The 50,152-nt window shown below is 67.3% G+C and carries 43 protein-coding genes and 1 pseudogene (1 of these 44 running past the window's edge); 26 read left to right on the forward strand and 18 right to left on the reverse strand.

Annotated elements, in window-relative coordinates; genetic code table 11:
- From A8G18_RS06420 to A8G18_RS06440, 5 genes are all read right to left on the reverse strand, one after another.
- Window positions 1–1,647 carry the 5' portion of a M12 family metallopeptidase gene (locus A8G18_RS06420; RefSeq protein WP_064063201.1) on the reverse strand. Its footprint begins 225 nt before the window's first position, so the window shows 1,647 of its 1,872 coding nt (coding positions 1–1,647); the start codon lies at window positions 1,645–1,647; its stop codon lies off the left edge, out of view.
- Between the two features lie 105 nt (window positions 1,648–1,752).
- Window positions 1,753–2,094 (reverse strand): YbaY family lipoprotein, encoded by a 342-nt coding sequence (locus A8G18_RS06425; RefSeq protein ID WP_064063202.1) that lies wholly within the window; start codon window positions 2,092–2,094, stop codon window positions 1,753–1,755.
- A gap of 27 nt (window positions 2,095–2,121) precedes the next feature.
- Entirely contained in the window at window positions 2,122–3,975 is a 1,854-nt protein-coding gene (locus A8G18_RS06430) for a DNA/RNA non-specific endonuclease (RefSeq protein WP_064063203.1), read from the reverse strand.
- Between the two features lie 66 nt (window positions 3,976–4,041).
- Window positions 4,042–4,389, reverse strand: a complete 348-nt coding sequence (locus A8G18_RS06435) for a DUF1036 domain-containing protein (protein ID WP_064063204.1) — start codon at window positions 4,387–4,389, stop codon at window positions 4,042–4,044.
- 3 nt (window positions 4,390–4,392) lie between these two features.
- Window positions 4,393–4,620 carry a hypothetical protein gene (locus A8G18_RS06440; protein WP_064063205.1) on the reverse strand — a complete coding sequence of 76 codons (228 nt, stop codon included), beginning with the start codon at window positions 4,618–4,620 and terminating at the stop codon, window positions 4,393–4,395.
- A gap of 838 nt (window positions 4,621–5,458) precedes the next feature.
- Between A8G18_RS06440 and A8G18_RS06450 the strand changes: the two genes are divergently transcribed.
- The 3 genes from A8G18_RS06450 to A8G18_RS06460 all read left to right on the forward strand — a co-directional run bounded on the left by A8G18_RS06450 (window position 5,459) and on the right by A8G18_RS06460 (window position 9,019).
- On the forward strand, window positions 5,459–6,223 hold the full coding sequence (locus A8G18_RS06450) for a hypothetical protein (RefSeq protein WP_147290693.1): 765 nt from the start codon (window positions 5,459–5,461) through the stop codon (window positions 6,221–6,223).
- Window positions 6,224–6,330: 107 nt separating this feature from the next.
- Window positions 6,331–7,356 carry a DUF2235 domain-containing protein gene (locus tag A8G18_RS06455; protein ID WP_245207789.1) on the forward strand — a complete coding sequence of 342 codons (1,026 nt, stop codon included), beginning with the start codon at window positions 6,331–6,333 and terminating at the stop codon, window positions 7,354–7,356.
- Window positions 7,357–7,450: 94 nt separating this feature from the next.
- Window positions 7,451–9,019, forward strand: a complete 1,569-nt coding sequence (locus tag A8G18_RS06460; RefSeq protein ID WP_064063209.1) for a peroxidase family protein — start codon at window positions 7,451–7,453, stop codon at window positions 9,017–9,019.
- A gap of 9 nt (window positions 9,020–9,028) precedes the next feature.
- Here A8G18_RS06460 and A8G18_RS06465 read toward each other — a convergent pair whose 3' ends face one another.
- The 3 genes from A8G18_RS06465 to A8G18_RS06475 form a co-directional block, all read right to left on the reverse strand.
- Window positions 9,029–10,024: an endonuclease/exonuclease/phosphatase family protein gene (locus A8G18_RS06465; protein WP_245207790.1), complete on the reverse strand. Its 996-nt coding sequence runs from the start codon at window positions 10,022–10,024 to the stop codon at window positions 9,029–9,031.
- A gap of 88 nt (window positions 10,025–10,112) precedes the next feature.
- Window positions 10,113–12,707 (reverse strand): LuxR C-terminal-related transcriptional regulator, encoded by a 2,595-nt coding sequence (locus A8G18_RS06470; protein ID WP_064063211.1) that lies wholly within the window; start codon window positions 12,705–12,707, stop codon window positions 10,113–10,115.
- 64 nt (window positions 12,708–12,771) lie between these two features.
- A complete protein-coding gene (locus tag A8G18_RS06475; RefSeq protein WP_064063212.1) occupies window positions 12,772–13,899 on the reverse strand; it encodes a catalase family protein in 1,128 nt (375 codons plus the stop codon).
- A gap of 329 nt (window positions 13,900–14,228) precedes the next feature.
- Between A8G18_RS06475 and A8G18_RS06480 the strand changes: the two genes are divergently transcribed.
- Entirely contained in the window at window positions 14,229–14,594 is a 366-nt protein-coding gene (locus A8G18_RS06480) for a VOC family protein (RefSeq protein ID WP_064063213.1), read from the forward strand.
- A gap of 29 nt (window positions 14,595–14,623) precedes the next feature.
- Window positions 14,624–15,013 (forward strand): PPOX class F420-dependent oxidoreductase, encoded by a 390-nt coding sequence (locus tag A8G18_RS06485; RefSeq protein WP_064063214.1) that lies wholly within the window; start codon window positions 14,624–14,626, stop codon window positions 15,011–15,013.
- Between the two features lie 49 nt (window positions 15,014–15,062).
- Here the strand turns inward: A8G18_RS06485 and A8G18_RS06490 are convergent.
- Window positions 15,063–16,576 (reverse strand): annotated as a pseudogene (locus tag A8G18_RS06490) (aldehyde dehydrogenase family protein).
- Window positions 16,577–16,959: 383 nt separating this feature from the next.
- On the opposite strand from A8G18_RS06490, the gene A8G18_RS06495 reads away from it, so the two are divergent.
- Window positions 16,960–18,366 (forward strand): FAD-binding oxidoreductase, encoded by a 1,407-nt coding sequence (locus A8G18_RS06495; RefSeq protein ID WP_064063215.1) that lies wholly within the window; start codon window positions 16,960–16,962, stop codon window positions 18,364–18,366.
- A 33-nt stretch (window positions 18,367–18,399) separates the two neighbouring features.
- On the opposite strand, the gene A8G18_RS06500 is transcribed toward A8G18_RS06495, so the two are convergent.
- Window positions 18,400–19,944 (reverse strand): HD domain-containing phosphohydrolase, encoded by a 1,545-nt coding sequence (locus A8G18_RS06500; RefSeq protein ID WP_064063216.1) that lies wholly within the window; start codon window positions 19,942–19,944, stop codon window positions 18,400–18,402.
- Window positions 19,945–20,054: 110 nt separating this feature from the next.
- Here A8G18_RS06500 and A8G18_RS06505 point away from each other — a divergent pair, with 110 nt between their 5' ends.
- The 3 genes from A8G18_RS06505 to A8G18_RS06515 all read left to right on the forward strand — a co-directional run bounded on the left by A8G18_RS06505 (window position 20,055) and on the right by A8G18_RS06515 (window position 25,053).
- Window positions 20,055–20,792 carry a hypothetical protein gene (locus A8G18_RS06505; RefSeq protein WP_064063217.1) on the forward strand — a complete coding sequence of 246 codons (738 nt, stop codon included), beginning with the start codon at window positions 20,055–20,057 and terminating at the stop codon, window positions 20,790–20,792.
- A 333-nt stretch (window positions 20,793–21,125) separates the two neighbouring features.
- Window positions 21,126–22,241 carry a hypothetical protein gene (locus tag A8G18_RS06510; protein ID WP_245207791.1) on the forward strand — a complete coding sequence of 372 codons (1,116 nt, stop codon included), beginning with the start codon at window positions 21,126–21,128 and terminating at the stop codon, window positions 22,239–22,241.
- Window positions 22,228–25,053 (forward strand): FtsW/RodA/SpoVE family cell cycle protein, encoded by a 2,826-nt coding sequence (locus A8G18_RS06515; protein ID WP_064063218.1) that lies wholly within the window; start codon window positions 22,228–22,230, stop codon window positions 25,051–25,053. The genes A8G18_RS06510 and A8G18_RS06515 overlap by 14 nt, the downstream gene beginning before the upstream one ends.
- Window positions 25,054–25,057: 4 nt before the next feature.
- Here A8G18_RS06515 and mreB read toward each other — a convergent pair whose 3' ends face one another.
- Complete coding sequence (mreB, locus tag A8G18_RS06520) at window positions 25,058–26,062, reverse strand: rod shape-determining protein (protein ID WP_064063219.1); 1,005 nt, start codon at window positions 26,060–26,062, stop codon at window positions 25,058–25,060.
- A gap of 334 nt (window positions 26,063–26,396) precedes the next feature.
- Window positions 26,397–26,948, reverse strand: coding sequence for a helix-turn-helix domain-containing protein (locus A8G18_RS06525; RefSeq protein ID WP_064063220.1), 552 nt, complete (start codon window positions 26,946–26,948; stop codon window positions 26,397–26,399).
- An 82-nt stretch (window positions 26,949–27,030) separates the two neighbouring features.
- Between A8G18_RS06525 and A8G18_RS06530 the strand changes: the two genes are divergently transcribed.
- On the forward strand, window positions 27,031–27,390 hold the full coding sequence (locus A8G18_RS06530; protein WP_064063221.1) for a hypothetical protein: 360 nt from the start codon (window positions 27,031–27,033) through the stop codon (window positions 27,388–27,390).
- A 19-nt stretch (window positions 27,391–27,409) separates the two neighbouring features.
- Here A8G18_RS06530 and A8G18_RS06535 read toward each other — a convergent pair whose 3' ends face one another.
- A complete protein-coding gene (locus A8G18_RS06535) occupies window positions 27,410–28,075 on the reverse strand; it encodes a FadR/GntR family transcriptional regulator (protein WP_064063222.1) in 666 nt (221 codons plus the stop codon).
- Between the two features lie 11 nt (window positions 28,076–28,086).
- Between A8G18_RS06535 and A8G18_RS06540 the strand changes: the two genes are divergently transcribed.
- The 13 genes from A8G18_RS06540 (at window position 28,087) to A8G18_RS06600 (ending at window position 43,657) form a co-directional block, all read left to right on the forward strand.
- On the forward strand, window positions 28,087–29,307 hold the full coding sequence (locus A8G18_RS06540) for an MFS transporter (RefSeq protein WP_026003208.1): 1,221 nt from the start codon (window positions 28,087–28,089) through the stop codon (window positions 29,305–29,307).
- A gap of 132 nt (window positions 29,308–29,439) precedes the next feature.
- Window positions 29,440–30,318 carry a sulfurtransferase gene (locus tag A8G18_RS06545; protein ID WP_064063223.1) on the forward strand — a complete coding sequence of 293 codons (879 nt, stop codon included), beginning with the start codon at window positions 29,440–29,442 and terminating at the stop codon, window positions 30,316–30,318.
- Between the two features lie 124 nt (window positions 30,319–30,442).
- A complete protein-coding gene (gene pnuC / locus A8G18_RS06550) occupies window positions 30,443–31,069 on the forward strand; it encodes a nicotinamide riboside transporter PnuC (protein WP_064063224.1) in 627 nt (208 codons plus the stop codon).
- Window positions 31,069–32,124, forward strand: coding sequence for an AAA family ATPase (locus tag A8G18_RS06555; RefSeq protein WP_064063225.1), 1,056 nt, complete (start codon window positions 31,069–31,071; stop codon window positions 32,122–32,124). The genes pnuC and A8G18_RS06555 overlap by 1 nt, the downstream gene beginning before the upstream one ends.
- A 115-nt stretch (window positions 32,125–32,239) precedes the next feature.
- Complete coding sequence (locus A8G18_RS06560; protein WP_064063226.1) at window positions 32,240–34,762, forward strand: phosphoenolpyruvate synthase; 2,523 nt, start codon at window positions 32,240–32,242, stop codon at window positions 34,760–34,762.
- Window positions 34,763–34,819: 57 nt separating this feature from the next.
- A complete protein-coding gene (locus A8G18_RS06565; protein ID WP_064063227.1) occupies window positions 34,820–35,605 on the forward strand; it encodes a helix-turn-helix transcriptional regulator in 786 nt (261 codons plus the stop codon).
- Between the two features lie 141 nt (window positions 35,606–35,746).
- On the forward strand, window positions 35,747–36,784 hold the full coding sequence (locus A8G18_RS06570) for an iron-siderophore ABC transporter substrate-binding protein (protein ID WP_016934104.1): 1,038 nt from the start codon (window positions 35,747–35,749) through the stop codon (window positions 36,782–36,784).
- Window positions 36,781–37,824, forward strand: a complete 1,044-nt coding sequence (locus A8G18_RS06575) for a FecCD family ABC transporter permease (RefSeq protein ID WP_064063228.1) — start codon at window positions 36,781–36,783, stop codon at window positions 37,822–37,824. Before A8G18_RS06570 ends, A8G18_RS06575 begins: the two co-directional genes overlap by 4 nt.
- Window positions 37,821–38,873 (forward strand): FecCD family ABC transporter permease, encoded by a 1,053-nt coding sequence (locus A8G18_RS06580; protein WP_064063229.1) that lies wholly within the window; start codon window positions 37,821–37,823, stop codon window positions 38,871–38,873. Before A8G18_RS06575 ends, A8G18_RS06580 begins: the two co-directional genes overlap by 4 nt.
- Window positions 38,870–39,670 (forward strand): ABC transporter ATP-binding protein, encoded by an 801-nt coding sequence (locus A8G18_RS06585; RefSeq protein ID WP_064063230.1) that lies wholly within the window; start codon window positions 38,870–38,872, stop codon window positions 39,668–39,670. Before A8G18_RS06580 ends, A8G18_RS06585 begins: the two co-directional genes overlap by 4 nt.
- Window positions 39,671–39,828: 158 nt before the next feature.
- Window positions 39,829–40,884, forward strand: coding sequence for a DNA polymerase IV (locus A8G18_RS06590; protein WP_064063231.1), 1,056 nt, complete (start codon window positions 39,829–39,831; stop codon window positions 40,882–40,884).
- 29 nt (window positions 40,885–40,913) lie between these two features.
- Window positions 40,914–42,911 (forward strand): ABC transporter ATP-binding protein, encoded by a 1,998-nt coding sequence (locus A8G18_RS06595; protein WP_209447003.1) that lies wholly within the window; start codon window positions 40,914–40,916, stop codon window positions 42,909–42,911.
- Window positions 42,908–43,657 (forward strand): energy-coupling factor transporter transmembrane component T family protein, encoded by a 750-nt coding sequence (locus A8G18_RS06600; protein ID WP_064063233.1) that lies wholly within the window; start codon window positions 42,908–42,910, stop codon window positions 43,655–43,657. Before A8G18_RS06595 ends, A8G18_RS06600 begins: the two co-directional genes overlap by 4 nt.
- 4 nt (window positions 43,658–43,661) lie before the next feature.
- Here A8G18_RS06600 and A8G18_RS06605 read toward each other — a convergent pair whose 3' ends face one another.
- From A8G18_RS06605 to A8G18_RS06615, 3 genes are all read right to left on the reverse strand, one after another.
- Entirely contained in the window at window positions 43,662–44,321 is a 660-nt protein-coding gene (locus A8G18_RS06605) for a DedA family protein (RefSeq protein WP_064063234.1), read from the reverse strand.
- Window positions 44,322–44,632: 311 nt separating this feature from the next.
- Window positions 44,633–46,237 (reverse strand): MFS transporter, encoded by a 1,605-nt coding sequence (locus A8G18_RS06610; protein WP_064063235.1) that lies wholly within the window; start codon window positions 46,235–46,237, stop codon window positions 44,633–44,635.
- A gap of 90 nt (window positions 46,238–46,327) precedes the next feature.
- Window positions 46,328–46,525 (reverse strand): DUF4177 domain-containing protein, encoded by a 198-nt coding sequence (locus A8G18_RS06615; RefSeq protein ID WP_006552868.1) that lies wholly within the window; start codon window positions 46,523–46,525, stop codon window positions 46,328–46,330.
- A gap of 201 nt (window positions 46,526–46,726) precedes the next feature.
- On the opposite strand from A8G18_RS06615, the gene A8G18_RS06620 reads away from it, so the two are divergent.
- Entirely contained in the window at window positions 46,727–47,512 is a 786-nt protein-coding gene (locus A8G18_RS06620) for a maleylpyruvate isomerase family mycothiol-dependent enzyme (protein ID WP_064063236.1), read from the forward strand.
- A 60-nt stretch (window positions 47,513–47,572) separates the two neighbouring features.
- Here A8G18_RS06620 and A8G18_RS06625 read toward each other — a convergent pair whose 3' ends face one another.
- Both A8G18_RS06625 and A8G18_RS06630 read right to left on the reverse strand, forming a co-directional pair.
- Complete coding sequence (locus A8G18_RS06625) at window positions 47,573–47,848, reverse strand: hypothetical protein (RefSeq protein ID WP_016933472.1); 276 nt, start codon at window positions 47,846–47,848, stop codon at window positions 47,573–47,575.
- 106 nt (window positions 47,849–47,954) lie between these two features.
- Complete coding sequence (locus A8G18_RS06630) at window positions 47,955–48,860, reverse strand: helix-turn-helix domain-containing protein (RefSeq protein WP_064063237.1); 906 nt, start codon at window positions 48,858–48,860, stop codon at window positions 47,955–47,957.
- Window positions 48,861–48,896: 36 nt separating this feature from the next.
- Between A8G18_RS06630 and A8G18_RS06635 the strand changes: the two genes are divergently transcribed.
- Complete coding sequence (locus A8G18_RS06635; protein ID WP_064063250.1) at window positions 48,897–49,457, forward strand: TIGR03086 family metal-binding protein; 561 nt, start codon at window positions 48,897–48,899, stop codon at window positions 49,455–49,457.
- A 20-nt stretch (window positions 49,458–49,477) separates the two neighbouring features.
- Window positions 49,478–50,152, forward strand: a 675-nt coding sequence (locus A8G18_RS06640) for a pseudouridine-5'-phosphate glycosidase (RefSeq protein ID WP_064063238.1), incomplete at its 3' end; no start/stop codon positions are given.

Consider the following 50,152-nt stretch of genomic DNA (forward strand, 5'->3'; position numbering starts at 1 on the left):
GCGGGACTTGGCAACCGCACTTACCGGCGCACCCCTCGGGAAGACACCGCCGATATTCCGCCACGTGTTGTTGAGGCCCGACCAGTCGCCGCCCTGGTACCACCAGGAGGTGTAGACGCGACCGTCGTTGCCCGTGATGAAGGCGTCGAGGTTGCCGGCGCTGCGCGACGTGACCGCGACAGGTGCGCCCGGTGGGAAGAATCCACCGATCGAACGCCAGCGGTCGCCGAGGCCCGACCAGTCGCCGCCCTGGTACCACCAGGAGGTGTAGACGCGGCCGTCGTTGCCGGTGATGAACAGGTCGATGCTGTTCGACGACTTGGTGATTGCGGTGACCGGTGCGCCCTTCGGGAACACGCCACCGATGTTGCGCCAGTTGTTGTTGATGCCGGACCAGTCGCCACCCTGGTACCACCACGAGGTGTAGACACGTCCGTCGTTCCCGGTGACGAACAGATCGAGATTGCCAGGACTCCGCGAGGTGACCGAGATAGGCGCGCCGGGAGGGAAGAACCCACCGATCGAACGCCAACGGTCGCCGAGTCCGGACCAGTCGCTGCCGTAGTACCACCACGATGTGTAGACGCGACCGTCGTTTCCCGTGATGAACAGGTCGATGCTGTTCGACGACTTGGCGATCGCGGTGACCGGCGCGCCCTTGGGGAAGACACCACCGATATTGCGCCATCGATCGCCGATACCCGACCAGTCGTTGCCCTGGTACCACCACGACGTGTAGACGCGACCGTCGTTGCCCGTGATGAACGCGTCGAGGTTTCCGGCGCCACGTGAGGTGACAGACAGCGGTGCCCCTGGCGGGAAGACGCCGCCGATGTTGCGCCATCGGTCACCGATGCCGGACCAATCGGGATACAGCGTGTGCACCGCGTTGATGTCGCCGCGCGACAGTCCGTTACGTTGCCCCATCACCACACCGGGCGGTAGTGGAACTCTCGGCACGATGGTGGGTTGCCCGTTGGTGCTGAACGCTGTCGCCGGGTAGTGCATGACGGAACCGAAGTCGTATGCGCCGATATCGTCGCCGTCGGTGATGTGCTGGTCGAAATTGTGCGCACTGGCGGGATCGATGTTGGCGAAGCGGATCTCGACCAGAGTGTTGCGGTCCTCCCGGCTCTGTTCGTGCCACAACCCGAGTGCATGGGCCATCTCGTGGACGACCGTGCCGACAGGAGCGTTGGCGGTGATCTCGATGTCCTGGCGGCCACCGCGCATTCCGACCGGTGACCGGCTCGCTGTGCTCGGTCGGAATCGAACGAAGTTCGCGTGCCCGGCGCGGGCGATGAACCGTATTCGGGTGTTGGCGGTCCAATGCGCTACCGCATCGGTGATGCGCTGGGGATTGGGGAATGCGGGGTCGACCTCGAACGGGACGGTTGCGTTCGGCCAGCGCAGGTGAGCTCCTGTGATGCCGATTCCCTCGGGACCGGCTTGTTCGGCGATCTCCTCGACCGTACCCAGCACGATGTCGCCTTCGAACACGGCCAGGCCGTCCACGTCGGCGTACTGGACTTCCCGATCACCGTCGACGGTGCGGACGATGGTTGTACCGGCGACAGGTCCTGATCGGAACTCGCCGGTGTCGCCGTAGTCCTCGGTGTGGGTGAGTGGTGCTTCGTCGATGGACATGGGATGTGTTCCTTCCGTGGGGTGCGAACCGTCCCGATCGGGAGTCGATTCGTTCGATACGGGATCCGATGGCCCTCTCCCGCAGAGGTTGTGATCGCAGAGTCGTCAGGTGACCACGTCGACCGGCACTGTGAGCGGACCGGCGTCACCGGTCACCGGCACCGGTATCGACCGGGTCGACAGGAGGTCGCCGACCGCAACGACCCCATCGCCGACGATGTCGAGGTGACAGCGCAGCGACAGCGCCGTTGTAGCAGGAACTTCCGGTGCATCGAGTACGAAAGGGATACGCCCACCAGGTCGTACGGGCGTGTCTTCGATCGCGACACTCGCCAGCACAGGCGCAGCTCCGTCCGCGTACGACACGTCCCTGACCTCCACCACGACTCGCGCCGTCGTGGTGGGTGCATCGGCCGGAATCGTCACGACTCCGCGGACACGCCTCACGCACACGTCCTCACATCGGCTGAGCCGTCACCAGTGGATGGCTGCCACCGAATCCAGTGGTTCGGTGATCGCCTCCGCCGCGACCTGCAGATCCGCATCACGCAACGCCTGCGGAAACCGCAGCAGTGCGCGCTGTTCGATCTCGGTCAACGGCACCTGGAAGACCCGGAACTCGTCGAGGTCGAGCACCTCGAGCTGGTCGAGGTTCTGGCTCAGCAGGAAGCCTCGGGCCTCGAGCTCGCCGTTCTCCATGAACACGAGCACCTTCCAGAACTCGCGGGGGATCTTCACCCTCCTGAACTCGCGGTCGTCGTCCGCGAACACCGGGCCGCCGAACGCCGACACCTTCAGATCGTCGACGTCCACGTCTGCGAAGACGGCGTCCTCGAGCTTGCCCCAGACGCCGTCGCGGGCGCTCTGGTTGAAGTCGTCCACCTGCGGGGTGATGTTGGTGTAGAAGAACGAGTCGGTGTTCGCCTTCTTCGCCTCGCTCGTGCTGCCCCACAGCAGGTCGGCCCGTCGTGCGAGGTGCCCGCGATCGAGTCGGTTCGCCCGGTACAGCTCGTTGCCGACCTGGGCGTCCGCTGCCAGCCGTGGATCCTTGACGAAGTCGATGTTCTTGCGACTGAGTTTCTTCATGGATCCGCCGTCGATGTTCCACGCCACCCAGGCCGCGAACCGGCGCGACTTCCGCATGGCCAGCGAGAAGTGCGTGTAGTGCAGCACCTCGGACCCGTCGTTCGCCTTCGCGATGTCGGGTTTCACCTCGGCCGTCACCTTGGGAAGAGGCACGGGCGTCGACAGGAAGTTCGGGTCGTAGCCGACTGCGACCGCCTCTTCCGACGCGGGCGGGGTGAGAGTTACACCCAGCTTCTCGAAGACGGACTGCGGCAGGCACGCCAGCGCGTGCTCGTCGGAGTTGCCGTTGGCTTCGCCGGCGAAATGCAGACCGGCCAGGACGGTGGTCGCCGCGCCGGTTCCGGACCGGAACATCCACGCCGCTCCCGAGTCGCCGCCGCTGCTGATCTCGCCGTCGGCTGCGGGGTGTTTCGGGTCGGGTCCGATCTCGAACCCACCGATGGACTTCGTGCCGACCCCTCGATACGTGATCTTGGCGATCACGTCGACACGACGCACCAGGCCATGGGTGATACCGGTGGTGCGGCCACTCTTGATCACCTTGTCGCCGAGCTCGGGTTCCCCGATCGCGTCCGGGACCACGCCGAGCCCACAGATCTCCGGATCGAACTGCCGATCCTCGATCGTCGCCACGGCACAGTCCCCGGCCGGCCCCAGGTGTGACCGCACGAGTCGTCCTACCCGGTTGTCGTTGATGCGGTTGTCGTCGTGCGGGCCGGGCTGGACGATCGTGTCACCCACCCGACCCGTCGCGTTGTGCAGCACGTGCCAGTTGCTGAGGATGTACGGGGTGTGGTTGTCGACGTCGTAGACGATGCATCCGATCGTCCCGGCACTGACACTCGTGTGCCCGACGCTCACACCCGGGACGATCGGATCCAGTCGCGTCTTCCGGGGCGGCGTCGCTGCCTCCGGGACGCGATGGAATGCGGGTTCGTACGACCGCTCGATCACATCGGTCGGAACCTCCACACCGTTCACGGTGATGCTCTCGGGAAGCGGGGAGGTGCCCAATGCTTCGAGAGCCTCGGGCTCCGATACCTTCTCGTTCACCGTGAACTGCACGGCGAGCTCACCGGTGGGTTTGCCGTCCACGTGCTTGTAACCGACGCCGACGGACGAGACGTTCGGATCGTCGAGGTAGTCCGCGCCCTTGGTGCGGATGAATTTCCGCAGGGCGACGGCGAGTTCGTCCTTCTCCGGGCGGGGTGTACGGCCGTTTCCGCGATTCTTTGTAACCATGGTCGATCCTTGTGGATACGGCGCGACGATGACGCGGCGCCGTCGGGTGGATGAATCGGTAGCCGATCAGCTGAACACGACCGTGTGATCCAGGCTCGTGGTGGGAACGATCAGCTTCTGGAGACCGCGGTTCGTTCCCGACGAGCCGGCGGTGTTCCAGCACCAGTCGAATGCCTGCTGCGGCAGGTTTGTGACGAACGGGCCGCTCCATTCCGGGCTGCCACCTTCGCCGTGCGCGTAGAAGAAGAACTTGCTTCCACCGACGAAACCCGAGCGGACCTTGGCCGTGGCACCCGGCGTGAGCCGCCACCAGCCCTTCTTCGCCCAGTCGCCGCCGTCCGGACAACCCGGTGAACTGTATGCGTATGCAACCCAGACGGATTCACCCGTCCGATTGCGGAAGAAGAGTCCCATGATCTATTCCTGTGTCGTGAGCGGTGGGTCGGCCGGCAGGTCGGCGTCCCCGTTGTCGCCGGTGACATCATTCGAGCCGGGGAAGTGCTCCGAGGCGGTTGCCGTGTAGGCCGGGGAGTCGGTATCGGGTTTGTCGACGGTCGGTGTCACCGGCATCGACTCGTCGGCCAGGGAGAGTGCGGCGGTCTCGGCTTCGTCCAACAGCCGCCACTGTCCGGGTTGCGTACTCATTCTCGGTACTCCGATCTGGAGGAACGCGGATCCGTCCGCGGTCTGTGAGAAGAAAGCTACGAGCGCGCAAGCACTCCGGGGAGAGTAGAGGGCTACTCGATTCGTGGTGGGACAGCGCGTGTGGCGCTGCGGGACCGGCAACTTGGCTCCGCTGCGGCAACTCTGCAGGGGGTCGTGCGTCTGCCGGTGAACGAGTAGTGGAGTACTCGTGACCGGACGTATCCGTCGGTTCTACGGTCATGACGAATCGAAGAACTGCCGGAGCTCCAGCAGAGGTTGCGAGATGCGCGCGCTCGAAGGCTTCAACACACGATCTCGGTATCGGACGGCCGGTGCCGTTGCGGCGTTGGCGCTCTGCGTCGTGGGAGTCGCGGGGTGTGATCGGACGTCCGGGGGATCGGGGTCGCCGACATCGTCGATGACGGGGAGTGCGCCTCGGCCTTCGTCGGAGTCCGTGCCGCCGACGATCGAAACAACGACGTGGTCGGCAACGACGTCATACACGGTGCCGACACGTAACCCGGGTCCTCGACCGACTACGACGGACACACCGCCTGGCCCGACGACGACCACAGAGCCCACGGTTCCCACCACAACCGACGTGACGGGTGACGACGTACCACCCGACGAGGATGTGCCGGTCCCCGATGAGTGACGACGCCACCCGCTCGACAACGGCATATCCGCCCCATATGTGGGTCGGCCTGCTCGCCGGCATCGTCGCTCCGACAACCCTGCTGACGGGTCTGTGTTACTACTTCGGTTTCGTCTCCGCCCGAGCATATTCGCGTACTTCGCTGTCGACACGGGCGCTTTCGGTTTCACGACGGCCGATTACGTGTTGCGCAGCGTCAGCGTCCTGTATCCCGCGCTCGTCTCGTTCCTCGCGGTGGCGTGTGTGGCGTTCTGGGTCCGCACCTACGGTCTGCGGCTGGTTCGGCGAGGCCGGCAACGTCGAGTCGTCCGGCACGCCGGATGGAGCGCGATCGGCGTGGGAGTCCTGCTCGTGGCCCTGTCGGTGTCGGCTGTGATGGTGCCGCGGTTCTCTCCGGTACGCAGCGCGATGCTCGTTCCGATCTTCCTGGCGGTAGGAGCTGTGCTGATCATCGTCGGAGTGGGCATCCGGTCGGCGCTGGGCGCGGACGGTGTCTCGACGGTGTCTGCCGCGGAGCGATCGACCTGGTTGTTCGCGGGTGTTGCGCTCGTGTTGGCGCTGTTCTGGTGCACCAACATCTTCGCCACCGAGTACGGACGTGGTCAGGCACAGAACGTTGCGTCCGAACTGTGGGACAAGGAGAGCGTCGTCGTGCTCGACACCGCCGACCGTCTGTATGCGCCTGCGAACCTCGTGCACGAGACGGTTCTCGATCCGAGTTCGGAGGAACGATTCGGTTATCGGTACCAATGCCTGAGATCGCTGTTGGTCGGACAGAACTACTGGGTGCTGCTGCCTGCGCGGTGGACGACCCAGTACGGATACGTCCTGGTTCTCCCCGTCGACGAGTACTCGCGCATCAGCATGACGCGGCTGGAAGGGATCGACGAGACTGACGCGGCGAACTGGGATGGGGAATGGACGTGCCCGGAGGTCGCCCCGTTCTGAGACGCCACGTGAGCACATTCGCGTAGCGCACTACTCGTGCCTGCCGCACCCCGCCGCGTGACGATCGTTGCACCAGCTTCGAACCGATGCGGCAAGGACGAATCGACATGCCGAAGAACATCATCTATTGCGCTGACGGAACCTGGAACTCGGGAGAGCGTACGCGCACGAATGTGCACCGCTTCCACGAAGCGCTGGCGACGACCACCACTCAGGACAAGATCTACGACCCCGGAGTGGGTACGGAAGGGAACCTGCTGTCGCGTTTGCGCGGTGGCGCCTTCGGGCACGGTCTGATCGAGAACGTACGGGAAGGCTACGGACGTATCGCCGACGTCTTCGAAGAAGGTGACCGTCTCTTCCTCGTCGGCTTCAGCCGCGGCGCGTACACCGCGCGGAGCCTCGGCGGCATGATTGCCTACTGCGGGCTGCCGTCCCGTCGTCCCACCGATCGCCTCGTCGACCAGGCCTTCCACGCCTACCGCAACCGGACAGGCGACGACTCGAAGTGGGCCGGTCTTCCTGACGGAATCCGTATGGTCGACGGGCACATCGAGATGATCGGCGTGTGGGACACGGTCGGAACACTCGGAATCCCGGGTGCGCTCTTCGGTCGGCTCGACCAGAAGGACTACGGCTTCCTGGATACCCGGCTCCATCGGAACGTCAAGGCCGGCTACCACGCGCTGTCGCTCGACGAGCGGCGCCGCCAGTTCCCACCGACTCTCTGGGAAGGCCCAGCGGCGGACGGACAGACCATCGAACAGGTGTGGTTCGCGGGAGTGCATTGCGACGTCGGCGGTGGCTTCCCGACGACCTCGCTCGCCGACATCAGCCTCGCCTGGATGTTGTCGAACGCCGAAAGGCACGGCGTCGAGATCGACCCGGCCGTCGCGGCGACCTATCCCGCACTTCTGCTGGACTGCACCGCGGCGCTCGGACCGGTCAACGAGTCGTGGAATCCCCTGTGGGGCTTCCCGCATCGCCGGACGGTGGGGGACGATGCGCGCGTGGCCGACTCGGTGGTCTTCCGGGTGACCATGAACTCCCGGTACTCACCTCCGCTGACCATGGACAACAACCCCCGGCGGCTGTCGGCGTCGTACCGGCTCGCCTCGGTGGTTCGCATCTAGCCGGTCTCCACCGGCATCGATATCGACGACGGGAACCTCGATGTTCACACCTTTGCTGTTACCGACTCGCCGTCCACGTCGGCACCACTCCACGATGAAGTTGTCGCCCCTGCTCTCCGGTCGCCTCCCGTGGATCGGGGCCGAGCTGGTCGGGCGGATCCCGGTCGCTCGACGGCAGGCCAGCAGACTGGCGATCGAGAAGTATGCCAACGCTGTGCCGCCGCGTCCGCGCCCGCTGACGCTGGCTGCCGACTACACCACGTGGACGAGTCTGACCGACCGCACCTACAGCGGTCGTCACCTCCCTCCGTCCACCACACCGCCGGAGGAACTGCCGGCGGTCGGGGACGTGGTAGCGCTGTTCCGGCGCACCCGTGAGATTCCCTCGACCGACACGAGTGTGTGGTTCGCGTTCTTCGCGCAGTGGTTCACCGACAGCTTCCTGCGCACGAACAGCAAGGACCCGCGGAAGAACGACTCGAACCACGAGATCGACCTGTGTCAGATCTACGGGGTGAACCAGGCCAAGACGACGATGCTGCGGGCCGGCTACGGAGGCCGCCTCGACAGTCAGGTCATCGACAAGAAGGAGTATCCGCCGTTCCTGTTCGCAGCGCGCACACCGGGGGAGGAGCTCCGGTTCGTTCCGAAGTTCGAGGGTCTGCACGACCGGGAGTACTTGCTGGACACGGTTCTCCGACTGTGCCCGGACGAGCGGAAGAAGTCTGTGTTCGCAGTCGGACTCGAACACGGCAACAGCACGATCGGCAACACCGTGCTGAACGTGCTGTTCCTCCGCGAACACAACCGGATCGCCGGCATTCTCGAAGGCGCGTACCCGGAGTGGGACGACGACCGGTTGTTCGAGACCACCCGCAACATCATGATCGTCATCCTGTTGAAGATCGTCATCGAGGAGTACATCAAGCACATCGGACCGTTCGACTTCCCGATCGAGTTCGTCCCGTTCATGGCGGACAATGCGCCGTGGAACAGAACGAACTGGTGTGCAATCGAATTCAACCTCCTGTACCGGTGGCATTCGCTGATTCCGGATACGGTGGTGTTCGATTCGCAGCGGGTGAGTACGCGGATATTGGTCGACAACAATCCCTTGGTGCTCGACAGGGGCATCGAGTCGATCATCGACCAGTGCTCGCGGCAGAAGGCGTCGAGGATCGGCCTCGGGAACACCCCGGCCTTCCTGATCGACCGCCATCCGATGTGCCCCGACCGTGAGTCGGTGGAGGAGAGGACCGTCGGGCTGATGCGTCAGGCGCGGCTGCGTTCGTTCAACGATTACCGGGAGGCGTTCGGACTCGGGCGGCTGACGAGCTTCACCGAGCTCACCGGGGACGTCGAGGTGCAGCAGAAGCTCGCGCGGCTCTACGGCGATGTCGACGCGGTCGAGTGGTATGTGGGGATCTTCGCCGAGGACTATCCCCGGCACCGCATGATGGGGGAGCTGCTGACCACGATGGTCGCCCACGACGCGTTCACGCAGGCGTTCACGAACCCGCTGCTGGCGCGCCACGTCTACCACGAGGACACCTTCTCGAAGATCGGCATGGGGATCATCGAGCAAACGCACTGCCTGCAGCAGATCGTCGAACGAAACTCGCGCACCTGCGACAAGGCGTACGCGAGCTTCCGCATCGAGTGAGCGGGCCTGTCAGAGGAGACGCACGACGACCGGCGCGTGATCGGAGTTCACTGTGGCCCGCCGCAAGCGGGGGTCTGCGGTGATTCCGGTCAGTGCATCGGTGACGGCTGTGGCGGACTCGAGGTGGTCGAGCAGCCGATGGCTGACCAGGATGTGGTCGATCAGCTCGGGTTGCCCTTCGAAGATTCGTGAGAAGCGGTGCTCCTCGGGAATCAATGAGGCGACGTTCCACAGGCGGGTTCGGCCGCCGTGGGCGGGGCGTAGGGACCCGCCGGTGCCGATCTGGGAGCCGGGCGGCCCGTGGAGCACCCGGGTGGTGGCGGCGTCGGCGGTGTCGTTGAGGTCGCCGAGCACGATGACGGCGGGGTCGTCGCGCGGCGACCGGTCCTCGATCGCACCGTCGAGCAGAGCGGTCGCCGCTGCTCGCACGGTGGCGGCTTCGGCTGCCCGCCGGTAGAGCGCGTAGGCACCGAAGCGGGCACGTTCGTCCTCGTCGCGTGGAGCGAACCGGTTACCGGGATAGGTGAGCAGCTTGGACTTCAGATGCGCGGTGATCAGATCGAGCACACCGATCTCCGTCGCGACCCGAACCCTCAACGCGCCCCGTCCCATTCGCGTGGCGAAGCTGTCGGGCGCAGACCCGTCGGCCACCCGCACGGATCCCAGTGGCTCCGGATAGACGGTGATCTCGGACGAGTCGAGAAACGCCGGTCGGGACACGAAACCCACCCGGATCCCGCGCGGATCCGGATGGGCGGACAGGCATCGGTGCCAGTGGTCGGGTAGCAGGGCGACGAGGTCGTCGAGGGCGGCAGGGTCGCCGACCTCCTGGACCGCAAGGATGTCGGCGTCGACTTCGGTCACGATGTCGGCGAGAGTGTCGAGCTTGCGCTGGTAGACCTCGTCGTTCGGAGGTCCGGATTCGTGCCCCGGACGGTACAGGTTCTCCAGGTTCCACGTCGCAACGGTGACCATGCGCTCCTCCCGGGATCTCCGCGTCGTCACGATGCGGATCCGGACGGCGCTGCGTTCTTCTCCCCAGCATGGAGGGCGGCCGTCGGCATGTCGCGAGTAGCGCACTACTCGTCGAGCGTCACTCGTCCTCGTTGCGCATCAAGCGTCCGAGCTGTTCGCGATCGCAAACACCGAGCTTGATACACGCCCGATAGAGATGGCCTTCGACGGTGCGGACCGACACGAACAGTCGCTCGGAGATCTGCCGGTTCGTCAGACCCGTGGCGACGAGCGCGGCGATCTCCCGCTCGCGGGCGGTCAACGGCAAAGGGTGGGCCGCAGACTGGATCGCAGGTGTCGTGATCCCACCGCAGCGGGCGGCGAATTTGAATGCCCGGGCGGCGGATTCGGTGCTCTGTCGCCTGTCGCCGTCGTGCGTGTGGGCGGACGCCGCGAGCGCTGCGGCATCCGCAGCGTGAAGGAACAGCCCATGTTGCTCGAAGTCATCGCTGACCGCGTCCAGTTCGGCCGCATCCGCCTTGGCCACGGCGGCCGCGTGGCGGGCTTGGAGCGACGCCACCGGACCGTCGACGTGGTCGACGAGTTCGGCCAGGCGGCACGCGACACTGCGGTCTCCGAAGCGCGCGGCGTCGTGAAGGGCGTCGGCCTCGACGGCGTACTGCCCGGACGTGCGGGCGGCCTCGGCGGCTTCGCGGGCGAAGGCGACGCTGCGCTGCTCGGAGTTCTCGGCGGCAGCCAGCCAGGACTGTGCGATCAACCGGGCGGGACGATGGATCGCCGTGTGGAGTCCGGTGTGTTCGTCGGCGTCGTCGAGGACACGCTGTGCTTGCTGGGGTTGCCCGAGTACGGCGTACGCCTTGGCCAGAAGAATGGTTGCGGGCACTCGCCACGGCAGGGGAACTTCGGCCGTGAGCGCAGCCAGCGCCTGTTCGATCTCCGAGACGACCTCGGGAAAGCAACCGCGGTTCGTGTGGATCACGGCGGCCATGATCTTGGAGATCGCCCATGCGAGGTACTGACCGGACGAGGAGAAGTACGAGATCTCGGCGACCCGCTCTTCCGCCAGCGCGAGGTCGCCGATCTGGGCGAGGGCGACGACGTCGCCGTACCGGATCATCGTGCGGATCATGCCGTCGGTCGATTTCCGCATGTCGAAGCAGCGGCGGGCGATGGGTTCGAACTCGCTGCCGCGACCGGCGACCGTCATGGCCAGTCCCGCGCTGAAGGCAGCCCATTCGACCGCCTGGGCCAGTGCGTCCGGGTCGGACAGGACTTCGGCGGAAAGCGAGAGTCCCTCGTCGAGCTTGTTCTCGTGGACGGCGACCGAGGCCGTCACCGCGTCGACGAGCGTGCGCAACGCGGGGTGGTGGGTCCGCTCGCGCAGCAGGTCGAGGATCTCGTGGGCGCGCTCGACCTCACCGAGCGACCAGAAGAGAATGGATACCTGCGGCATGCCCCACTGGATGAGCTCGAGTTCGTTCATGCCCTCCGGGTCGAATCGGGACAGTGTCTTCTCGGCGCGTCCGGGGTGGCCCTGCCACAGGAGCGCGCGGGCCAGCAGTTCGGCGGCGGCGATACCGCCCCCACGTTCGCAGGCCCGGCGGGCGATGCGTTCACCGAGCGGATGATTCGACAACGAGACCGCGTCGCGCGCCGCGGTGACGAGGAGTTCGGTGTCGGGAGTGCGATCGCTGCCCATGTAGAGCTCGGCGAGGCGGATGCGTTCCGCAGCGGTACCCGTCCCACGTTGCTGTAGCTCGTCGACGAGCCGCCCGCGGAGCCTGCGGGCCGATGCGGTGCCCATGCGTCCCCGCACGACCTCGCCGAGCAGGGGATGACTGAATCGCACGTCGAGCCGGGAGCCGTCGGGCTCGATGCGGATCAGGTCGCGCATCTCGGCCGCGTCCACGGCGTCCTCACCGGCGATGCGGAGCAGAATGTCGAGGTCGAGCGGCTCGCACAAGGCGAGCGGTCCGAGAGCGGTACGGACCTCCCGGCCGGCGCGATCGAGGCGCGATTCCAGCAGTTCGGTGAGCCCGGGTGTCGCGGCGGTCTGCCCGCGGAGCTGCCACACCCCGGACACCTGCACCAGATGTCCCGCATCGAGGGCACCTTCGACGAGATGCCGGAGGAACAGCGCATTGCCGCCGGACATCTCCCACATGACGTCGGCGCTCAGTTCCTCGAGCTGCCCGTCGAGGACGGACCGGACGAGACGGATGCTTTCTTCTTTGGTGAACGGACGCAATTCGATGCGCCGCAGGTAGTCGTCCTTCCACAGCGAGGTGACGGCGTCGGGGACGGGTTCGCCGGAGCGGATCGTCGCGATGATCCGCACCGTGTGTTCGATCGCGAGCTGCTGGAGCAAGGTGGCCGACAGCTGGTCGAGTAGATGCGCGTCGTCGACACCGAGCACGATGTCTCCCTGCCGCAGGAGAGACCGTCGAGCGGATCCGACCAATGCGACGGCGTCGCGGGTCGTGGACGGATCGACGAGCGGGGCGAACGCACCGAGTGGAATGCCGCGTGCCGACTCGGTGCCCGCCACCCACTGCACGGGCGAACCGAGGGAATCGGCGACGAGGTGCGCGAGCGTGGTCTTGCCGACCCCGGCGGCGCCGATCAGGATGGCGCCCTGACCGTCTCCGGTCAGCTGGGATCGGATCGTATCGAATTCGTCGGGACGATCGACCAACTGCCAATTGATGGCCACGGTAACTCAGTATAAGGAGGCCGGGAGCGTAAAAATATGGTTCGAGCAGTGCGAATACAGCTCACTATTCGGGAATATCGGAAATTGTGGTCGGTTCCACGCGGTCGATTCCGTTCTTGCGGTGCCTGAATTCGCTCGACGCGTTGTAGACGCGGAGTTTCAGCCGATTGATCGAGCCCAACGGACGATGATCTGCGAGACCGGTCCACGAATTGAACGATACGACGTCTTCGGCGTAGGTGCGCAGCGCCGTGCTGCTGGTGCCCTGTCGGGGAATCCGAATTCGGGCCACCGGAACATGCCGTGACTCGCTCGTGGCCCACTGCACGGTGGCATCCTCGATCGGCATCCTCTCGGTGTCGGTGCAGAGCTGGACGCGCACCTCGTAGTCGGCACTGGTGTGCGCGAAGAACTGCTCGACGGACAGGCGATGCGCGTCGTCGCCGGCGCTGCGAGGAATGCGTTGTCCGGTGAGGCTCTTGACCGAATCGGAGAGGGGAGTGATGCAGATTTTGGCGACGTGGTCGCCGTAACGAAGCGCCGCCGCCGAATGATAGGTCTCACCGAGGACGTGATCGTTCGGTCGCGCAAACAATTGCACATCGTTCGGGAGGGTGAGGTGCAGTGGCGTGAAGATCCGCGAAGCGCCTCGGGCGAGAAAGCAGGCTGTCCGAAGCAGGGGGTCGGGAGTGCGTGCAAGGATCTTTGCGAACCGCATTCCCTTGCCGGCGTACGAACGCACATCGGCGAACGGAAACGTATCGCTGTTCACCAGAATGAAATCCTGATTCGTGTGTCCGTCCGGGATGATCCGGTCACCGCTCACACCCAGAACCTTGATCGCCATTCCGCGGACTCCGCCCACCTGATCGCTGCGAAGCGCGCCTGCCGTGCTGGACAAGCGAACGAGCACCGGATATGTCCGGGCTTTCGCGAACAGTCCCTGCCGATAGGGCCGGGGCAGATTCGGATATACGGTCAGTTCTCCACGCATGACACCGAGCCCTTTGGCGTGGGCGTCGCGGATCGCATGCTTGTACTTCTCGGCGGCCCACTCGTTGTTACGGTGCAGCGACTCGACGATCCGCTCGATCAGGGCATCTTCGTCGGGGTCGCGTCGCTCCAGGTCGTCGCTGTAGCGGACGAAGGTGGGTGCGAGTTTCGGGTGGGCCGTGGAATTGGTGAGAGACATGAGTTCTCCGATTGTCGGGACGGGCCGATCCGTGGATACGAGTCTGGCGGGGTCGAACCCGCGGGGCATGAGTAGTGGTGTACTCGAATTCACGAATTGCTGGAGAACTTCGCTGCGAGACCGTCGACCATCATGAGCGGAACCCCCTCCGGAGGCGGGACGAAGCGACGACCCGATTCGGTGTTCTCGACCGGTCGAGAACACCAAATCGGGGTTACGGTGCGGTAGTGCCCAGGGAGAGCGGCCTCGTCTGTGATTACGGATTTGCGTGGGTTGGGCCCCACTGAGCGGGGTTGATCCCACCGAAGATCGTCGAAGGAGCGACCTGCATGCGTCCGACCGGCATCACCACGAACATCAACGTTCCGGATATCGGGGAAGCACGGAGTTTCTACATGGACTATCTGGGGCTGAGCGTCGAAGAGATGAACCTCGGGTGGGTCGCGCGGTTCACCACTCCGGACGGTCGTGCCGTCGTCCAGTTGGTCAGCGGCGACGAGACCGCTCCCGTGGACTCGTCCATCTCGGTTCACGTCGGCGACGAGGTGGAGGCCGCCTACGAGGAAGCGCAGCGTCGAGGGTTCGAGATCGTCCATCCGCTGACCACGGAGCCGTGGGGCGTACGGCGGTTCTTCGTGCGCGCACCGGATGGCACGGTCGTCAATGTCGTCAGCCACTCCCACGATCCACAATAGAAGGACCCGTCGAGACGAGGATCAGTGACATGGCAGGAAACGCTCCGAACCGATTCGCCGACGAGAAGGTCGTGCAACTCCAGACGCGTAAGCGCGACGGCACGTGGGTGGACACCCCCGTCAACCTCGTCGTCGAAGCCGATCACGCCTATTTCCGCACGCCGGGCAAGGCGTCGAAGAACAAACGGCTCCGTAATTACCCCGAAGTCCGCATCCGGCCCTGCACGTGGTCGGGCAAACCGACAGGTGCGCCCGCCCGGGCGACGGCCCGGCTGTTGTCCGGTGACGAGTCGAAGCATGCCGGCGATCTCATCGACAAGAAGTTCCCGGTCGTGCAGCACATCGGCGTCCATCTCGCACATCGCCTGATGCGGACGTCGGCGTTGCACTACAAGTTGACAGATATCACCGACCTGTAGATCCATCCGTCCGATAGCGTCCGGGCGAAGGGAATGCCCCGGTTCGAGATCACCATGCGTGACGCATCCGGAACATACGTTTCGCGATCCTCATGTCCCGCTCGGGAGTGTCGACCGCGAACAGGGCCAGTGGGGCGCGGAACCGTTCCACCGTCACCGCGTGCGGCCGGCTGAACTCGCGCAGGCCATCGGCGCCGTGGATCCTGCCGAAGCCCGACTCGCCGATACCGCCGAAGGGGAGGGCAGGTACCGCGCCGAAGCTGAAGACACTGTTCACCGCGACTGCGCCACTACGGATCCGGCGTGCCGCCTTCAAGCCTCGTTTCTTGCTGCGCGTGAACACCGCCGCGCCGAGACCGTAGTGCGTGCCGTTGGCCCGTTCGACGGCTTCGTCGAGGTCACGGACCGGATCGACGACGACCGTCGGCCCGAACGTTTCCTCCTGAACAGCGGGGGAGTCGTCCGGCACGTCCTTCAGGATGACGGGTTCGATGTATCGCTCCCGGACCGAATCGAGACTGCCCATGACGGCCGTTGCACCGTGGTCCAGCGCGTCGCGGAGGTGGCGTCGCACCACCTCGACCTGCCGCGGCAAAGTCATCGGACCGTATGTGGCGGTGTCCTCCGGGCCCGGACGGGCGCGGGAGAGGGCGGCGGCGAGCTTGTCGACGAACTGCTGGTATACCGGATCGGCGACATAGATACGTTCAACACTCGCGCATGCCTGTCCTGCGTTCAGGACCGTGCCGAACGCAGCGGCTTCTGCTGCCTTGTCGAGGTCGGCATCCTCGGCGACGATCACAGCGTCCTTACCGCCGCACTCGGCGACCATGGGCGTCAGCGTCTCGGCGCATACGGCCATCACCTTGCGTGCGGTGGCACCGGAACCGGTGAAGGCGATCTTGTCGACGCCTGCCCGCGCAAGCGAAGTACCCGTGTCGCCGAAACCTGTGATCACCTGGAGAACCGGATGGCCGGGAGCGACGGAGTTCCAAGTCTTCTCGAACCACATGCCGACACCCGGTGTCAGTTCGGACGGCTTGAATACCACAGCGTTACCCGCAGCGAGAGCGTACGAGATCGACCCCATCGGCGTGAAGGCAGGGAAGTTCCACGGACCGATGACCCCGACGACACCGAGGGGCGGGTACTCGAGGATCGCCTTCTGGTTCATCGACGGCAGGGCGGAGGAAACGCGCCGGGGCCCAGAACTTTCGAGGCGTTCCGTGCGGCCCAGTCGAGGTGCTCGACGGTGAGCATCACTTCGATGAATCCGTCGTCGTGCGGTTTTCCGGTCTCGGCGGAGATGAGTGAAGCCAATGAATCTGCCTCACCGGCAATGGCTTTCTTGAACTCGAGGAGAACATCGCGCCGACCTCGGAAACCGATCTCGTCCCACCACCGTGCGGCCGAACGGGCGCGCTCTACGGTGGCGGCTACCTCTGCGGCGCCGGTGATGCGGTACTGGCCCAGGGTTGTCCCGTCGCGCGGGTCGACGCTGGTGAACAGGCGGTCGGGATCGGTGGCGCCGGGAGGCGCCGAAGTAGCGATGTCGTGAGTCATGGTGAATGCGTCCTTCGTCGAGATCACGTCGGACCGAGCGGCGTGGTCGGGTGAGCGGATTCTCGATGGGCGCCGAAAGAAGCGTATCCCCGCAGTTCGCAGGCAGTCCAGACGGCGTGCCCCAAACAGATGTGTGTGGCCTCGACCCCGGATAGCGGGGTCGGATCCACACAAGTCGCGTCAGGCCGGCACCGCCCCGTTTCTTGCGCGCCACGATCAACCCGGCCGCCCTTGTGGCACCCCGAGAGCCGGACGTACGGTTGATGGGTCCAAAGCAACCCTGGGTCGGTAATAGTGGGGTTCGACGATGGAACAGTATGTTTTCGCGCCGAAATGCGCGTCGTCACCCCAGCGCCAGGTAGTGCCGGCAGGAGGAGACGCTCATGACCTACACGACCGGCGGTGACGTCGGGACCCTGCGAACCACGATGGCGGGGCCGGTTCTCGGTCCCGACGATGCGGGCTATGACGAGGCGCGGCGGGTGTGGAACGCCGACATCGATCGTCACCCGGCCATGATCGCGAGATGTCGTGACACCGCCGACGTGGTGGCGGCGGTTGCCTTCGCGACCGAGCACGCGATGGAGATCGCTGTACGCGGGGGAGCGCACAGCACCGCGGGTTCCTCGGTTCTCGACGACGGCCTGGTGATAGACCTCGGCCCGATCAACCACGTAGCTGTCGATCCGGATACCAGGCGGGTGCGGGTCGGGGCCGGCGCGCTGCTGAGTGATCTCGATGCCGCTACCCAAGCCCACGGGCTGGCCGTCCCGGCCGGGCTGATCAGTCACACCGGGGTTGCGGGACTGACCCTCGGCGGGGGGATGGGCTGGCTTACCCGTCAAGCCGGGTTGAGCATCGACAACCTCGTCTCCGCCGAGGTAGTCACTGCCGACGGCCGGATCCTGCGGACCTCCGCGGACGAGTACCCGGATCTGTTCTGGGCGATCCGCGGAGGCGGAGGAAACTTCGGTGTCGTGACCGAGTTCGAGTTCCGCCTGCACGAGGTAGGACCGGTCGTACAGTTCGGGATGCTGTTCTGGGGGCTGGACCAGGGCGCCGAGGTGCTGCGACTCGCCCGGGAGGTCATCGACACGCTGCCGCGCGAACTCAACATCGTGATCGCAGGACTCAACGCCCCGCCGGCTCCCTTCGTGCCCGAGAAGTACCACTTCCAGCCCGGCTACGCCCTCGTCGTGACCGGTTTCGGAACACCGCAGACACACCACGACCTCCTGGCACGGATTCGCGACACGCTCCCGCCGCTGTTCGAGTTCGTCACCCCGATGCCTTACGTCGACTTGCAGCGGCTCCTCGACGAGAGCACCGCGTGGGGCCTGTACTGCTACGACAAGAGCTGCTATCTCGAAGCCCTCACCGACGAAGCGATCGCCGTGGTCACTGAGCATCTGCCCAGGAAGAACTCGCCGCTGTCGATGATGTTGTTCTACCGGCTGGACGAGGCGTACTGCGAAGCCGGGGACGACGACACCGCCTTCGGTGGGGAACGCACCCCTCGCTTCGCCGCCTTCCTGGCCGGTGTCTGTCCCACTTCCGACCTGCTGCCGGCCGAGCGCACCTGGGTCCGTTCCCTCTGGCAGGCTCTGCGCCCGCATTCGGTCGGGATCGGTTCCTACGTGAACGCGATGAGCGAGTTCGAGCAGGAGCAGGTGCAGGCCACCTACGGCCTCACCAAGTACGCGCGCTTGGTCGAGATCAAGAGAAAGTACGATCCGGACAACGTTTTTCACCGCAACGCCAACATCGAACCCCGTGGTGATCACGCCTGATCGAGGCCCCATGGTGCCATCGTCCTGCCGCTCTCAGGACAAGCCGAGGTCGATGGCCGCGAGCCCCGCTTGGGTGCGGTTGTGGACGTCGAGCTTGGTGTACAGGTGCTCGACGTGATTGCGGGTCGTCTTGTGCGCGATGCCCAGCTCGTCGGCGATCTGCCGGTTCGAATATCCCAGAGCGACGAGTCTGAGGACTTCCACCTCACGCCCCGTCAATCCCGCAGGCCAGGGGGCACGGCGCTTCGTCGGGTGTCCGGCCGCGATCAGCACGGCCTCGACGGCTTCGGTGTCGAATCGACCGGCTTCCGCGTCACGGCACATCCGGGCTGCGGCGGCCTCGGCCGTCAACGCTCTGCGGTGCGGCCGAGGTTCTCGTAGGCGCTGGTAGGTTTCTGCGGCGGCGAGGATTCGCGCAGTCACGCCGAGGTCGGCGGCCCGGAGCCCACCGGGATAGCCGGAACCGTCGAGTCGCTCTCGGTGCGTCACAGCGACGGCGACGACGGACTCCAGCCCACCGACGCGGCTGAGGATCCGTCCGGTCAGATACGGGTACAAGCGGAGCCGTTCCCATTCCGCCGTGGTGAGCGGATCGATCTTCTCCCAGATCTGGTTGGGCACACCCATCCGTCCCAGTCCGTGCACGAGCCCGGCACGGTAGAGGAGTTCGACCTCGGCGACCGGAAGCCCGCGATGCCGGCCCGCTGCCGCCGCCAGATCCGCGACGCGCCGCGAATGTCCCAGTAGATACGGACATTTGAGGTCGACGAAATCTGCCATCGCGCGCAGCATCTCGTCCAGTTCGGGTTTGCTCACTGTGTAATCCCGATCGGATGCCTGGGCCAGCGCCGCCGACCACGCGTCCTGTTCGAGCACTCCCGTGGTGATCGCGTCGACAGCGTCGACGAACACCTGCACCACGTGGGGTCCGAACTGGGTTCCGCTGCGCGCACGAGCAACAGCGCCCGCCTGTGCCGGCCCACCGAGCCGTAGGTGCACTTCGGCCACGTCGGCCAGGTGCACGATCTGCATCTCGACGGGAATCTCGTCGCCGCGCGCGCCCGAAGGTAGCCCTGCGCCGTCCCAGCGCTCGAAGGTGAAGGCGAGCATCGATCCCACCTCCGGATCCAGGCCGACCCGATCGGAGAGGACACTCGCGGACCCGCAGTGGGACCGGATGAGTTCGGACATCTGCCGCCGCGCGGTGAACAGGAAGGCCGTGGCATGGAGGAATCGCTCCGCGTGAGGCAGTCCCCGCCCGACATGACTCATCAGTAGCCGTAGGAACGGTAATCCCGTCATGTCCACCGCGTAGGTGTCGGCGCGGAAGGTGATGTCGTCGCCGAACATCCGTGCCAGTTCGTGCGAATCGGCGTGGCATCCGATCCACGCGACCAAATCGGCGTAGAACACCACGTCGCGCTGGTTTGCAGTCAGTTTCATCCGGTCGGCGATACGCGTGGCGATCACGGCCGAGCGCAGCATGTGCTCCATCGGCTGACCGAGACCCAGATCGATCGCGAGGGACAGCGCGGCGACCAGTTCCGCTCGTCGCGGACCGTCCCCTGTGGACGTCATGGGATCAGTGTCCTCGCACAGTTCCGGGTTCGAAAGATGAGGCAGCGGCCTCATGACGTGCGGGGGCGGTGAGCCCAGGATCGAAGTACCCGCAATTCAGGAGGACGATCATGACTATCACCCCGCACGCAGCTGCCGAGAGGTCCTGCGAACTGCCCCGGGTTTCCGGAGAGCGTTTCGCCGGCTACGCCGTGATCGGCGCGCCGTTCGCGAGCGGCCATTATCTCGCGCTGCGCAGATTCCCGACGACCAGCATCGGCGACGGCTTCACGTCCGTATGGCACCGCGACCCGGAGAGCACGTGGACGGTGTACAGCGACGTCCCGCCGGAGCTGAGCTGCCCTCGTTATCTCGGTCACGCGTTGAACCGAACGGAGCAGACCGACGTGCGTGCCGAATGGACCGGCCCGGCCGACCTGCATGTGACGGCCGGTACCGAACTGGAGTGGGATCTCCGGATGACCACATCGCCGGCGACCACCGTCATGAACGCGGCGGGCAGTCTGATGCCCGATGTGCTCCGGCACAGTCCGACGGTGCTGGCCGCGATGGGCCGTCTCGCCGGACCGGTGCTCGGCGCCGGCCGGGTGCGGCTCGGTGGGCACCTGCCGAACGGACAGTGGTTCCGGGCCGACCCGCGGCAACTGTGGGTTGCCCATACCGAGCACGCCGTGGTCCGTGGAGTGGATCTCGGTCCGGAAGGTCCCCTGAGCCGGCAGGACCGCCTCGGCGACTTCCGGCTCCCGCAGCGCGGACTGTTCGCGACGGTGCAGGTGTGGCTCGAACCGTACGACGCCCGGCGCCACTTCCCGGCACGTCCCCACACGGTGCATGCGGACGGCGAGTGATCGGTGGATGTTCCCGGCGGTAACAGCTTTGGGACAGATGTGTCACAAGGTTTCGTTCGAAAGCCGAGGCAACTCGTGCGCAAATGACACACAATGAATTTCGGCAGCACGTCGTCGAGGGGGAAAGGTACTCCCAGATCAATTCACCCGCCCGCTCCGGTCTGGCTGACACTTGCGGGAGGCCTGGCGTTTTCGGGATGCGCGATGATCGAAGCAGTCTTGGGAATCCATGCGAGAGACCACGAGCCCGTCGAGGTTCGCTCCGGACCGGACACACGAGTGGATGACGACGCAGGGGGCGGCGGCGTAGAACTCGGAAGACTGCTTGCCGTCGTGACTTTGACGTCTGCGCAGGCCGCGCTGCTCGTCACCGACGCGGTCGATCAGCTCGAACTCGCGCACGGCCGGGGCCATCATCCGATCCGTCTCCGAGGCGATGCCGTGATGGTGTCCGAGAACGGAGAGCTCACCATCGACAGCGCCGGAAGTGCGGGATCCTGGGACGAGGTGCGTGATGCGACGACAGGTCTGCTCCGCCGGATCGTGACGAACTGCCGTAACGAAGCGCTTGCCGATCGGGTGGACGCGACGATCGCCGAATCGTCGGATCCGGTCGGCCTGGCGAGACGGGTCCGTTATGCTGCCGCAACGGAATTCGACGAGACCGAGAGGGAAAGGAAGCGGTCTCAGATCGCCGCGCTCGTCTCCGCCGTGAAGGGGCACGCCCGTTCGGGGAGCGATATCGCGGCACGGGCGAACATGCCGATCCCGACGACGGAGCGGACTCGTACCCCGAACCGCCCGCGCCCACCCGCCGGGAAGGTGTGGCATCGCAAGAAGAGGCGCCTGTCGCCGCGCCGGTGGATCATCGCGCTGATCGCGATCCTCGCGCTCGTCGCGGTGGCGTGGGTGGCTCCCCCCGCATGGTCGGAACTGAACCGCGGTTGGCACACCCTCCTCGACCCGGTGGACTCGTCGATGGACGATCGGATCGATCCCGTCTCGCCACCCCCTCCGATTCCGCCGGTGCCCGAAGCCGCACCGGGAGCCGTCGAACCGGGGCCCGTCGCCACCGCGCTGCCGGGTGCCGCCGGACCGGTCACGCAGGTCGCCGCGAGCTTCGCGAACGGCCCGTGCGAGCCGGGACGATCGTGCACGGTGCGGGTCGATGTCGGACTCGACCCGGCAGCGAATGTCGGTGCGGTGGCCTGGAATCTGACGGTCTACGACCGATGTACGGGTGTGGTCCTGCCGGGCGGGGAGATCACGGTACCGGTGCCGCCGGGCGCGCCGGAGGCATACGGCATCGGCAGCGTCGACCTGCCGCCCGGGTCGGCACTGGCGGTCGCCGCGGTCACCACCGTCCCCGCAGCGGCCGCGTCCGAGCCGCTGTACGTTCCCGCCGAGAACGCCGGCTGCGTGCCCGGGGGCACTCGTGACGGCGGATAGGCGCCCATCCGATCCCTGGCTCGTCACGGCGGCCGTCGCGCTGGTCGCACTCGGCATGCTCAACATGATCTCGACCGGCATGTCGTCGCTCGCCGTGCGTCACGCCGCGATCGCCGCAGTGGGACTCGGCGCGATGTGGGCGACCTCCCGCATGCGGATCGCCGCCCTGAGTCGTTTCGGCTGGGCGTTGTTCACAGCCTCGGTGGTCCTGCTCGCGGCGGTGCCGTTGATCGGCATCGCGACCAAAGGCGCCCAGCGCTGGCTGAACCTGGGTGTCTTCACCCTGCAACCCTCCGAGATCGCCAAGCTCGCCCTGGTTCTGGTGCCCGCCGCGATACTGGCCGGCGGATACACGCTCGGCAGGTTCGTGGGGGTCCTGATCGTGTCGGCGTTGCCGATCGCGCTGGTGGCGTTGCAGCCCGACCTGTCGACCGCCGTGGTGCTCGTGGCCACCGTGCTGCTCATGCTGGTCCTGGGGCGGGTGCCGCTGCGTTCGCTGTTCCCGTTGTTCGCACTCGGGCTCGCCTCGCTGCCCCTGGCCGTGCTGTTCCTGCGTCCGTACCAGCTCGAGCGGATCCACGTCTTCCTGTCGGGCGGCGGCGCCGACCCCCAGGGGTCGGGTTGGGCGGCATGGCAGGCGGACATCGCGATCGGCAGTGCGGGCTGGTGGGGTCTCGGGCGCGAACCGGACTACGACCTCAGGGCCCAGTACCTGCCCGAATCGCAGCACGATCTGGCCTTCGCGAGCCTGGTGTACGGGTGGGGCTTGGCGGCCGGTATCGCCGTCGTGCTGGCCGTCGTGATCATCGTGTGGCGTTCGGTGGTCGCCGCCCGCACGGCACGGACGCGGGAGGCGGCACTCGTCGCCGCGGGCGTCGGCGGGCTGTTCGGGCTGCACACCGCGGTGTCGGTGGCCCAGAGCCTGTCGCTGCTGCCGCACACCGGCATGCCGATTCCCGTCTTCAGTTACGGGGGCACCGCCTCGATCGTCGGATTCGTGTCCATCGGCCTCGTTCTCGCGGTACGCCGCGACGGTGTGACCCGGCAGCTGTGGGCCACCGAGTCCACGAAGCGGCGCCTGCCGCGGGGCGTGACGGCGGGGGCAGTGTTGACGACGGCCTCGCTCGTCGCGATGTCGGTGTTCGCCTACCAGCTGCAGACCGACCACGGCACCGAACTGCGCGCGACCAGCGACACACAGATGTTGCGCTGCATCCGTTTACCCGCCGAACGCGGGCAGATCCTCGACCGGGCCGGCGTTCCGGTCGCGACCAATGTCGCCGAGTACACCGTCGCGGTGGTCGCCCGGATGTTCGCCGAGAGCAACCCGTCGGCGCACCACGAACTCGCCGCGCTGCTCGGCATCACTCCGGAACAGCTCGAGGAGGAACTCCGGAGCGACGGGGAACTGCAGGTCGTGCTCGGACGCGTCGGGCCCGACCAGGCCCGGGCGATCGTCGACGCCCGGCTGCCGTGGGTGCTGGTCTACCCGACCGGACGCAGGCAGTACCCGCACGGGGAAGTGCTCGCGTCGCTCCTCGGGTACGTCGGGGTCGCGGACCGGCAGGACATGCAGGTCTGGCCGACCCTCGCGCTCGGATCGCGGGTCGGCAAGGCGGGACTGGAACGGCAGTACGACGCGCTGCTGCGCGGCGTCGACGGCCGCCAGTGCGTATACGTCGATCCGTCCGGGCGACCGGTGGGCACGGGGGAGCGGGTCGATCCGATACACGGCCACGACCTGCGGCTGCACCTCGACCTCGGTATGCAGCAGGCCGCGACCGAGGCCCTCGCCCAGGCGGTGCGCACCAGTGGAGGCGACCTCGGCGCGGCGGTCGTGATGGACGCCCGCACCGGTGCGGTGCTGGCGCTGGCGAGCGTGCCGGGCTACGACAACAACGTCTACGGACCTCCGGCCGATCTGGCCGCGATCGAAGCGCAGACCACGGGATCGGGGCCGGGCCGCATGCTGAACCACGCCGTCCAGACGGCGGTGCCGCCGGGCTCGACGTTCAAGATCGTGACGGCGTCGACGAACGCAGCTTTCGATGTGCTGTCACCGGACGCGTTCCTGGCAGGCGGCGCTGCCTATACCTACGGCGGTCACACCTTCGCCAACTGGCAGCCGATGGGCCCGAACAATCTGCTCGGGGCGATCCAGTGGTCCGACAACGTGTACTTCTACCAACTGGCCGACCTCCTCGGTCCCTACCGCATCGCGGAGACCGCCGCCGAACTCGGGGTGGGCGCTCCCTCGGGAATCGACCTGCCCGCCGAATCCGCGGGTTTCCTCGGCACCCCGGACAACGTCGAGAGCATCGGAGGTGCCTGGTATCCGGGCTCGACCCTGTTGATGGGTATCGGTCAGGGCACCGTCACGGCGACCCCGATCCAGGTCGCGCGGTGGACGGCGGGTATCGCGTCGGGTCAGGTGGTGACCCCGCAGCTCGCCGCCGCCTACGGCCCCGGTGATGCGGTTCCGATTCCCACCGGGGCGCCGCACCGGCTGTCGTTCGCGGACAAGCTCGAACCGGTGCGGGCGGGCATGCGGGCGTCCGCCTCGGCCGGCACCGCCGGTCAGCTTGCGAGCCTGCCGGTCTCGGCCGCTGCCAAGACCGGTACGGCGGAGGATCCGTCGGCCCCCGGAAAGGGTCTCAACGCGTGGTTCTCCGCGGTGGTACCGGCCGAGGCACCGGAGGTCGTGGTGACGGCACTGGTGCGCGGTGGCGGGTTCGGTTCGGCCACTTCCGGGCCGGTGGTGAAGGGTCTGCTCGAGCGTTACCTCGCGCAGACCCGGGCACCGAATCCGTAAGTGATCAGGCAGCAGTCGACGACGCGGCGTAGGCGGCGAGCACCTCGGGCCGTTCCATGCAGGCCGTCGCGCCTTCGGCGACGCAGGTGAGAGGACGGTCGGCGGTCTTCACCGGGAGACCGAAGGCCTCCTCGAGCAGTTGCGGCACACCGCGGAGCATCGATCCTCCGCCGATCGCCAGGATGCCTTCGGCCATCACGTCGCTGATCGCGCGTGGAGGCAGGTCGTCCAGGCAGGTCGACAACGTCTGCACGATGCTGGTCGTGGTGGGCCGCACCGCGTCCATGATCTCCTCGGTCTCGAGCGTCACCAGGCGCGCCCGGCCGGTCGCTGCGTCGCGACCCTCCACGACGAGCGACCGCTCGTCGGCGGTGTCGGGTGCCCCCACCTTCGCGCGTTCGGCGGTGAGTTCGCCGACGAGGATCCGGTGTTCCGCGCGGAGGTACCGGAGGATCGCGCTCGTCAGGTCGTTGCCGGCGATGCGGCAACTGCGATGGGAGAGGACGCCGCCGTAGCAGAGGGCGGTGACTTCCGAAGTGCCGCCACCGATGTCGACGACGAGATGGGTGCGGGGTTCGAGCGGGTCGATCCCGCAGCCGAGGGCGCCCGCGACCGGTTCGGGGATCAGGCCGACCTTGCGGAGCCCGGCCTCGTGTCCGACTTCGAGCAGTGCGCGACGTTCGAGCGGCGTGGCCCCTGCGGGAGCGGCGATGACGCCCGTCGGCCGTATGCCGTAGTGCCGGCGCGGTGAGATCTGTGCGAGGACGGCCGTGACGAATGTCCGTGCCGTGTCGAGATCCACGATCACCCCGTCGCGTATCGGGCGGATCGGGACGATCCCGGTAGGTGTGCGGTCGACGAGGTCGCTCGCGTCCTGGCCGATTGCGAGCGCTCGGCGTGGCTCCTTGATGCGAACCATCATCAGCGACGGCTCGTTGAGGACTATGCCCTCGTCGGGGGTTCCGACGACGGTGTTGGCTGTTCCGAGATCGATACCGAATCCACGCACGTCGGCCTCCGGGGAGAGTGCAGCAGGAATGTTTCCGATGATGTGTGACAGAGGTATTGGGGGACGTGGGCATCGAGGGAAATGTGGTGTACCAAAGTTACCGCCGCCGTATTCCCCTTCGAGCGGTGTTTGCCGGAATGATACTTACGCGCTCCCCGCGTGCTCGGTGGGCCACCGGGTCGTGACCCCGATTCGCCGTGTATCGGCTGTTCGTCCGCGATGGATCTGCCGGTTCGTCTGCCCTGCAACGGAAATACGCACAAATTTGCTGACGGCTCGGTTCTCGTCCTTCGCGCAGTGGGCCGACGCGAACGTGGGCCGGTTCCGCTGAGATCTACTCCTCTTCGGATGGAGCGGTGGGGGGAGCGGGGATCACCGCGGTCGTCAGGGTGATGCGCATCCGGTCGTCACCTGTATCCGTACGATACGGGGCGAGGATGTCGGCGAGCCTGCTCTGGATCTCCGCGAGATCGCCGGTGGTGACGTAGAGCGGGGTAGTCCCGAAACCCAGATAGTCGCGCAGGCTTCGATCGCCGTCCTGGATGAACCTGTCGAAGCTCTCGCCGAGCGCGCCGAGGAATGTGACGAAGGCATTGCGTAGTTCGGCATCGCTCATGGCGGCGAGATCGTCGTGGCCGACGTGGGCCATACGGTCGCCGAGCGCGAGGGTGCGTTCGACGGTTCCGCGCACGCGACGTTCGTCGACGACGGTGACGATCTCGGCGTCGATCAAGGCTGCGACGTGCCGGTAGAGCGTGGCCTGGGTGACGTCGGGGAGTGCCGATCGGAGCTCGCTCGTGGTCAGCTGCCGTCCTCCGAGTTGCTGGACGATGCGCAGCCGGACCGGGTGCAGCACGACTTTCGCGATCGGCGGCGTCTTCGCCATCGGTACCTACCCCTCATTGTTATCAATGTGATAATGTTCTCAGTGCTGTAGCCAGTTTACCGTCGACGGAAGGTCCGACGTCATGGCCGAAACGACATGCGACAACGCAACCCTCCACCTGTCCTTCTCTCGGTGGGAGGCCTTCATGGTCCGCCGAACCGCGATGGAGGTGCCGATCTCGGCGATCACCGGCGTGGAGGTCCTGCCGGGATGGACGTCCGAGATCCTCGGCATCAGATCCGGCCTGGTGATCTCCGGATACCTGAAAGTAGGCACCTTCCGGCACCCGCACGGCATCAAGCGCCTGGTCGCCATGAAGCGAGGCCGTCCGGTGCTGCGCGTCGCGCTGGGTGGCTCCGGCGTCGACTTCGACGAGCTTCTCCTGAGTTCTCCGGAGGCGTACACCCTCGCGGACGCCCTGCGCTCGGCCGGGGTCCGATGATCGGCGGAGTCCCTACCTCTCAGTCGGTGAGCTCCGCGAACAGCCCCTGCGCCGCCTCCACGGTGGCGTCCTCGTCGCCGGCGATGACGGCGGCGACCAAGGTGGTGTGTTCGGGTTCGAAACCCAGGCCCGTGACTCGGACGTGCCGGTCGATGGTGCGGCGGATCGACGGAAGCAGCGAGTCGTAGAACTCGAGGTACACCGCGTTGTGGCTGGCCTCGACGATGGCGCGGTGCAGGGCGACGTCGGCGGTCACCGCGGCGTCGATGTCGGATCCGGCGAACAATCGGTTGCGCTCGGCGAGCAACTGTTCGAGCCGGGCCACGTCGTCGGGGGTGCGCCGACGCGCGGCCAGGACGGCGGCGGTGACGTCGAGGGCCTGCCGTAGTTCGAGCACGTCGCGTTCGTGGGCCGTGGCGAAATACTTGCCGAGGGTGCCGGTGACGTGGGAGGTCGCGAGGACGTAGGTGCCCGAGCCCTGGCGACGTTCGAGCATGCCGGTGTGGACGAGGGCCTGCACGGCTTCGCGGACGGTGTTGCGGCCGGTGCCGGTGAATTCGCACAGGTGCGGTTCGGTGGGGATCTTCTCACCGACCTTCCAGCGTCCGCTGCAGATCTCGCTGCGCAACTGTTCGGTGACCTGCTCGATCAGGTTCGTGCGCTGAACAGGTTTTCCCAAAGTCATCCCATCATCCTATGATTTTCGGCGTGAGTCTTCTTCGTGGTCGTCTGCTGGTGTTCTGTGCGATCGCGATGTCGGCACTCGTCCTGAGGCTCGCGGTCACCTCGTTCAGTCCCCTCGCTGCGCAGATCAGTGAGGAGATCGGCTTCTCGTCCACGATCGTCGGTGTGTTCGGCATGATCCCGACCGCGATGTTCGCGGTCTTCGGTCTGGCCACCCCGGCGCTCGGCCGACGATGGGGACTCGAACGCACCGCGCTGATCGCGATGCTCATGGCAGGCGCCGGCATGGCGATCCGGGCGCTGATGACCGACACCTGGTCGCTGCTGCTCCTGTCGGCCGTCGCGCTGGGCGGGATGGGCATCGGCAACGTCGTCATCCCTCCTCTGGTCAAGCGCTACTTCTCCGACACGCTGGCACTCGTCAGCTCGGTATACATCGTGGGTGTGCAGCTCGGCACCATCGTGCCCGCTTTCGTCGCGGTCCCGCTCGCCGACGCGTTCGGCTGGCGCGTCTCGCTCGGAGTGTGGGCGCTGATCGGATTCGCTGCAGCGCTCCCGTGGACGTGGGTCCTGCTGCGGCGCCGCGGCGACGCTGCCGAGGACGCCGTACCCGCGGAGCAGCACGCCCCCGGCCGGGTGTGGCGCTCGCCGGTGGGCTGGGGGATGGCCGGCATGTTCGGCATGACGTCCCTCGTCACCTACTCGATGTTCACGTGGATTCCCGACATCCTCGCCGACGCCGGAGCCGGCCCGGCCTTCGGTGGTGCGATGGTGGGACTGTTCGCTTTGCTGGGGCTGGTCTCCGCGTTCGGCGCTCCGTCGCTGTGTGCGCGGATGGAGAACCCGTTCCCGGTGGTCCTGGCGTGCGCCGCGTGTTTCCTCATCGCGTTCGCGGGCCTGTGGATCGCGCCGATGAGTGCGCCGATCCTGTGGGTCGTGCTCCTCGGACTCGGGCCCAGCACCTTCCCGATGGCGCTGACCCTCATCAATCTGCGTTCCCGCACCTCCGCCGGATCCGCCGCTCTGTCGGGCTTCACCCAGGGTGTGGGCTACAGCGCCGCGTGCCTCGGCCCGCTGCTGTTCGGCGTCTTCCACGACCTCACCTCGGGCTGGACCGCCTCGTTCGTCTTCATGACGGTCGCTGTCGCGGTGCTGGTGACCGGCGCCTACCAGGCGTGCAAGCCGCGGGTGGTCGAGGACAGCTGGAACGCCCGCCCGATTTCGGTGGGGTAGACCCCGCCCGGCGGGGTCCCGGCCCAGTCGAATCGATTCGGGTGGGTTGATCCCCGCTGAGCGGGGCCGGGCCCACCCAGGTCGTACGGCTGCTCTACTGGAGGGAGATACCGAGTGCAGAGGAGGACCTCGATGAGCGACACGAAGCCGAGCACCGTCTCTCCGGAGTGGTTGTACGAGCAGTTGGGCGACGAAGATCTCGTCATCGTCGATGCCACCGTGCACCTGAGCATGCCGCCGGACGGGTCCGTGCACGTCGAACCCGGCTTGGCGACCTACCTGGAGGAACACATCCCCGGTGCGGTCTACGCCGACCTGTTCACGGACTTCTCCGATCATCAAGCCCCGCAACCGTTCACTGCGGCGCCGTCGGAGCGCTTCGCCACAGCCGCGGGCGCCGTCGGTATCGGTGAAGGTCGCCGCGTCGTGCTGTACGACCAGAAGAACGGCATCTGGGCGGCGCGGCTGTGGTGGCAGCTGCGACTCGAAGGTTTCGACGATGCCGCCGTGCTCGACGGCGGGCTACCCGCCTGGAAGGCCGCCGGCTACCCGGTCTCCGACGAGCAGGTGGTGCCACACGGCGCGACCTTCACGTCGCGGCATCGTCCGGAGTTGGTGCGGTCGACGGAGGAGGTTGCGGCGTCGCTCGACGACCCGAACACGCTGATCATCAACGCCTTGGATCCTGCGACCTACCGTGGTGAGAGCCCGTCCTATCCACGGCGCGGGCACATCCCCGGCAGCATCAACATTTCCTTCGGCGAACTCGTCGATCCGTCGACCGGGCGCCTGAAGCCGGCGGCGGAACTGCGGGAGATCTTCGACGAGGCGGGCGCACTGAACCCGGACGTCACGCCGGTGACCTACTGCGGTGGCGGCATCGCAGCCTCGGGACTCGCGCATGCACTCGCGGTCGCGGGCCGGTCGGATGTCGCGGTGTACGACGGTTCGCTCAACGCGTGGACCGCCGACGAGTCCCTGCCGCTCGTGGAGGGCCCCGAACCCCGCTGATTCTCCGACACTTCGGTGTTCTCGACGTCGCACAGCGCTGTCGAGAACACCGAAGCGCACTTCACCGTTGCCTCACTTAGAGCAAATATGATCTAATTGCCGTCACAAGCGAAAGGCGGCGACGATGATCGCATTTCTGAACTCGACAGCATTCACCGCACTCGGTGCGCCCACCACCTGGGCGGAGGTGTTCGGCTTCGTCAGCGGCGCCTGGTGCGTGTACCTGGTGGGCCGGCAGTCGATCCTCAACTGGCCGATCGGGATCGTCAACAACATCGTGTGGATCCTGCTCTTCGCGACCGCCGGTCTCTACGCCGATTCCGGACTGCAGGTCGTGTACATCGCCCTCGCCGTGTGGGGGTGGAGCAACTGGGCGCGGGGCAGGGAGGGAGGCGTTCTGCCGGTGACGGGCACGAGCACGACCGAATGGGGTGTACTCGCGGTCGTCGGTGTCGCTGCGGTCATCGGGTCGACGGCACTGCTCGAGGTGGCGACGAACTCGACCGTCGCGTTCTGGGACGCGACTACCATCGTGCTCTCGTTGCTCGCGACCTGGGGGCAGGCGAAGAAGCGGTGGGAGTCGTGGCTGCTGTGGATCACGGCCGACCTGATCTACATCCCGCTCTACCTGCACAAGGGGCTGACGCTCACCGCGCTGCTGTACGGAGGCTTCCTGCTTCTGTGCATCCGGGGTCTGCTCGCCTGGCGACGCTCGATGGCGGCCGAGCGGGAACCGGTGGAGGTGCGCTGATGTACCGGCACGCACTCGTCATCGGAAAGTTCTATCCACCCCATGTCGGTCACCATCACCTCGTCCGCCGTGCCGCGGAAGTCGCCGAGCGTGTCACCGTCGTCGTCATGTCCTCTGCGGCAGAGACGATTCCGTTGGGTAACCGCGTGTCGTGGATGCGCGAATCACACGCCGCCGACACGACGGTCACTGTGACCGGGATTCCGTGCGACGCGCCGATGGACCTGGAATCGGACACCGTATGGACCGCGCAGGTCGCCTGCATGAAAGCAGCCGCGCGTACCGTCACCGATATTCCGGTCGACGCGGTGGTCTCGAGCGAGAAGTACGGTGACGAACTCGCTCGACGCTTCTCAGCCACTCACGTGTGCGTCGATCCGTCGCGTGTCGCCCATCCCGCATCCGGCACGGCCTGTCGCGGCGACCTCGCCGGGCGCTGGGACGATCTGGACGCACCCGCCCGGGCCGGCCTCACGACCCGCATCGTCGTCCTCGGCGCCGAGTCGACGGGCACCACCACCGTCAGCCGCGAACTGGTACGCCGGTACCGGAAACGGGGAGGGGTCTGGGAACGAACCCGGTGGGTGCCGGAATACGGACGACAGGCCACCCACGACAAGCTCGGCACCGGAGACGTGAACGACATCGTCTGGACCGGTGACGATTTCGAGAACATTGCCGTCGAACAGACGCGCCTCGAGGAGGACGCGGCACGGGAAGGGTCTCCGCTGCTCGTCTGCGACACCGACGCGTTCGCGACGACCGTGTGGGAGCGGCGGTATCTCGGCAGCAGCGAACGGGCCTGGCGCGGCGTCCGCGGCCGGCGAGCGTTGTACCTGCTCACCGATCACCACGGGGTTCCGTTCGTGCAGGACGGCATCCGGGACGGTGAACACATCCGAGCGGAGATGACGGAGTGGTTCGTCGACGCGCTCACGGCCACGGGCCGCTCCTGGGTGCTGCTCACCGGAAGCCTCGAGGAGCGGGTGGACCTGGCGGAACGGGTGGCGGACCGGGCGTTGCTGCTGGGCTCGCAGTTCGGTGCGCCGCTGTAGAGCCAGGATTCGTCTTCCCCCTCTCACGTTATACCGGATCCTCGGCCCTCATGAGGATCGGCGATTCGGTTCATACTCGCCCACGCAGCATCGAATCAGCAGGTGGGGAGCCGGAATGGGATATGTACACAATTTTCGGGAGATCGACCGAACGGCGGTGTCGATCGTCGGTGGCAAGGGAGCGAACCTCGGGGAGTTGCGGCGCATCGACGGCGTCGACGTGCCCGACGGGTTCTGTGTGACGACGGATGCCTATCGAAAGGTGCTTTCCGATCTACCGCACGTCGACGACCTGCTCGAGCGACTCGCGAAGGTCGACCCCGGCGATATCGGAGCGGTGAGCGCGCAGGTCCGCACGGAGATCGGCGAGTGCTCGATCCCGGACGACATCGCCGGGGAGATCGCCGCGCACGTTCGCGAACTCGGTGAGGGGGTGCCCGTCGCGGTGCGTTCCAGCGCGACCGCCGAAGACCTGCCGACGGCTTCCTTTGCAGGGCAACAGGACAGCTACCTGGACGTCGTCGGTGCGGCAGAGGTGCTCCGGCATCTCCGCATGTGCTGGGCGTCGCTGTTCACCGAGCGCGCCGTGACCTACCGGTTCGGCAACGGCGTCGACCACCGGAAGGTGCACATGGCAGTGGTCGTGCAGCGGATGGTGTCCCCGCAGGCGTCGGGTGTGCTGTTCACCGCCGATCCGGTGACGTCCGACCGCACGGTGGCCCGGGTGGATGCGGGATTCGGCCTCGGGGACGACCTGGTGTCGGGCCTGGTGAACGCCGATGCGTACGCGGTGCGTGCCGGCGAGGTCGTGGACAGGACACAGCGGCAGGAGGTACCGGTGCTGACCGACACGCAACTCGCCGACCTCGTGCGGCTGGGCAGGCGCATAGAAGCACACTTCGGGCACCCCCAGGACATCGAATGGTGCCTGGCCGACGACGTCTTCCACATCGTGCAGAGCCGCCCGATCACCACGCTGTTTCCCGTTCCGGAGGCCGACGACGACGACAACCACGTGTACCTGTCCGTCGGTCACCAGCAGATGATGACCGATCCGCTGAAGCCACTGGGAATCTCCGTGTGGCAGTTGACCAGCCGTGCGCCCATGCGACACGCGGGTGGACGGCTCTTCGTCGACGTCACGCCCATGCTGGCCTCACCCACCCAGGGACCGGGCATCGTCGGGATGATCGGCAGCTCCGACCCGCTCTTCGGCGACGCGCTGCGAACCGTGCTCGATCGAGGATTCGTCCCGACGCGCCCGGACGACCCTGCCGCCGCGCGGGTCGGTCTGCCACCCGCCCCGGACGAGATCGACCCGGCCGTCGTCCCCGAACTCGTGGCGCAGAACGAGGCCGCGATCGCCGAATCCGCGCGTCGCGTCGAGAACGAGACCGGTTCGGCGTTGCTCGATGTCATTCGCGCCGACATCCGCGATCTGCAGGAGGCGTTGTTCGGCCGGCAGGTCGGTGAGGTGATCGCGGCGGGCATGGAAGCGGCCGAGCGGCTCAACGAACTGGGGCGTGAATGGTTGGGGGAGAAGAACGTTGCGGACGTGATCTCCCGCTCGGTGCCCTACAACGTCACCTCGGAGATGGGGCTGGCGCTGCTGGACGTCGCCGATGCGGCTCGTCCGCATCCCGACGTCGTGATATTCCTCCGGCAGGTCGACGAGGAGGGCTTCGACGACGCACGTTTCCTCGACGAACTCGGCGCACACATGGGCGGACCGCAGGTACGAGCGGCGTTCGAGGACTTTCTCGGCAAGTACGGCAGGCGATGCGTCGCCGAAATCGACATCACCCGCCCGCGGTGGGCCGAACGCCCCACCATGCTGGTGCCGACGATCGTGAGCAATCTGGACAACTTCGGGCCCGGCGCGGCGAAACAGCGATTCGACGACGGTCGGCGGCAGGCCGAGGAGAAGAAGCGCGAACTCCTCGAACGCGTGCGGTCGTTGCCGGACGGAGAGCGGAAGGCCCACGAGATCGAGAGGCTCGTCCACCGTGTGCGGGCCTTCGCGGGCTACCGGGAGTACCCGAAGTACGGCATGGTCGGGCGTTACCTCCTCTACAAACAGGCCCTCCTGCGGGAGGCCGAGAATCTCGTGCACGCGGGAGTGATCGACGAGAAGGAGGACATCTTTTTCCTGCGGTTCGAGGAACTCGAGGACGTGGTCCGCGCACCACGACCGGTCGGCGACCTCGTCGCCGACCGGAAGTGGGAGTTCGCATCGTTCGGCAGGCTCTCTCCGCCGCGGGTGCTGCTGTCGACAGGGGAGACGCTCACCGGCGCGTACAGCCGCGACGGTCTCCCCGACGGGGCGCTGCCCGGTATCGCGGTGTCCACCGGTGTCGTGGAAGGACGCGCCCGCGTGGTCGCCGATATGGACCGAGCCGACCTCGAACCGGGCGACATCCTGGTGACCGCGTTCACCGACCCGAGCTGGACCCCGGCGTTCGTGACCGTGAGCGCGCTGGTGACGGAGGTCGGCGGGGTGATGACGCACGGCGCGGTGATCGCGCGCGAATACGGGCTGCCGGCCGTGGTGGGCGTGGAGGACGCCACCCGCATCATCTGCGACGGGCAACGCATCCGCGTGCACGGCACCGAAGGGTACGTCGAGATCCTGGACTGACCCCCGGCGGCGGGACGTGTGAGAATTGTCGTCGTCGCGGAGCGGAGGAGGGCGTCGGTGAAGAGCGTCGAGGCGGCCGAGAGCAGGACGTTGCCGGTCTACGAGGCCGGTGAGATCGACGTGCCGTTCGTCATCGCAGGCATGGACGAACTCGTCTCCCGAGAGACCCGCTTCGAGCCGCATTCGCACCCGACGCACGAGCTGCTGTGGAACGACCGGGGCGCGTCCAGCGCGACCATCGGGTCGCGCACATGGACCATCACCTCGGCCATGGGACTGTGGATTCCGGCGGGCCTGCTGCACTGGGGTGTCATGCCCGCCGGAACCTGGTACCGCACCGCACATTTCGGGATCGACTCCGCTCCCTCGCTGTCCGACGGTCCGGTCGCGGTGGAAATGACACCCCTGCTGCGACTGCTGCTCGACCGGCTGGCGGACGATCGTCTCGGCGACGAGTCGCGGTCGTTGACCGAGCGCATGGTGCTCGACGTGCTCACCCCCGCCGAGCACGAACTGATGGTGCAGGTGCCGTCGTCGACGGTCGTGCGAGCGATCGTCGAGGCGATCGCCGAGGACCCGAGCGATCCGCGGACGCTCTCGGATTGGGCGGCCGAACTCGGGGTGAGCACCCGCACCATCACCCGTACGTTCCGGTCGGAGACCGGACTGAGCCTCGGCCGGTGGGTTGCGGCGGTCCGTGCGCAGCGAGCGGTGATGCTGCTCGGCCACGGCACGGATGTCGACGAGGTTGCCGAACAGGTGGGCTATCGATCGGCGAGCGCATTCGGGGCGGCCTTCCGCAGGGTCACCGGCACGACGCCCGGGGTGTTCCGCGTGGGCTGATGTCCCGATCGCTACAGGGGATGTCCCGATCGAGCGATTGCGCAGGATTCGGGCGAACATTACGGTTTAGGCAAACCTCGCCTAACTGCCGCCGGTAGTAAGGCCGAGCCCCCACCCCGTACGAGAGTGAGTTCTGCCTCCATGCGTTCGAAGCGCTTTCTGACGATCGCCGCCGCATCCGTCGCGGTCGCCCTCGGTCTCACCGCCTGTGGATCCTCCGACTCCTCGGACACCACCGACTCCGGCTCCACCGGTTCGGGCGAATACCCGATCACCATCGAGCACGCGCTCGGCACCGTCACCCTCGACGAGAAGCCCGAACGCGTCGCCACGGTGAACTGGGCCAACCACGAGGTGCCGCTCGCGCTCGGCGTCGTGCCCGTGGGTATGGCAGCCGCCAACTTCGGCGACGACGACGGCAACGGCATGCTCCCGTGGGTCGAAGAGCGACTCGAAGAACTCGGCGCCGAGACCCCGGTCCTGTTCGACGAGACCGACGGCATCGACTTCGAAGCCGTCTCCGACACGAACCCCGACGTCATCCTCGCCGCCTACTCCGGTCTGACGCAGGAGGACTACGAGACCCTCAGCGAGATCGCGCCGGTCGTCGCGTACCCCGAAGCGCCGTGGGCGACCTCGTGGCGCGACATGATCGAGCTCAACAGCGCCGGCCTCGGCATGGCCGAGGAAGGCGAGGAACTCGTCGCGAGCCTGGAACAGGAGATCGCCGACGCCGCTGCCGCGCACCCCGAACTCGAGGGCAAGGCCACGATGTTCCTCACCCACGTCGACACGGCCGACCTGAGCCAGGTCAGCTTCTACACCGCCAACGACACGCGAGCGGCCTTCTTCGAGGATCTCGGTCTGGCCACCCCGAAGAGCGTGGCGGATGCCTCCACCGACGACGCGTTCTCGAAGAAGGTCAGCGCCGAGCAGGTCGACGTCTTCGACGACGTGCAGATCATCGTCACCTACGGTGACCAGGCGCTCGTCGACGCGCTCGAAGCCGACCCGCTGCTGTCGCAGATGCCCGCGGTCCGCAACGGTTCGATCGTCTTCCTCGACGGTTCCGGCCCGCTCGGCACCGCCGCCAACCCCACTCCTCTGGCCATCTCCTGGGTGCTCTCCGATTACGTCGAGTTGCTCGCCGACGCAGCCGGCAAGTCGAACGCGGAGTGACCGCACCACACCGGCAGTCGACGCCGAGCGCCCACGAACGAGGGCGCTCGGCCGTCGGCAATTCCGTCTGGCTTCTGGCCCTGCTCGGGGTGCTCGTTCTGCTGGTGATCGCGTCGATCACCATCGGCTCGCGCAACGTCGACTGGGCCGACATCGTCGCGGCTCTCGGAGGCGCGACCGACAACATCGGTCAGGGCGCGATCGCCAAACGCATTCCGCGCACGGTGCTCGCGCTGGTCGTCGGATCAGCGCTCGGGCTCGCCGGTGCCGTGATGCAGGGTGTCACCCGTAATCCCTTGGCGGATCCCGGCATTCTCGGTGTCAACATGGGTGCCTCGCTCGCCGTGGTGATCGGCATGGCCTGGTTCGGATTGTGGAGCCAGACCTCCATGATCTGGGTCGCGATCGTGGGTGCCGCGGCGGCCGCACTGTTCGTCTACACGATCGGATCGCTCGGCCGTGGGGGAGCGACACCCCTCAAACTCGCGCTCGCCGGTGCCGCCACCTCGGCGGCGCTCGCGTCGTTCGTCACCGCCGTCATCCTGCCCCGCGGCGACATCGCGGGCAGCGTGCGGTCGTGGCAGATCGGCGGGGTGGGCGGAGCGAACTTCGAGGCCATCTCGCAGGCCCTGCCGTTCTTCGGCGTCGGCTTCGCCGTCTGCCTGCTGTCGGCGCGCAGCCTCAACTCCCTCGCACTCGGCGACGACATGGCCGCCGGTCTCGGCGAACGGGTCGCTCTCGCCCGTGGCGTCGCCTCGTTCGGTGCCGTCCTGCTGTGCGGGGCGGCGACCGCGATCGCCGGTCCCATCGCGTTCGTCGGTCTCGTCGTGCCGCACCTGTGCCGGTTGCTCATCGGCATCGACAACCGGTGGTTGCTGCCGTTCTCGGCTCTCGTCGGTGCAGGATTGCTCACCGCCGCCGATGTCGTCGGCCGCATCGTGGCCCGACCCGCCGAGATCGACGTCGGCATCATCACCGCGCTCATCGGGGCGCCCTTCTTCGTGTACATCGTCCGACGGCAGAAACTGCGCGAACTGTGACAATCACACTGGCCACCACCGAACCCGCCATCGACGAACTCGCCGCCGGCAGAGTGCGGCGCGGACGGCGTCGACACCTCGTCATCGCCGTGCTCGCGACTCTCGTGGCCGCAGCCTTCGCCGCGAATCTGATGTTCGGCAAGACGTTCTATCCGCCCGCGGACGTGCTGCGTGTCGTCCTCGGACAGGACGTGGCCGGCGCGACCTTCACCGTCGGACGCCTGAGACTTCCCCGCGCGGTCCTCGCGGTGGTCGCCGGTGTCTGCTTCGGGCTCGGCGGCATCACCTTCCAGACGATGCTCCGCAACCCGCTCGCGAGCCCCGACATCATCGGAATCAGCTCCGGGGCCGGTGCCGCGGCGGCGTTCGCCATCATCGTGCTGGGCCTCGGTGGTACCGGCGTGTCGATCTTCGCGATCGTCGCCGGTCTGGCCGTGGCCCTGCTGATCTACGGCCTGTCCTATCGCGGTGGTGTGGCGGGCACACGCCTGATCCTCATCGGCATCGGCATCGCCGCGATGCTCGACAGCGTCACTTCCTATCTGCTGAGCACTGCGGCAACCTGGGATCTGCAGGAGACGATGCGTTGGCTCACCGGCAGCCTCAACGGCGCGACGTGGGGTGCGACGGTGCCCGTCGTCGTCGCCCTCGCCGTGCTCGGGCCGGTACTGCTCGTGCAGACCCGCAACCTGTCGATGGTCCAGCTCGGGGACGACGCCGCGCAGGCCCTCGGTGTGCGGGTCGAGCGCACGCGTCTGATCGCGATCGTCTCGGCGGTCGGGCTCATCGCCTTCGCCACCGCCGCGACCGGACCCATCGCGTTCGTCGCCTTCCTGGCCGGCCCCATCGCCGCCCGCATCGTCGGACGGGGAACGTCGCTGTTCGTCCCGGCGGCACTCGTCGGGGCACTGCTCGTGTTGGTCGCGGATTTCGTCGGCCAGTACGCCTTCGGCACGCGCTACCCGGTGGGCGTGGTGACGGGTGCGCTCGGCGCGCCCTATCTCGTCTACCTCATCATTCGTTCCAACCGCGCGGGAGGCTCGCTGTGACCGCATCGCACACCCTGATCGCCGAGAAACTCGAACTCGGGTACGGCAGCCGCACCGTCGTGGAGAGCCTCGACCTGAAGGTGCCACCAGGTCGGATCACGTGCATCGTCGGCGCCAATGCGTGCGGGAAATCGACGTTGCTGCGGTCGATGTCACGACTGCTGTCGCCGCGCGGCGGGCACGTCCTGCTCGACGGCAAGGACGTCCACCGGCTGCCCGCGAAGAAACTCGCCCGCACCCTCGGGTTGCTGCCGCAATCGCCGATCGCCCCCGAGGGCATCGTCGTCGCCGACCTCGTGGGCCGGGGACGGCATCCGCACCAGCGGGTGCTGTCGCGCTGGAGCCGGGAGGACGACGCTGCGGTTGCCGACGCACTCGCCGCCACCCACACCACCGAACTCGCGGAGCGGTCGGTGGACGAGTTGTCGGGCGGGCAGCGGCAGCGCGTGTGGATCGCGATGGTGCTCGCGCAGCAGACCGACCTGCTGCTGCTCGACGAACCCACCACCTTCCTCGACGTCAGCCACCAGGTGGAGGTGCTCGATCTGCTCACCGATCTCAACCGCGACCGCGGGACGACCATCGTGATGGTGCTGCACGACCTCAACCTGGCCGCGCGATACGCCGACCATCTCGTCGCGATGGCCGACGGCAGTATCTACGCGTCGGGGGATCCCTCGGAGGTGCTCACCGGTGAGACGGTAAAGACGGTCTTCGGTCTGGACAGCTGCGTGATCTCCGATCCGGTCTCCGGCAAGCCGCTCGTGCTGCCCGTAGGTCGGCACCACGTCATGTGACCGTCCGTCCGCTACACCATTGGTCGTCCGCTACGGCAATTGCCATAGCGGACGGCAAGAGCGGTAGCGAATGCTCGAGGCAAGGACTGTTCGGTCGAACCGCACCGCTCGCCCGGAATCCGTGCCCGCACCGCGGTGAACGTCCTACGGTTGTCGGCATGGGTGCGCCCGGCATCGACCAGTGGGTCCTCCACGTCGACCTCGACCAGTTCATCGCCGCGGTCGAGGTGCTGCGCAACCCGGAGTTGGCGGGCCGACCGGTGGTGGTCGGCGGTCGCGGCGACCCCACCGAGCGCGGAGTCGTCTCCACGGCGTCGTACGAGGCGCGCGAGCACGGGGTGGGGTCGGGAATGCCGCTGCGGGTCGCGGCGCGCAAGATCCCCGACGCGGTCTTCCTGCCCGTCGACGCCGACACCTACAACGAGGTGTCGCAGGTCGTGATGGACACACTCCGTGGGTTCGGCGTGGTCGTCGACGTACTCGGCTGGGACGAAGCGTTTCTCGGAGTGGAGACCGACGATCCGGAGGCGTTCGCGCAGCGCGTGCAGGCCGCGGTGCTCGACGCGACCGGTCTGCACTGCTCCATCGGGATCGGCGACAACGTCCTGCGCGCGAAGATCGCAACGGGTTTCGGAAAACCCCGCGGTGTCTTCCGGCTGACGCGCGACAACTGGTTCGCGGTGATGGGCGAACTCTCGCCCGATTCGCTGTGGGGCATCGGCTCACGCACGGTGAAGAAACTCGACGACATGGGCATCCGCACGGTCCGCGAACTCGCCCGGGCTTCCGTCGACGAGATGGCGGCGCGGTTCGGGCCCAGGACCGGTCCGTGGCTCGTCGGCCTGGGTGCCGGTGCCGGCTCGACGGAGGTGTCGGCGGAACCGTGGGTGGCCCGGTCGCGCAGCCGGGAGACGACCTTCCAGCACAACGTCGGCGACTGGAATGCACTCGCGGAGTGCGTGCGCGATCTCGCGGCGCGGGCGGTCGACGACGTCCGCGGTGAGGGACGAGCGGGAGTGCGGGTCGCGCTGAAGATCCGCTACGCGCCGTTCGTCACCCACACCGCGAGTGTCGCCCTGCCGTCGCCCACCACGGATCTCGCAGCCGTCACCGATGCGGCCGTCGGACTGCTCGGCCGCTTCGATCACGACCGCGAGGTTCGCCTCGTCGGCGTGCGGGTGGAGATGACGCCACCGGAGAAGCAGTCGCGTTAGCGGCTGGCACACTGGGGCCGGTGCGATCGGTGACCAGGACACGGGGACCTCTTCGACCACCGGAGGCCGCCGCAGCGGCGGTCTTCGGGACGTTGACGGCTGTGCTGTCGGTCGTCACCGGGCTGATACCCGTCGGTGTCGCCCACGTGCTCGTCGCGCTCCCCGTCGCTTTCCTCGCCGCCACCGGCCGCCTGCGCGCGATCGTCGCTGCGACGGTCGCCGCAGGTGTCGTGGCGCTCGTGGCCGGTGGGCCGTTCGCCGTCGCCGCGGTCGTCGTCCTCTCCGGGATCGGAACGCTCGTCGGGTTCGCGCACCGGCGGTGGGGTCACGCGGCGGTGTTCGCGGTGCTGGCCGGATCCGTCCCCGCCGGGCTGCTGCTCGCGGCCGCCGCCTGCGGTCTGCTGCTGTTGTTCGACCGGACCCGGGTGCTGCTGCTCGAGGCGCTCGAAGCGTCGATGCGCGGCACGATCCGGGCGTTCGAGGTGGCCGGTGCGGGGCAGCATTTCGTCGACACCTGGGAACGGACCCTCGAGATCATGGTGCGGCTGTGGTGGGTGTGGATCGGCGGTGCGGTGCTGGTCGGCACCGTGGGGACCGCGCTGTTGTGCTTCGGGATCTTCCGCGTGGTGGCCCTGCGCAGCACGTGGGCGACCCGGTCGGTCGACTGGCCCGAGCAGGACCCGACCGCCGACCCGGCTCCGCTTCCCGTCGCACTGCGCCTCGTCGGTTACCGGTATCCGGGAACCGACCGCGACGCCCTCTCGGACATCGACCTCACGATCGGGCCGGGGGAGTTCGTCGCGATCGTCGGCGGCAACGGCTCGGGCAAGTCGACGCTCGTACGGTTGCTCGCGGGACTCGAGCCGACCGTCGGCCTGATCGACCGGCCCGGATCCGTCGGTCCGGGACGCCCCGGTGGCACGGCCATGATCCTGCAGCATCCCGAGAGCCAGGTGCTCGGCCGCACCGTCGCCGAGGATCTGCGGTGGGGACTCGAGGACGTCGACGTCGCCGATCTGCTCGCGCGGGTCGGCCTGGCCGGGATGGCGGACCGCGCCACGGAAGATCTGTCGGGCGGGCAACTGCAGCGGCTGGCGCTGGCGGGCGCACTCGCCCGGCGACCTGCACTGCTCATCGCCGACGAGATCACCGCGATGGTCGACGCCGACAGTCGCGTGGAACTGATCCGATTGCTCGCGGACGTCGCGCGGGAGGGCACCGCGGTCGTGCTCGTCACTCATCTCGACGACGAGGCCCGCGCGGCCGACCGCATCGTGCACATCGCCGACGGACGCATCGTCCCGAGGATCGCCGCGCCATCGCTGCCGGCACCGGTCGCGGCGACCGCGCCCGCGTTCCCGCAGCCGGTCCTCGAACTGCGCGACGTCACGCACATCTATGCGGCCGGCACACCCTGGGCACACACCGCGCTGCGCGAGGTGTCGCTGACGATCTGCCGCGGCGAAGGGGTGCTGGTCGTCGGGGAGAACGGTTCGGGCAAGTCCACGCTCGCGTGGATCGTCGCCGGACTGATGCGCCCCACGCGCGGAACGGCCGTGCTGCACGACACCCCGACGGCCGATCTGCACGGAGAAGTGGGCATGGTCTTCCAGCAGGCACGGCTGCAGTTGCAACGACCGACCGTGGCCCAGGAGATCTCCGAGGTGGCCGGGCTTCCGCACACCGACCGCGGCTACGTCGCCGCCGTCCTGCACCGGGTGGGTCTGCGTCCCGAACTGATCGACCGGCCGATCGACCGGCTCAGCGGCGGCGAGATGCGGCGGGTCGCGATCGCCGCCCAACTCGCCCGCACCCCGCGGGTGCTGGTGCTCGACGAACCGCTGGCCGGACTGGACGTGCGGGGCCGCCGCGAGGTCGTGTCGATCCTCGCCCATCTACGCGCGGTCGAGCACGTCACCGTCGTCGTCATCTCCCACGACCTGCACGGAATGGAAGAGGTGTGTTCGCGCACCGTGGTGCTCGAGGACGGACGCATCGTGGAGCAGACGGGAGCGGTGATCGCATGAGTCGCACACGCACGCGCCAGCGACGCCCGATCATCCTGCTGCGCCCCGTGCCTCGGGAGACACCCCTGCACCGGGTGTGGGCCGGCACGAAGGTCCTGTCGGCAGCGGCGCTGTCGGTGGCGGTGAGCTTCGCTCCGAGCTGGACCGGGCTCGGCATCCTGCTCGCCGTGCTGGTGGTGGGTCTGCTCGTCGCGCGGATTCCCCGCGGGGTGGTCCCGACGATTCCGTGGTGGGTGTTTGCGGTCCTCGCCGTCGGCCTGGTCCTCAACGCTGCGGGTGGCGGGCTCACCGCCTACGTTCGGACGATGCTGCTCGGCGTGGGTTTGCTGGTGCTCGCGTCGCTGGTCGGGTGGACGACGCGACTGTCCGATCTCGTCGACGCCCTGCCGGTGCTGTTCGCCCCGCTGCGACTGCTACGGATGCCCGTCGACGAATGGGTGACGGTGTGCGCGCTGGCGCTGCGGATGCTGCCGACCGTCCGCGCCGAGATGCGGGTGCTGTTCGCCGCGCGCAAGGTCCGCGGCCGGCCCGGCATCCGCACTCCGGCGGGATGGTGGCAGGAGGTGGCCGACTCCGTCGGCGCGGTGGTGTCGGTATCCATGCGCCAGGTCCGCGATCTCGGCGACGCGCTGGCGGTACGGGGACCACGATCGGCGACCCGCCCGCCGCTGCGACTGCGGCTCGGGGACGTCCTGACGGTGCTGGTCGTGGCGGGCGCGTGCACGGCGATCACCGTGTGGGGATGACCCGTCAGCTGCGGTTGTCCGAAGCGGTGTCCTTCGAACGCGAGCGGATGCGCCGGACGATCCCGTAGCCGAGCACCGCGACGACGACGGCGATCACGACGTACTGCAGTGCCGAGGCGTACGGTTCGACGGCGCTCCAGTTCTCGCCGAGCTGATAACCGGCCAGCACGAAGATCGAGTTCCAGATGAGGCTGCCCGCGGTGGTGAACGCGAGGAACTGCCGGATCGGCATCCGCGTGACACCGGCGGGGATGGAGATGAGGCTCCGGAAGACGGGCACCATCCGGCCGAAGAAGACGGCCTTGCGTCCGTGCCGCTGGAACCAGGCGGTCGAACGGTCGAGGTCCTCGACATCGACGAGTGGAAGCTTCCGCACGACCGCGCGAATCCTGTCCTCACCCACCCAACGGCCGATCGAATAGAGACCGAGAGCGCCGAGCACGGAACCGAGGGTCGTCCAGAACAGCGCACCGAACAGGGTGAAACTGCCCAGGCTCGCGGCGAACCCGGCGAGCGGCAGGATGACCTCGCTGGGGAGCGGCGGAAAGAAGTTCTCGAGAGCGATCGCGATGCCGGCACCGACACCGCCGAGGCGGTCCATCAACTCGAGTGCCCATCCTGCGAGACCGTCGGTGGGGGCTGACTGTGAATCCGCGACACTCATCCACCCGACCCTACCGAGGGGTCGTCGAGGTTTCCGCTCGTACGGATCGAAACGGCTCCGGTCTGTTCGGCCGGCGAGAAGGACGGCGGTGTATGTCGCTCTCCGCACGGAGGGCCGATCCGGAAGGCGATCTCCCGTGACGATCGTTGGCGTCGCGGGCAACCCGCAGCCCGCATCCCGCCCCCTCGACGCCGCAGCCCGTCTCGCCGCGGCTGTCGCCGGACGAGAGCCCGATCACGTTGTGGACGTGGTCACACTCGGTGCGGGACTGCTCGCGTCCTGTTCGCCGGGCACCGATTCCCCGCGAATTTCTAGGGCGGTGGTGTTCCGACCGATCGTCGCGGCAGCCGTCCGGTTCCGAACAGCGCCGCGATCGCGAGGAGCGCTGTCACGGCGAACGCGGCGCGCAGTGCTTCGAGTCGCGCATCGGCGTTGACCGCGACGAGCGCTTCCGTTGTGGAGGGGTCGACATTCGCCTCGTCGAGCGCAGTCCGTAACTGGGTCGTGGACAGGAACGGCACCCCGCCGGCCAGCTCGGTGGTCGCCTGCTGCTGTACCGAAGGCGGGACGTCGGGGTTGTTCTCGATTCCGGCGACGACCGACGTGGTGAGGGTCGCGATGAGGATCGACCCGATCAGCGCGGTGCCCAGCGACGCCCCGAGATTGGTTGCGGTGTTCTGCACACCGCCGACTTCGGCGCTCTGGGAATCCGGTACCGACGAAACCGTGACCGCGCCGAGCTGGGAAGCCAGCGCCCCCAGACCGAGACCCATCAACAACATGGGTATCGACACCACGGCCGCATCGGCGCCCGGGTCCATACCGGCAACGAGGATCAGGATCCCCAGGATCATCGAACCCAGACCCATGCGCACCACACGCCGGGGGTCGGCGTGGGGTCGCACTTTCGGGATCACCGTTGCGGCCAGCACCAGAGCGACCGACAACGGCAGGATTCGGACACCGGTCTCGACCGCGCTGAGTTCGAGTACGACCGACAGGAAGAGAGGGACGGAGAAGAAGACTCCGGCCTGCACCGCGAACTGCGCGAAGAACATCGTCAGACCGCCGACGAGCTGGCGGTTGGCGAACAGCCCCGGATCGACCAGCGGGTCGCGGCCCCTGCTGACGAGAGCGCTCTGCCACCGCATGAATGCATAGAGCACCAGCGAGCCCGCGACGAGAAGCCAGATGACCGGGGACAGACCCAGTACGGCGGGTGCGCCCGGCTCGGCCCGCACCCAGCCCCATTCGCTCGAACGCAGGACGCCGTAGACGACGGATCCCAGACCGAGTACGGACAGTGCGGATCCCACGAGGTCGAGGTGGACGCGGTGAGGGGGAACGTCCTCGATACGGCGCAGCACCAGCAGGATCAGCACCACCAGGACGACCTCGCCGAAGAAGACGTAACGCCACGACGCGAACGTCGTGACGGCCCCGCCCAGCAACGGACCCACGGCCACGGCCGATGCACCGGCCGCCGCGACCAGACCGTACGCTGCGGAACGCCGCTCGGGAGCGAAGTTGGCCGCGACGAGCGAGACGATCGCCGGCATGATCAGAGCCGCGCCGATACCTTCGAGCAACGACCACCCCACCAGCAGGACCGCGAGGTTCGGGGCGAGTCCGGTGGTGAACGAGCCGATGCCGTAGATCACCAGTCCGATACCGAACGCGCGGCGTCGACCGAGGATCGTGCCGACCTTGCCCCCGGTGATCATGAGGGACGCCATCACCAGGGTGTAGAGGGTGATCGCGGTCTGGATGCCGGTGATCGTGGTGCCGACGTCCTGTGCGACGGTCGCCATCGACACGTTCATCACCGAGCTGTCGAGCGTCATCAGGAACTGGCCCGACGCCAGTACTGCGAGCACCAGTGATGAACCCGAGCGGATCTCCGGCTGCGACGACACCTGTCCGTCCTTCGGCTCAGGTCGCCGGGAGGGGCGGGAAGAATCCACTGCCGCTACCGACAGGTACCGGCATTCGGCGCGACATCGCTTCTACTCTTCGCGTTCGAACGTCACGAGCATTCCCTCGACGCCACCGGGGCCGATCCGTCCCTTGATGTCGGCGGAGGTGATCGCCTTCAGGCGCCACCCGTCTCGGGCATGATCGTTGAGGATCTTCTCGAGCTTGCCGCCGGACATCTTCCCACCGAGCATGCCTTCGCGAATCTCGATCACCTTGTACGAGTACATCCGTTCAGCTTACGGTCGCCCCGCGAGAATCTCGTCGAAATCCGACGGCAGTACGTGACACTGGAAGACGACGCTTTCGAGACCGATCGCGAACTTCGGTGTTTCCGACCGCGCTCGGCGACGTCGGAAACACCGAAATCGTGACAGGACACCGACCGTGCAGAATCGGGGCGGGTATCGGGCCGAGTGCGAAGGGTAGGCATGCTGGACTACGCGCGTTACTGCGGAGAGATCGTCGAACAGACGGAACTGCTGGTGGACTCACTGACCGGGCAGGACATGACCACACCGGTGCCGTCGTGCCCGGGATGGAACCTCGGTCAGCTCGCCCGACACATCGGCTACGGGCACCGGTGGGCGGCCGAGGCGGTCCGGGGGAACGGGACGATGCCCCGCACCGACCGCGCGATGCGGGAGTTGGCGGATTACGTCGACGAGGATCCGGACGAGGTGATCCCGTGGTTGCGGGAAGGGGCGCACGAGCTCGGGACCGCGCTGCGGGAGATCGGCCCGAACATGCGGGTGTGGACACCGATCCCGGGTGGCAAGAAAACCCCGGAGTTCTTCGCCCGGCGGTTCACCCACGAGACGGTCGTGCACCGCGCCGACGCTGCGCTTGCGCTGGGTGTGGAATTCACGGTGGCACACGACCTCGCGGTCGACAGCGTGGACGAGTGGCTCGACCTGGCCGTGGTCACCTGGCCGCGACACGATGCGGAACGGCACCGTGCGCTGCACGGTCCGGACCGGACACTGCACTTCCATGCGACGGACACGTCGGCGGAGTGGGTCGTGGATCTGACCGGAGAAGAGTTCGTGTGGCGGCACGCCCACGAGAAGAGTGCCGTCGCGGTACGCGGACCGCTGACGGAGCTACTGCTGGTGCTCTACCGGCGGCGCGCGGTGGACGCGGCCGACGTGAAGGTCTTCGGCGACACCGAGTTCCTGGCGACCTGGCTCGACGTCAGTCCCTTCGGCCAGCCGTAGGTCGGAACGCACAGCGGGTGGCCGCACCGCGACGTCGAGGCACGGCCACCCGCATGCGAATCAGAGCGACAGGCGTGAGGCCGAGTACGCGTGGCGGATCGCGTCGAGTGCGCTGGTGCAGGGAATGTGGGCTTCCTGCAGCGAGTGGATCACCTCGGCGGTCGGGCCGGACTGCTCGAAGGCGCTGCCGGCGGCGACGGCCCAGGCGACTTCGCCGGGCTCGAATGTCCGAGTGGGCTTCCATCCTCGCTGGGGTGCGAGCTCGCGCAGAGTGCTCCAGTGCGCGACCTCGTCCGCGTCCGGACGTCCGATGAAAAGTAGGCGGTCGTGTCCCACGATGAACCCCTTCGTTCTTCGTCGTGCTTCGACAGGTAGGTCGTCCTCCCTGTGTGCTTCGTTACATTTACCTGATCGCGAAGCGTCGTGGGTTCGGGAGGTTCCACTATGTGGTACGCGCGCCGGGCTCACGGGACCCATCCGAAGAAGGCGGTCGTGTATCGCCGTAGCGAGCAGCGAACGCACCGGGGGTCATGCCCACGACCTTCGCGAAATCTCGCACGAAGTGGGGTTGGTCGGCATAACCGAGGACGGCGGCGACCTCCGACAACGAGCCGGGCCTCTCGCGCAGGCGGCCGGCGGCCTCCTGCAGTCGCCGTCGCTGGATGAGCCACTTCGGGGTCAGGCCGATCCGCCGCTGGACGAGGCGTTGCAGGGCCCGCTCACCGAGATCGAACTCCGCCCGGATCTGCTCGACGCGCAGGACGTCGGGGTTCTCCTCCACGAACGCCACCAGCCGATTGACGAGTCGTCCTTCCTCGTCGATCGGGAGGTGGGCGCGAAGCACCTCGTCGAACGCCTCCGTCGCGGAGCGATGCGACTCCGGTGAACGGGGGTCGGATGCCATCGCCTCGCGTACCCGTGTGGTCAGGCGCGTGCCGGGGTCGCCGAGGACGTCGGTGAGGTCGACGGCCCGGTCGGTGAACGCCGCGAGCGAGGTGCCGGTGAGCAGGGCGCCGGCCGCAGGGCTGAGCATGCACCCGACCGCCCAGCCCTCGCCGGTGAGTGTGACGGTCGACAGTCCGTGCTCGACACCGTAGAAGCGCGCGTAATCGTGCCCGACCACCATCTGGCAGACCGGATACCGCAGCACCCGCTGGGGTGCCTCCCGGCCGGGCGGCACCGACCAGACCGGAATCCAGTACCGCTGCACCAGGTCCGTGAGGTCGGGCCCGGCGGGATAGCGATCGATGGTGTGCGAGGCGTCGTGCGGATCCTTCAGGTGGGCGCGTTCGATGTCGTCGCGACCGCCGAGACGCCGCGCCGCCGGGTCGCCGCCGTCGGGTTTCATCAATACCTCGCCCTCGGTGGTCGTCAGTATCGAGTCATGAATACAACAGCACTGCGACACGCAGAGGCCGACAAGCCGCTCACCGACGTGATCTCGTCCCTGCGCGACGCCGAGTGGGACGCCCCGTCGCCGTGTGAGGGGTGGACGGCGCGCGACGTCCTGGCCCACATCATCGACACGCAGCGGGAGTTCTTCGACGGTCGCGGTGTCGAGACGGGGGAGCGGCCCGACACCGGCCGTCCCGCCGAGGCCTGGCAGGTACACACGGCGCGTATCGCCGAGATCCTCGCCGACGACGCACTCGTCTCGACGACCTACGACGGGTACTTCGGGCCGACGACGGTGGGCGCGACCTTCGAACAGTTCTACATCTGGGACATGCTCGTGCACCGCTGGGACATCGCGCGCAGCGCGGGGGCCGATGTGGTCTTCTCCGACGCCGAACTCGATCGGATGGAGGCGGGCGCCGACAGTTTCGGCGACGCGCTCTACATGGACGGTGTCTGCGCGCCGGCGGTGGACGCTCCCGACGATGCCGACCGCACGACCCGCATTCTCGCGAAGATGGGCCGGCGCACGGCCGCGGCGCTTCGATAGGCCGCGTTATCGTCGGTCGTATGAGCGAATCGATCCGCGTCGCGGACTTCGTGCGCGAGGCGATCGCGGCCCGTCGGCCCGTCGTGGCGCTCGAATCGACGATCTTCACGCACGGTCTCACGCGTCCACGCAACGTCGAGGTCGCGCTCGACGCCGAACAGCGTCTGCGCGACTCCGGGGTGGTGCCCGCGACCATCGGGGTCGTCGACGGTACGCCGACGGTCGGTCTGTCGGAGCAGCAGATCCGTATGCTCGGCGCGGACGATTTCCCGGTCGTCAAGCTCGGCCTCCGCGACCTGCCGGTCGCAGCGGCCAAGGGGTGGCACGGCGGGACGACGGTGTCGGCGACGGCGCTGCTCGCGCATCGTGCCGGGATCGCCGTCTTCGCCACGGGCGGCCTCGGCGGCGTTCACCGAGGAGCTTCGTCGACATTCGACGAGAGCGCGGATCTCGTTGCGCTGGCGACACTTCCGATTCTCGTGGTGAGTGGCGGCGTCAAGTCCGTCCTCGACATCCCCGCGACACTCGAACGGCTCGAGACGCTCGGGGTGATCGTGGTCGGCTACCGAACCCCGCGCTTCCCCGGTTTCTACGTGCGCGACAGCGGTTGCGACGTCGACGCGGTGGAGTCGGCACAACAGGCCGCGGAGGTGGCGCGGGCGCGGGACGGGCTGGGACTGCGCTCGGCGGTGCTA

The sequence above is a fragment of the Rhodococcus gordoniae genome, from assembly GCF_001646655.1.
GTDB lineage: Bacteria > Actinomycetota > Actinomycetes > Mycobacteriales > Mycobacteriaceae > Rhodococcus > Rhodococcus gordoniae.

What these genes read in the sequence shown, in the direction of transcription:
- A8G18_RS06485 (WP_064063214.1), top strand. Translation starts at nt 14,624, where the DNA reads ATGGCAGGAAACGCTCCGAACCGATTCGCCGACGAGAAGGTCGTGCAA.
- A8G18_RS06620 (WP_064063236.1), top strand. Translation starts at nt 46,727, where the DNA reads ATGCTGGACTACGCGCGTTACTGCGGAGAGATCGTCGAACAGACGGAA.
- A8G18_RS06560 (WP_064063226.1), top strand. Translation starts at nt 32,240, where the DNA reads ATGGGATATGTACACAATTTTCGGGAGATCGACCGAACGGCGGTGTCG.
- A8G18_RS06570 (WP_016934104.1), top strand. Translation starts at nt 35,747, where the DNA reads ATGCGTTCGAAGCGCTTTCTGACGATCGCCGCCGCATCCGTCGCGGTC.
- A8G18_RS06480 (WP_064063213.1), top strand. Translation starts at nt 14,229, where the DNA reads ATGCGTCCGACCGGCATCACCACGAACATCAACGTTCCGGATATCGGG.
- A8G18_RS06600 (WP_064063233.1), top strand. Translation starts at nt 42,908, where the DNA reads ATGAGTCGCACACGCACGCGCCAGCGACGCCCGATCATCCTGCTGCGC.
- A8G18_RS06605 (WP_064063234.1), bottom strand. Translation starts at nt 44,321, where the DNA reads ATGAGTGTCGCGGATTCACAGTCAGCCCCCACCGACGGTCTCGCAGGA.
- A8G18_RS06545 (WP_064063223.1), top strand. Translation starts at nt 29,440, where the DNA reads ATGAGCGACACGAAGCCGAGCACCGTCTCTCCGGAGTGGTTGTACGAG.
- A8G18_RS06460 (WP_064063209.1), top strand. Translation starts at nt 7,451, where the DNA reads ATGAAGTTGTCGCCCCTGCTCTCCGGTCGCCTCCCGTGGATCGGGGCC.
- A8G18_RS06500 (WP_064063216.1), bottom strand. Translation starts at nt 19,944, where the DNA reads ATGACGTCCACAGGGGACGGTCCGCGACGAGCGGAACTGGTCGCCGCG.
- A8G18_RS06475 (WP_064063212.1), bottom strand. Translation starts at nt 13,899, where the DNA reads ATGTCTCTCACCAATTCCACGGCCCACCCGAAACTCGCACCCACCTTC.
- A8G18_RS06430 (WP_064063203.1), bottom strand. Translation starts at nt 3,975, where the DNA reads ATGGTTACAAAGAATCGCGGAAACGGCCGTACACCCCGCCCGGAGAAG.
- A8G18_RS06440 (WP_064063205.1), bottom strand. Translation starts at nt 4,620, where the DNA reads ATGAGTACGCAACCCGGACAGTGGCGGCTGTTGGACGAAGCCGAGACC.
- A8G18_RS06630 (WP_064063237.1), bottom strand. Translation starts at nt 48,860, where the DNA reads ATGAAACCCGACGGCGGCGACCCGGCGGCGCGGCGTCTCGGCGGTCGC.
- A8G18_RS06495 (WP_064063215.1), top strand. Translation starts at nt 16,960, where the DNA reads ATGACCTACACGACCGGCGGTGACGTCGGGACCCTGCGAACCACGATG.
- A8G18_RS06535 (WP_064063222.1), bottom strand. Translation starts at nt 28,075, where the DNA reads ATGACTTTGGGAAAACCTGTTCAGCGCACGAACCTGATCGAGCAGGTC.
- A8G18_RS06530 (WP_064063221.1), top strand. Translation starts at nt 27,031, where the DNA reads ATGGCCGAAACGACATGCGACAACGCAACCCTCCACCTGTCCTTCTCT.
- A8G18_RS06435 (WP_064063204.1), bottom strand. Translation starts at nt 4,389, where the DNA reads ATGGGACTCTTCTTCCGCAATCGGACGGGTGAATCCGTCTGGGTTGCA.
- A8G18_RS06540 (WP_026003208.1), top strand. Translation starts at nt 28,087, where the DNA reads ATGATTTTCGGCGTGAGTCTTCTTCGTGGTCGTCTGCTGGTGTTCTGT.
- pnuC (WP_064063224.1), top strand. Translation starts at nt 30,443, where the DNA reads ATGATCGCATTTCTGAACTCGACAGCATTCACCGCACTCGGTGCGCCC.
- A8G18_RS06635 (WP_064063250.1), top strand. Translation starts at nt 48,897, where the DNA reads ATGAATACAACAGCACTGCGACACGCAGAGGCCGACAAGCCGCTCACC.
- A8G18_RS06615 (WP_006552868.1), bottom strand. Translation starts at nt 46,525, where the DNA reads ATGTACTCGTACAAGGTGATCGAGATTCGCGAAGGCATGCTCGGTGGG.
- A8G18_RS06555 (WP_064063225.1), top strand. Translation starts at nt 31,069, where the DNA reads ATGTACCGGCACGCACTCGTCATCGGAAAGTTCTATCCACCCCATGTC.
- A8G18_RS06590 (WP_064063231.1), top strand. Translation starts at nt 39,829, where the DNA reads ATGGGTGCGCCCGGCATCGACCAGTGGGTCCTCCACGTCGACCTCGAC.
- A8G18_RS06455 (WP_245207789.1), top strand. Translation starts at nt 6,331, where the DNA reads ATGCCGAAGAACATCATCTATTGCGCTGACGGAACCTGGAACTCGGGA.
- A8G18_RS06525 (WP_064063220.1), bottom strand. Translation starts at nt 26,948, where the DNA reads ATGGCGAAGACGCCGCCGATCGCGAAAGTCGTGCTGCACCCGGTCCGG.
- A8G18_RS06505 (WP_064063217.1), top strand. Translation starts at nt 20,055, where the DNA reads ATGACTATCACCCCGCACGCAGCTGCCGAGAGGTCCTGCGAACTGCCC.